General features: G+C 40.9%; 41 protein-coding genes, 1 tRNA gene and 1 pseudogene. 22 read left to right on the forward strand and 21 right to left on the reverse strand.

Annotation, left to right across the window (positions count from 1 at the left end; translation table 11 throughout):
- Positions 1–475 precede the first annotated feature (475 nt).
- From VB732_RS23800 to VB732_RS23830, 7 genes are all read right to left on the reverse strand, one after another.
- Positions 476–1072 carry a Uma2 family endonuclease gene (locus VB732_RS23800; RefSeq protein ID WP_323233367.1) on the reverse strand — a complete coding sequence of 199 codons (597 nt, stop codon included), beginning with the start codon at positions 1070–1072 and terminating at the stop codon, positions 476–478.
- A gap of 179 nt (positions 1073–1251) precedes the next feature.
- Positions 1252–4914, reverse strand: coding sequence for a pyruvate:ferredoxin (flavodoxin) oxidoreductase (gene nifJ / locus VB732_RS23805; RefSeq protein WP_323233368.1), 3663 nt, complete (start codon positions 4912–4914; stop codon positions 1252–1254).
- Positions 4915–5294: 380 nt separating this feature from the next.
- Positions 5295–6056: a DevA family ABC transporter ATP-binding protein gene (locus tag VB732_RS23810; protein WP_323233369.1), complete on the reverse strand. Its 762-nt coding sequence runs from the start codon at positions 6054–6056 to the stop codon at positions 5295–5297.
- 87 nt (positions 6057–6143) lie between these two features.
- Positions 6144–7310: an ABC transporter permease DevC gene (gene devC / locus VB732_RS23815; RefSeq protein WP_323233370.1), complete on the reverse strand. Its 1167-nt coding sequence runs from the start codon at positions 7308–7310 to the stop codon at positions 6144–6146.
- A 14-nt stretch (positions 7311–7324) separates the two neighbouring features.
- Entirely contained in the window at positions 7325–7660 is a 336-nt protein-coding gene (locus VB732_RS23820) for a DUF2834 domain-containing protein (RefSeq protein WP_323233371.1), read from the reverse strand.
- A 206-nt stretch (positions 7661–7866) separates the two neighbouring features.
- A complete protein-coding gene (locus VB732_RS23825; protein ID WP_323233372.1) occupies positions 7867–9153 on the reverse strand; it encodes an ABC exporter membrane fusion protein in 1287 nt (428 codons plus the stop codon).
- Between the two features lie 22 nt (positions 9154–9175).
- Positions 9176–9778, reverse strand: coding sequence for a TetR/AcrR family transcriptional regulator (locus VB732_RS23830; protein ID WP_323233373.1), 603 nt, complete (start codon positions 9776–9778; stop codon positions 9176–9178).
- A 285-nt stretch (positions 9779–10063) separates the two neighbouring features.
- On the opposite strand from VB732_RS23830, the gene VB732_RS23835 reads away from it, so the two are divergent.
- Complete coding sequence (locus VB732_RS23835) at positions 10064–11215, forward strand: endo-1,4-beta-xylanase (protein WP_323233374.1); 1152 nt, start codon at positions 10064–10066, stop codon at positions 11213–11215.
- A 188-nt stretch (positions 11216–11403) separates the two neighbouring features.
- Here the strand turns inward: VB732_RS23835 and fghA are convergent, their stop codons facing one another.
- Complete coding sequence (fghA, locus tag VB732_RS23840; RefSeq protein WP_323233375.1) at positions 11404–12252, reverse strand: S-formylglutathione hydrolase; 849 nt, start codon at positions 12250–12252, stop codon at positions 11404–11406.
- A 203-nt stretch (positions 12253–12455) separates the two neighbouring features.
- On the reverse strand, positions 12456–13253 hold the full coding sequence (locus VB732_RS23845; RefSeq protein WP_323233376.1) for an ion transporter: 798 nt from the start codon (positions 13251–13253) through the stop codon (positions 12456–12458).
- 89 nt (positions 13254–13342) lie between these two features.
- On the opposite strand from VB732_RS23845, the gene VB732_RS23850 reads away from it, so the two are divergent.
- Positions 13343–13768 carry a nucleoside deaminase gene (locus VB732_RS23850; protein ID WP_323233404.1) on the forward strand — a complete coding sequence of 142 codons (426 nt, stop codon included), beginning with the start codon at positions 13343–13345 and terminating at the stop codon, positions 13766–13768.
- A gap of 265 nt (positions 13769–14033) precedes the next feature.
- On the opposite strand, the gene VB732_RS23855 is transcribed toward VB732_RS23850, so the two are convergent.
- Positions 14034–14696: a response regulator transcription factor gene (locus VB732_RS23855; protein WP_323233377.1), complete on the reverse strand. Its 663-nt coding sequence runs from the start codon at positions 14694–14696 to the stop codon at positions 14034–14036.
- Positions 14696–15961, reverse strand: a complete 1266-nt coding sequence (locus VB732_RS23860) for a sensor histidine kinase (protein WP_323233378.1) — start codon at positions 15959–15961, stop codon at positions 14696–14698. The genes VB732_RS23855 and VB732_RS23860 overlap by 1 nt, the downstream gene beginning before the upstream one ends.
- 343 nt (positions 15962–16304) lie before the next feature.
- Between VB732_RS23860 and VB732_RS23865 the strand changes: the two genes are divergently transcribed.
- The 3 genes from VB732_RS23865 to VB732_RS23875 all read left to right on the forward strand — a co-directional run bounded on the left by VB732_RS23865 (position 16305) and on the right by VB732_RS23875 (position 18008).
- Positions 16305–16823: a P pilus assembly/Cpx signaling pathway, periplasmic inhibitor/zinc-resistance associated protein gene (locus VB732_RS23865; RefSeq protein WP_322644928.1), complete on the forward strand. Its 519-nt coding sequence runs from the start codon at positions 16305–16307 to the stop codon at positions 16821–16823.
- A 327-nt stretch (positions 16824–17150) separates the two neighbouring features.
- Positions 17151–17393 (forward strand): regulatory protein SipA, encoded by a 243-nt coding sequence (sipA, locus tag VB732_RS23870; protein WP_323233405.1) that lies wholly within the window; start codon positions 17151–17153, stop codon positions 17391–17393.
- Positions 17394–17450: 57 nt separating this feature from the next.
- Positions 17451–18008 carry a peroxiredoxin gene (locus VB732_RS23875; RefSeq protein WP_323233379.1) on the forward strand — a complete coding sequence of 186 codons (558 nt, stop codon included), beginning with the start codon at positions 17451–17453 and terminating at the stop codon, positions 18006–18008.
- A 37-nt stretch (positions 18009–18045) separates the two neighbouring features.
- Here the strand turns inward: VB732_RS23875 and modA are convergent, their stop codons facing one another.
- The 3 genes from modA to tnpA all read right to left on the reverse strand — a co-directional run bounded on the left by modA (position 18046) and on the right by tnpA (position 21143).
- Positions 18046–18840, reverse strand: a complete 795-nt coding sequence (gene modA, locus VB732_RS23880) for a molybdate ABC transporter substrate-binding protein (RefSeq protein ID WP_323233380.1) — start codon at positions 18838–18840, stop codon at positions 18046–18048.
- 134 nt (positions 18841–18974) lie between these two features.
- Entirely contained in the window at positions 18975–20594 is a 1620-nt protein-coding gene (locus VB732_RS23885) for a cyclic peptide export ABC transporter (protein WP_323233381.1), read from the reverse strand.
- 126 nt (positions 20595–20720) lie between these two features.
- Positions 20721–21143 carry an IS200/IS605 family transposase gene (gene tnpA / locus VB732_RS23890; RefSeq protein WP_323233382.1) on the reverse strand — a complete coding sequence of 141 codons (423 nt, stop codon included), beginning with the start codon at positions 21141–21143 and terminating at the stop codon, positions 20721–20723.
- A gap of 63 nt (positions 21144–21206) precedes the next feature.
- On the opposite strand from tnpA, the gene VB732_RS23895 reads away from it, so the two are divergent.
- Positions 21207–22454, forward strand: a complete 1248-nt coding sequence (locus VB732_RS23895) for a transposase (RefSeq protein ID WP_323233383.1) — start codon at positions 21207–21209, stop codon at positions 22452–22454.
- 147 nt (positions 22455–22601) lie between these two features.
- Positions 22602–24254 carry a B12-binding domain-containing radical SAM protein gene (locus VB732_RS23900; RefSeq protein WP_323233384.1) on the forward strand — a complete coding sequence of 551 codons (1653 nt, stop codon included), beginning with the start codon at positions 22602–22604 and terminating at the stop codon, positions 24252–24254.
- A 228-nt stretch (positions 24255–24482) separates the two neighbouring features.
- Here the strand turns inward: VB732_RS23900 and VB732_RS23905 are convergent, their stop codons facing one another.
- Positions 24483–24725 carry a hypothetical protein gene (locus VB732_RS23905; protein ID WP_323233385.1) on the reverse strand — a complete coding sequence of 81 codons (243 nt, stop codon included), beginning with the start codon at positions 24723–24725 and terminating at the stop codon, positions 24483–24485.
- A gap of 348 nt (positions 24726–25073) precedes the next feature.
- Between VB732_RS23905 and VB732_RS23910 the strand changes: the two genes are divergently transcribed.
- The 3 genes from VB732_RS23910 to VB732_RS23920 all read left to right on the forward strand — a co-directional run bounded on the left by VB732_RS23910 (position 25074) and on the right by VB732_RS23920 (position 27113).
- Positions 25074–25379: an SDR family NAD(P)-dependent oxidoreductase gene (locus tag VB732_RS23910; protein WP_323233386.1), complete on the forward strand. Its 306-nt coding sequence runs from the start codon at positions 25074–25076 to the stop codon at positions 25377–25379.
- Between the two features lie 167 nt (positions 25380–25546).
- Entirely contained in the window at positions 25547–26371 is an 825-nt protein-coding gene (locus VB732_RS23915; RefSeq protein WP_323233406.1) for an MBL fold metallo-hydrolase, read from the forward strand.
- A gap of 136 nt (positions 26372–26507) precedes the next feature.
- A complete protein-coding gene (locus tag VB732_RS23920; RefSeq protein ID WP_323233387.1) occupies positions 26508–27113 on the forward strand; it encodes a CDP-alcohol phosphatidyltransferase family protein in 606 nt (201 codons plus the stop codon).
- A 49-nt stretch (positions 27114–27162) separates the two neighbouring features.
- Here VB732_RS23920 and VB732_RS23925 read toward each other — a convergent pair whose 3' ends face one another.
- Positions 27163–27294 carry a hypothetical protein gene (locus tag VB732_RS23925; protein WP_323233388.1) on the reverse strand — a complete coding sequence of 44 codons (132 nt, stop codon included), beginning with the start codon at positions 27292–27294 and terminating at the stop codon, positions 27163–27165.
- 292 nt (positions 27295–27586) lie between these two features.
- Between VB732_RS23925 and VB732_RS23930 the strand changes: the two genes are divergently transcribed.
- The 4 genes from VB732_RS23930 to VB732_RS23945 all read left to right on the forward strand — a co-directional run bounded on the left by VB732_RS23930 (position 27587) and on the right by VB732_RS23945 (position 32781).
- Positions 27587–28342: a phosphocholine cytidylyltransferase family protein gene (locus VB732_RS23930; protein ID WP_323233389.1), complete on the forward strand. Its 756-nt coding sequence runs from the start codon at positions 27587–27589 to the stop codon at positions 28340–28342.
- Between the two features lie 214 nt (positions 28343–28556).
- Complete coding sequence (aepX, locus tag VB732_RS23935; RefSeq protein ID WP_323233390.1) at positions 28557–30212, forward strand: phosphoenolpyruvate mutase; 1656 nt, start codon at positions 28557–28559, stop codon at positions 30210–30212.
- Positions 30213–30614: 402 nt separating this feature from the next.
- Complete coding sequence (gene aepY, locus VB732_RS23940; protein WP_323233391.1) at positions 30615–31766, forward strand: phosphonopyruvate decarboxylase; 1152 nt, start codon at positions 30615–30617, stop codon at positions 31764–31766.
- A gap of 367 nt (positions 31767–32133) precedes the next feature.
- On the forward strand, positions 32134–32781 hold the full coding sequence (locus VB732_RS23945; RefSeq protein WP_323233392.1) for an MOSC domain-containing protein: 648 nt from the start codon (positions 32134–32136) through the stop codon (positions 32779–32781).
- A 71-nt stretch (positions 32782–32852) separates the two neighbouring features.
- On the opposite strand, the gene VB732_RS23950 is transcribed toward VB732_RS23945, so the two are convergent.
- From VB732_RS23950 to VB732_RS23960, 3 genes are all read right to left on the reverse strand, one after another.
- Positions 32853–33758 (reverse strand): bestrophin family protein, encoded by a 906-nt coding sequence (locus VB732_RS23950; RefSeq protein ID WP_323233393.1) that lies wholly within the window; start codon positions 33756–33758, stop codon positions 32853–32855.
- Positions 33759–34224: 466 nt separating this feature from the next.
- Positions 34225–34623 carry a VOC family protein gene (locus VB732_RS23955; protein ID WP_323233394.1) on the reverse strand — a complete coding sequence of 133 codons (399 nt, stop codon included), beginning with the start codon at positions 34621–34623 and terminating at the stop codon, positions 34225–34227.
- A gap of 1259 nt (positions 34624–35882) precedes the next feature.
- Positions 35883–36965 (reverse strand): NAD(P)/FAD-dependent oxidoreductase, encoded by a 1083-nt coding sequence (locus tag VB732_RS23960; RefSeq protein ID WP_323233395.1) that lies wholly within the window; start codon positions 36963–36965, stop codon positions 35883–35885.
- 142 nt (positions 36966–37107) lie between these two features.
- Here VB732_RS23960 and VB732_RS23965 point away from each other — a divergent pair, with 142 nt between their 5' ends.
- From VB732_RS23965 to VB732_RS23985, 5 genes are all read left to right on the forward strand, one after another.
- On the forward strand, positions 37108–37950 hold the full coding sequence (locus tag VB732_RS23965) for a YaaW family protein (protein WP_323233396.1): 843 nt from the start codon (positions 37108–37110) through the stop codon (positions 37948–37950).
- Positions 37932–39290, forward strand: coding sequence for an O-antigen ligase family protein (locus VB732_RS23970; protein WP_323233397.1), 1359 nt, complete (start codon positions 37932–37934; stop codon positions 39288–39290). Before VB732_RS23965 ends, VB732_RS23970 begins: the two co-directional genes overlap by 19 nt.
- Positions 39291–40444: 1154 nt before the next feature.
- Positions 40445–40966 carry a Ycf51 family protein gene (locus VB732_RS23975; RefSeq protein WP_323233398.1) on the forward strand — a complete coding sequence of 174 codons (522 nt, stop codon included), beginning with the start codon at positions 40445–40447 and terminating at the stop codon, positions 40964–40966.
- Positions 40967–41519: 553 nt separating this feature from the next.
- The gene (locus VB732_RS23980; protein WP_323233399.1) at positions 41520–42710 is read left to right on the forward strand and encodes an iron-containing alcohol dehydrogenase family protein; all 1191 of its coding nucleotides are present in this window, start codon (positions 41520–41522) and stop codon (positions 42708–42710) included.
- Positions 42707–43939 (forward strand): aspartate aminotransferase, encoded by a 1233-nt coding sequence (locus tag VB732_RS23985; RefSeq protein ID WP_323233400.1) that lies wholly within the window; start codon positions 42707–42709, stop codon positions 43937–43939. Before VB732_RS23980 ends, VB732_RS23985 begins: the two co-directional genes overlap by 4 nt.
- A gap of 326 nt (positions 43940–44265) precedes the next feature.
- On the opposite strand, the pseudogene VB732_RS23990 reads toward VB732_RS23985, so the two are convergent.
- Positions 44266–44604, reverse strand: a pseudogene (locus VB732_RS23990) (ISAs1 family transposase); the annotation flags it as partial.
- A 150-nt stretch (positions 44605–44754) separates the two neighbouring features.
- Here VB732_RS23990 and VB732_RS23995 point away from each other — a divergent pair.
- Positions 44755–45441, forward strand: a complete 687-nt coding sequence (locus VB732_RS23995) for a transposase family protein (protein WP_323233401.1) — start codon at positions 44755–44757, stop codon at positions 45439–45441.
- Between the two features lie 722 nt (positions 45442–46163).
- Here VB732_RS23995 and VB732_RS24000 read toward each other — a convergent pair.
- Positions 46164–46236 (reverse strand) — tRNA-Ala (locus tag VB732_RS24000).
- A 594-nt stretch (positions 46237–46830) separates the two neighbouring features.
- Between VB732_RS24000 and VB732_RS24005 the strand changes: the two genes are divergently transcribed.
- Complete coding sequence (locus VB732_RS24005; protein ID WP_323233402.1) at positions 46831–47094, forward strand: hypothetical protein; 264 nt, start codon at positions 46831–46833, stop codon at positions 47092–47094.
- A gap of 105 nt (positions 47095–47199) precedes the next feature.
- Positions 47200–47568: hypothetical protein (locus VB732_RS24010; RefSeq protein WP_323233403.1), on the forward strand; the 369-nt coding region annotated here is incomplete at its 3' end.

Raw genomic sequence — 47568 nt, forward strand, 5'->3', positions numbered from 1 at the left:
GGAATCTCAATTTGGATGATTTAATGGTTAAGGGTTGTGCTTGGGTGCGCGATTATTTGCAAAATAACCCCAATGTGAATGAGAGCGATAAGCGTTTATGTGATGATATTGGCACAGGCAGGTGATAGACCTCTCCCTGCCTTGAACTAAAGTTCAAGGCTGTCCCTCTCCGAGTCGGAGAGGGACGATTTTGTGTAGTAAAACCAGGGAGAGGTCTTTTGATTGAGGTACGCAAAGAGATTTTCGTAATGAGCGATGTCTACGACGGGCTACGCCTACGCCGGAATTTGAGATAAAGCGATCGCTGTTGCTGTAATCTGAGGAAGTGCGATCGCTTGTATGATTTCAATTCTGGTCTAATTTTAGAAACTGCGATCGCTGATGAGTAAATAATTGGTTTTTGAAGACGCGATAAATCGCCGTCTCTACAAGGGTTTTCGGGTGATGGGGAATTGTCCGAATGAAAATCCTTTAACTATTTCTGAAGCGCCTGTTGAAAAGTCTTGATGGCATCAACATGATTTACCATATTAATGCAGCGTAACAACAAATCCAGATCGATCCCTTTGACCTCTTCACTACTGGAAACCCTTTCATAATGAAGTCCGTCGCCCTCAGAGCGCAGGTGATAAACTTCTAACACACCATCTTCCCAAAACCATACTTCAGGAATCAATAGCCGCTTGTATGCCTCCAGTTTGTTAATACCGCCACTGCTAAACACCACTTCTATCGCCAAATCGGGACGCACTCTACCAGGAGCGAGTTTATAAGATTTATCTGCTTCTCGCTTCACAGCACCCGATTCACTTTCTAAGGTCATTGAGCCAGTGGGGGTAAAGTCAAACCCTGCCATCAGCAAGTACAGTTCCAGCAATGCGCCGAGCCTTTCCTTAACGGTTTCGTGTGCTTCTCCTGGCATTCTTCGAATCTCCAATATTCCATCCAGGAAAGACAGCCTATATCCGGGACGTTCTAACAACTGCTCAACTGCTTTGAATTCTCTCCAGGTTACTCCCTCAAACAATAGGGGTGATTCTTGACGGGGTGTAGCGATCGCCACTGGGATCATAAAAGTCTCCAGTCTCTTTATAAAGAAGAAATTATCAACGCTTGGAGGACAATTTATTGTAGCAGTGTCAGTAACAAAAATCATCATGGTCATTGCGAGCGAAGCGAAGCAATCCCAGCCCTTGCGATTGCTTCGCTTCGCTCGCAATGACATTGAATTAATTCTGTCTGACTACTTATTCAAATAATCTCGCGCTTTGCCAGATATTGGTACATCTGCCAACGGGCATCTACTTCGACCTGGGCTTGTTCTAATAAGTGCTTGGCAACTTCGGGTTTACTCTTGGTGAGCATTTTGAAGCGATTTTCTTGATACATTGAATGCTCTACCGATTGGGTTGGCGATCGCATATCCAATTGCAATGGATTTTTACCCTGGTTAAGCAATTCTGGATTATGCCGATACAACAACCAACGACCTGATTCTACCAGAGTTTTCTGATGATTCATCCCGGTAGTCATGTTTATGCCGTGGGCGATGCAATGGCTGTAAGCAATAATTATTGATGGCCCATCATAAGCTTCTGCTTCCAAAAAGGCTTTGAGAGTATGTTCGTCTCTAGCACCAAGGGCTACACTTGCTACGTAAACATTTCCGTAGGTCATAGCAATCATCCCTAAGTCTTTCTTCCCTCCTGGCTTACCACTGGCGGCATATTTAGCAACTGCGGCTCGTGGCGTAGCTTTGGAAGATTGACCGCCTGTATTAGAATACACTTCTGTATCCATTACTAAAATATTCACATTTCGACCACTAGCAATTACGTGATCGATGCCGCCAAAGTCAATGTCATAAGCCCAACCGTCACCGCCAACAATCCAGACGCTTTTTCTCACCAAGTAGTCAGTAAGAGATTTTAGATTTTGGATTTTAGATTTTAGATTAGGATCGAAAGTTACGATTTCATCTAACTTCTGCTGCAACAGTTCTATCCTTTCGCGCTGTTCCCAAATGTCAGCCTCAGATTTTTGTTCAGCTTTCAGGATTGAATAAACAAAATTTTCATCGATTTCACTCCCCAACTGCTGCAACAATTCCGCCGCAAACTCGGCTTGTTTATCGAGGGAGAGGCGGAAGCCAAAACCGAATTCGGCGTTATCTTCAAATAGATTATTAGACCACGCTGGGCCGCGTCCTTGGGCGTTAGTTGTCCAGGGAGTGGTGGGGAGATTTCCACCATAGATTGAGGAGCAACCTGTAGCATTAGCGATGACGGCGCGATCGCCAAACAATTGTGTTAATAGTTTTAAATAAGGTGTCTCACCACAACCTGCACAAGCACCAGAGAATTCAAATAAAGGTTCTTGCAGTTGTTGTTGGCGAATTTGGTTTAATTTTAGCGATCGCCTGTCAGGATTAGGTAAACTCAAGAAGAAATCCCAGTTTTTCCGCTCTTGTTCCCGCAATGGCAACTGCTGTGCCATGTTAATCGCTTTCCGCAATGGCTCAGATTTATCTTTAGCAGGGCAAATATTTACACAAATCGTACATCCGGTACAATCTTCTGGGGCTACCTGAATGGTAAATTTTTGATTGGCAAAGTCTTTATCTTTTGCACCAGTTGATTTAAAGGTTCCTGGTGCATTGACTAACTCATCCGGTTGATAAGCTTTTGCACGAATGGCGCTGTGGGGACAAACCATCACGCACTTACCACATTGAACGCAGACATCCGGCTCCCATACGGGTATCTCTTCGGCAACGTTACGTTTTTCCCACTTGGCAGTACCTACGGGAAAAGTGCCATCAACAGGTAATGTGCTAACAGGTAAATCATCACCTTCCCAAATCATGATTTTGCCCAGAACGTCCCGCACAAATTCGGGAGCAGAGTCTAGTAATGTTGGATTTTGGACTTCGGCTTCGCTCAGTCGGACGATTTTAGATTTTAGATTATTGATTGTCTGTGGGACATCTACTTTATGCAAGTTGTCTAAGGTGTTGTCTACAGCTTGCAAGTTCATGCGGACAACTTCAACACCTTTTTTACCATAGGTCTTATCAATCGCTTGTTTGATTTTAGCGATCGCTTCTTCTTGCGGCAAGACACCCGCTAAGGCAAAGAAGCATACTTGCATAATGGTGTTAATTCTGCCACCCATGCCACTTTCACGGGCAACCTGGCTAGCATTTATCACATATAACTTCAAATGTTTGTCGATAATTTGTTGCTGCACCTTCAACGGCAAATTTTCCCAGACGGTATCTGCATTGTATGGACTATTAAGCAGCAAAGTTGCCCCAGGAATAGCAGCTTTCAAAATATCTATGCGTTCTAGAAATCCCCAGTGATGACAACCAATAAAGTTCGCTTGGTCAATTAAGTAGGTGGAACGAATTGGCTCTTTACCAAAACGGAGGTGAGAGACAGTCATCGAGCCAGATTTCTTAGAATCATAGACAAAGTAGCCTTGGGCATAATTGTCGGTTTCTTCACCAATAATCTTGATAGAGTTTTTGTTCGCCCCAACAGTACCATCTGAACCCAACCCATAGAACATTGCCCGAACAACATTATCCGATTCTGTAGAAAAATTAGGGTCAAAGCTTAGAGAAGTGTAAGTAACATCGTCATTAATACCGATAGTAAAATGCTTCTTCGGCTGTCTTTGCGCGAGATTATCGAAGATGCCCTTCACCATCGCCGGCGTAAATTCCTTAGAAGAAAGACCATAACGCCCACCAATAACTTTAGGAGTGCTGAGTGCTGAGTGCTGAGTAAGGAGTAAGGAGTGAGGAGTGAGGAATTCTTCCCCTGCCTCCCCTGCTCCCCCTGCCTCTTCTCCCCACGCTTCATGGATAGCAGCCACAACATCCAAATACAAAGGCTCCCCGGCGCTACCTGCTTCTTTGGTGCGATCGAGAACTGCGATCGCATTTACACTAGTTGGTAATACTGCAACAAACCTTTGGACATCAAAGGGGCGATAAAGTCGCACTTTGACTACACCAAGTTTTTCACCACGGGCGTTAAGATAATCGACTGTTTCATGGACGGTTTCACAGCCTGAACCCATAAGAACGATAACGCGATCGGCATCTTTAGCACCGTAATATTCATAGATTTTATAATGCCTTCCCGTGCGTTCTCCAAACTCATCCATGATGCGCTGGACAATTTCTGGACAAGCGTTGTAGTAAGGGTTCGCACCTTCTCTTCCTTGGAAATAGACATCGGGGTTTTGGGCAGTACCGCGCAATACTGGACGATCTGGGGTGAGGGCACGGCTGCGGTGGGCGAGTATTAGATTATCGTGGATTAGCGATCGCAAATCATCATCTGACAGCAATTTGACTTTCTGCACTTCATGAGAGGTACGGAAGCCATCAAAGAAGTGCATAAACGAGACTCGCGTCTCTAAAGTAGCAGCATGGGCGATGAGAGCAAAATCTTGACTTTCCTGCACCGAAGCCGAACACAGCAGGGCAAAACCAGTTGCACGAGCCGCCATCACATCGCTATGATCGCCAAAGATTGATAACGCATGAGTAGCCAGAGAACGGGCGGCAACGTGAACCACGGCGCTAGTCAGTTCACCAGCAATTTTGTAGAAGTTGGGTATCATCAACAACAATCCCTGAGATGCCGTAAAGGTGGTACTCAGAGAACCTGTTTGCAATGCCCCATGCACAGCACCAGCCGCTCCCCCTTCGCTCTGCATCTGCACGACGCTGGGAATAGTCCCCCAGAGGTTGGGACGACCTTCTGCTGACCAAGCATCTGCCCATTCACCCATTGCTGAAGAGGGGGTGATAGGATAAATGGCAATTACTTCATTTAATTTGTAAGCAACACGGGCGACAGCTTCATTCCCGTCGATGGTTGCAAAGGTTTTGTTCATAATTTAACTTTTCCCCATCTTTCAACTGCATGATCGGAACACGTAAATATAAGACTTAAAAATAGCCAGAGTCAGGTAGGCGGTGTATTATGCGCTTTTTAGTTAACTTGAAATAAATACTGTATATATGAATATCTCATCTGAAAGAACGCATCTATTAATATGTCTTAATCATGTACTCAATCACTCAGGTATTGATTGAATAAGGCTTTGAGATAATTTTTTATTTTTTGTGGGGTATGGGTTCGGGAATCTTTTTGTTCGCTAAATTCGATTTAGAGAGACGCGATAAATGTTCGAGACGCGATAAATCGCCGTCTCTACAAGGGTTTTGGTTTTATCTGAACTGTATTGGCCTTGAAAGGGCTATATAAAATTAGTTAACTATTGACTGAAAGCGTTGTAGTTGTATCTATACCATCAGTTTTCAGTTGACCATCTTCCATATAAATGATGCGATCGGCAATATCAAGGATGCGATTGTCGTGGGTAACTAGCAAAATTGTACAACCTTGTTCTTTGGCTAGCTTTTGCATTATTTCTACGACATCGCGCCCAGATTTTTTGTCGAGTGCAGCCGTAGGTTCATCTGCTAAGACAATTTTAGGATGGCTAACTAAAGCACGAGCGATCGCAACCCGTTGTTTTTGCCCTCCAGATAGTTTCTCTGGGTAATAATCTATACGATCGCCTAAACCGACAGTTTCCAAAATAGCGATCGCTTTTGCATCAATATCCTGATTCAGAAAATCATCATGCAACTCTAAAGACATCCGTACATTTTCTCTAGCTGTTAAAAAAGTCATCAAGTTATGAGCCTGGAAAATATAACCAATTTGGCGGCGCAGCTTAGTTAACTGCTGCTTTTTGGCATCACAAATTTCCTTTCCTAAAATTTTGAGACTACCTTCTTGGGCAGAACGTAATCCACCCATTAAGGTTAACAAGGTAGTTTTCCCCGATCCAGAGGGGCCAGTCATAATGACAATTTCCCCTGCCTTAATCTCCAAATTGATGTCAAATAAGACTTGTTTACGAAGCCCACCTTCACCAAAATAGTGGTTGAGGTTACTAACAGAAATTACAGATTCTAAAGTAGAAAGCGTTGAGTTGGAATTTTCTGGTAAAGATTTTTGCAACATAAGATTTTATAAAGCATTGGTATGGAAAAATAATTTTTGTAGAGACGCGATTCATCGCGTCTTCTGTACAGACATAATTAATCGCGTCTAAAAAACATCAGCAGGATCAGCAGATCGTAACTTCCGTATTGCGATCGCCCCAGAAACACTACACATAATCACGGTCAAAATCCAAACCTGGATCGCCCGTTCCATTTTCATGAAAATAGGAAGCATTGTCGCCGCATAAGTGACTTGATACAACCCAAATGAAAGGAAGAATCCAGGCAGAAAACCTAAAATAGCCAACAATAACGCTTCTTGAATTAGAACACCCAAGAGATAGTTATCGGTGTATCCCATTGCTTTAAGGGTGGCGTATTCTGGCAAGTGATCGGAAACATCAGAATAAAGGATTTGGTAAACAATCACGATGCCAACGATAAACCCGACTGCTGTACCCAAACCGAAAATAAAACCAATGCCAGTACCTTCTTCCCAGTAAGTTCTCTCAACTTTGGCAAACTCTTCTGGAGTGAGGACTCTCACATCTTTAGGTAGTCCATTCACAAGTTGCGATCGCACTTTTTCTGGATCTGCATCTGGTTTAAGCGTGATTAACCCAACTTCGATGCGATCGCGTTGACGCTGTGGAAATAGTTGGAGAAAGGTCGAGTCACTGGTGATCACATTACCATCGGCAGCAAAGGAAGCACCATCAGTAAACAAGCCTTTAACAAAGACGGCTTTACTATTCAGTTCCGTGTCAAATTTGCCTGTATTCTTAAAGATATCGGCAACCGCCCCATATTCTGGACGGCCTGCTTGGTCAAACAAAACTTGATACAACTGTTTAAGATGCTCCTGATTTTGCTTAATTTCGGGCGATTTGAATGCTGATTTTGCCGGATCTACACCCCAAACCAAAATGGCACGCTCAAGACGTGTTTCAGGATTTCGCCACTGTCCAGTACTGATGTAGACAGAATTAACTGACTGAACACCTTCATAACCTAATGTTTGATATAGTCGCTCTCTGGAGAAATTTTTTACAGAAAATAAAGTTTGAAATTGGGGATTAATTAAAACCAAATCTGCCTGTAAATTGCGATGAGGTTTCACCGCAGCATCAAAAAGCGCACTTTCAAATCCCAACTGAATAAACATCAGTATATCGGCAAATGCAATACCTGCGACTGCAACAGCCAGACGGGTTTTTTCTTTCATTAACTGCCGCCACGCTAGCGGCGTTTTGCGAAATAGTTTAGAAACCATATTTAAAAAACCCTTTAATAACCCAGTGTTTCAGCTTGCTGTTCAAGCTGTAGCTCTCGCATCAAAAGAAATAATGGAAGACCTAAAGACACACCAACTAAAAGACTACAAACAATGTAAACCCAGAGATTTTGCATTTTCAGGCGTGTTCCTTCCCAAAATACGAATGTCCACAAAACTAGGGATGAAACAATAACATCCATGCCAAAAAAACCAGAAATTTTGTTGGCAAATAGTTGTTCAAAAAACAGCTTTATATCAAGACCATGCTCTATTAAAAACGGAACAAACTGGGAGTAAGGTAGAACGAAGCCAAGTACACAAAGCAAAAGATATATGACTTTAACCATGATTAAATTCACCTTATAAAAAATGATTCAATTCACGAGACAACAATTGACATCCTCACCGCCGTGAACACACTCTTAAGAAGGAGTAATGAGTAGTGAGTAAGGAGTAATGAGTAAAATTCTTAACTTATTACTCATTACCTATTACTTGTACGCAAAGCAGCTTGTGAGAAATGCGGGTTAAACCCATTTTTATGATAAAAACTCTATATTTCAATTGCTGTCTGTACCTGTAAGTTAGTGAAACCTGCAACTCGTTTGCTGTCTTCGGGACTGAGGCGAATTTTCACCTCAACTACTCGGCTATCAAGGTTTTCCCCTGGCTCGTTGCTGAAAACGTTTTGTCTATTTACCTGCAAGCCAATTTGGGCAACGGTTCCTCGCAGTTCACCGGCAAACGCCTGACTGCTAATCACTGCTTGTTGTCCTAATTTCACTTTACCGATATCGGTTTGATAAACTTCTGCTACTGCCATCATCTCGTCTGTTTGCCCTAAGTCTGCAATGCCAGAAGTACTAATTTTTTCTCCGACTCGCGTATGAATTTTGATAATCTGTCCCGCCATCGGTGCTTTGATGTAAGCACCTGCCAATTCAGTTTGGGCATGTTTGAGTGTAGCGATCGCATTTTCAACTTCTGTCTTAGCTGCGGCTACATCTACAGGGCGAACTTCTGCAATACTGGTAAGCGTAGCTTTGGCTTCGCTAACTTGCTTGCTACCAGTAGCGTTAGTCCGGGCGAGTGCTGCTTTGGCTTCAGATAGTTGTTTAGTAGCAGTGGTATTAATCCGGTTGAGAACTGCTTTAGCTTCGTCTACTTGTTGTTTAGCAGTTTCTACAGTTAAGCCTTTGGTGTCATACAAAGAGTTAGAAACTGCACCTTGAGAATATAACTGCTGATAACGTTGATATTCGGCTTCGGCATTTTTAAGTTCTGCCTCTAGCTTCTTAATGGTTGCCTCTTGCGCGATTCTGTCCCCTTCCCACTGCGCCTCTATGCGGAATATCGCTTCCTGTTGCGCTGTTTTGTCTCCTTGGGATTGGGCCTGGAGACGTTCAACACTTGCTTGCTGGGCGTTAATTTCTCCTACTTTTGCTCCTGCTTGCACTTGAGCGAGTTTAGCTTGAGCAACTCTGACTTGTTGTTGGGCTTGTAGTACAGCAGTTTGCAAGCGATCGCGGGCATCTAAAATTGCTACCATCTGTCCGGCTTGAACGCGATCGCCTTCTTTGACTAAAATTCGGGCAATGCGATCGCCATCCAATGCCAAGGGCGCAAATAAGCTAATTACCTCTGCTTCTGGTTCTAGTCGTCCTAATGCAGCCACTTTTTGAATTTTGGGCGTGGTTTCTACTGGCTCAGATTTCTCTGTTTGACCAACTAACCCAGACCGGGAAATTCCATAAACAACAATTCCACCTGTAATCAGAGTAGCTGCAATTACTAATGCAATCAACCCTTTATTATTAGAAGCTTTTTTTGACAAAACCATCTTTTTTACTCTCCTAAAAAATCTAGCTCTCCAAACCTGTTTTATTCCTAATTCCTAACTCTTGCGGCAAATATGCTGTGAGCATTTTGCCTAATAATGTACATTGTTCAATAAAATCAATTGTTTCATCACCCCATAACTTCTCCAAAATTAAACCGTTGACAAAGCTCAAGACAAAGGAAGCCAATACCGGATCTTGAATACCTAAAAAATCGCAGGCTGCCTGCTGATAACGCTGATTAGTCCGCTTAAAAACACTATTACTCAACATTTCCTTAGAGTCTTGATGTTGACAAAAATCAATCCAAATATAAGTCCATTTAATAAAGTAATCTTCGTTTTTCACTAGATACCTACCTAGTGCTTCCATTGCCATTTGTAGGGTTTGCGCCCCTTCTAATTCAGCCAATGCTGCACTTAAATCTTGCTCACATATTTCTTGGGCCAATTGCTCAAATAAAGCTTGTTTGCTGGGAAAATAGTGGTATAGCGTACCAGTAGAAACCCCTAATCCTTCAGCAATTTGGCGCATAGTAATGGAACCATAGCCTTTTTGGGCAAATAAATCAAAGCACTTGTCGAGCAGTTCTTTACGGTATTGCTCATGGTCAACAATCTTAGGCATGACTCAGTTTATTTATATCGAACGCTCGTTATATTTCAAGATAACATCTTTACTTTTTATGTGTCAAAACATATTTGATTGATTTAAATCGAACATGCGTTATAGCTTAACCTAATTCTGCGCTAAATATACTCATCAGTTTTGAGTTAGCGTTGGTGCAGCGTTCCCCAGAAAATCTTACCGAAGGGAGATGCAATGACTGTGGGAATCATAACTAAACCTTAAAAAGGACTATACTTCTTGTGTAATATAATAATCCGTGTGTTTCTTAATTAAGTAAAATTTATGCCTTATCGGAGAAAATTTTTAACAAGAGCAGGATACACAACCCTTTCTGCCTTATTGACTATGGGTTTTTTACAAAAGGATAAGCAGAAGCAAAACGAGAACACGGATTCTATTGCAGCAACTTATCCAAATATAAATACTCCGCTTCGGCAAATAGCTGCTGCTAAAAGAAAGCGTTATGGCGCAGCAGTTGATGGTGAATTTTTGTTTAAAGAGAAGGATTACGCTGACCTGATTGCTCGTGAATGTTCGATTGTGACACCAAATGGTGAATTAAAATGGAACGCCACTGAACCACAGCCAGGAAAATTTACCTTTGAATCAGCAGATGCGATCGCTAATTTCTGCCAAGAAAATAATCTAGAATTACATGGACATACCCTTTTCTGGCACATGGGGAAACCAGACTGGCTTCCTTATCCTCCCACTCTTGAGATGATCGAACGGCATGTTACAGGAGTTATGGGGCATTATCGCAATAGCCCCGTTTTAAAATCTTGGGATATTGCCAATGAAATTATCGCGGACAGTGAAAATGATACTGATAACCCTACCTACGGCTTGCGTAGAGGTGTAAAGCCAGAATTAATTCGAGACTTATTTCAAATTGCCGCCGATGTTGATAACACTAAGAAATTTTATTTAAACGATTACGGCATCGAAGGCGCTACATGGAAATCAAGCCGTTTCCTAAAAATGATCGAATATCTAAAGAATAGTGGCGTTAAAATTGACGGGGCAGGTATACAAGCGCATCTATGGTTTTCTACCGCTTATGGTTTTGATGCGACAGGATTTAGTTCCGTCTTAAAACGGCTTAACGATATGGGAGTTAAACCAGTAATTACAGAATTAGATATTATCATTGATAGCCCAGTACCTGATACTATCCCAAAGCTAGACCAGATGGTAGCCGACGGTTACAAGCGATTTCTTGATATCTGCTTTGCGGCTAAAGTTGATACTGTAACTACGTGGGGAATTACCGACCGTCATACCTGGATACGTCATCCCGACTGGATGCCAAAAAAAACCTATGGGGATAATCCAAATCTCTGGAAATTTTTGCGTCCGCTTCCCTTTGATGAAAACCTGAAACCTAAACTTGCCCGTAACGCTATAGCCCAGGCTTTTAGGCAAGCAACTTAAGAGACAGTAGTTGCACTTAACCGTAACCTTTCCTAATGCATTGGAAAAGGTTAGGTTAGGGTGTAATAACTGGGGAAATCATAACTAATACCAATATACGACAGATGGGTAGGGGCACAACAATGTTGTGCCCTTACGAATAATTGATGTGTCGCAAACATTATTTGAATTGATATAAAATTATCTGGTCATTTAACTTTTAAAGCGATCGCATGGTGGCGGATATGATCTTCGATAAAACTGGCGATAAAATAATAACTGTGGTCATAACCTTCTTGGTAACGCAAGTTTAGCGGTTGCTTCACATCTACACAAGCTTGCTGAAACACCTCTGGCAGTAATTGTTCAGCTAAAAATTGATCAGCAGTCCCTTGATCAATGAGAATCGAACTATGATATCCTACTTGCTTGACTAATTCAGTCGCATCATAAGCACGCCAACTTTCTTGATTGTTGCCAAGATAACCATTGAAAGCCTTTTTACCCCAAGGACAACGCATAGGTGCGGTGATAGGCGCTAAGGCTGATACTGATTTGTACAATTCTGGGTTTCTCATTGCACAGACAAGCGCCCCATGTCCCCCCATCGAATGACCAAAAATACCTTGTTTGTCAGGTTGCGTAGGGAAATTTGCAGTAATTAAAGCAGGTAATTCGCGGACAACGTAACTATACGTTTGGTAGTTTTTACGCCACGGTTCCTCTGTCGCATCAACATAAAAGCCCGCACCCGTGCCAAAATCCCAATCATCATCTTCACCTGCAATGCCAGTATTACGCGGACTAGTATCTGGTACAACCAACATCAAACCGTACTCAGCCGCAAAGCGCTGCGCCCCCGCCTTCCCCATAAAATTTTCTTCAGTGCAAGTTAATCCAGAGAGGAAATAAAGAATTGGTACAGGTTTTTGAGTTGCTTGTGGTGGTTGATAGACAGCAAAACGCATTTCACCGTTACAGCTTGAGGAAAGATGACTGTAAAAGCCGAGTTTGCCACCAAAGCTTTTATATTCTGAAATGAGATTGAGGTTAGGCATTGATTATATTTTTGAACTACCTGGTAATTAGAACTATATACCGTAGTTGCGTATGCAAAGCCCACCATTCCCCTCCCCTAGTTTCTCGCAGGAAAAGTATTGCATTTCAAGCAACCTTGCGACTAGTACACCACGACGTAAATAAATCACCTTTATGCAGTGGTAATTACAAATTACGTTCGCGTAGCGTGCCGGAGGCTCTATTACGAATTACGAATTACCTTACTAGGTAACTTAGTTCCGCATCTTTTACAAAACCCCGCATCTACATCATGGAAATCCAAACCACAATTTGAGCAAACTGTTTCTATCTGATTAGCAGTTTTCACCACTCGCTTAATTAAATCTCCCACTTGCCAAGGAATCAACGCAATTCCGGTAAAAATCATCAATACTGTTAGCAAGCGCCCTAATTCAGAAATGGGAACAACATCACCAAATCCCACAGTTGTCATGGTGACAACAGAGTAATAGAAAGCATCCAAAAATGTACCGTAATTTTGAGGATTAACCGGATGCTCTACTTGATAAATTAAGCCAGAATAAATAAAGACAATTGCAAATAATGTAAATAATATCCGCGCAAAAATCATTCCATCTTCGGTGCTGATACTGGCGAATAAAAATTTCCTATCGATAAATCTGATTAGTCGTAAAATCCGAAACCATCGCAGTAGGCGGATAAAGCTGATATCCACCATTCCTAGAAAGAAAGGTAAAATCGCCATTAAGTCGATAATCGAATAAAAGCTAAAAATATACTTAATTTTGTTTTCTGCACTCCACAAACGGAGTGAATATTCCACCGCGAAGATAATGACGATCGCAGTATCGGCTACATTCAACTGAAACCGCACAGAATCAGGAATATTATAAGTTTCTGCTACGAAAATTCCTGATGATACTAACACCATAGCGGCAAGCGTTAAATTAATCGCTTTACCTAATGGTGTTTCCAGGTCTTTTAAGTAAAATTCTGTTTCTTGCCTGTTCAGTAACATATTCGACCATTAATTAATCTTAATTCCCAAGTTATAACATTAGAAATACGATATTATTATTTATTATCTTTATGTTAACACCAGCTTATATGAACCCAGAATATTTTATGCATTTAGCTTTGGCGGAAGCAAAAAAAGGAGATGCGCCTTATGGGGCTGTGATTGTTATAAATAACGAAGTCGTTGCCGTAGCTCATAATACTGTGAAAAGAGACAATGATCCATCAGCCCATGCAGAAATAAACGTCATTCGTAGTTTAACAGCTAAACTTAAAAGCCTCTCTTTAGAAGGTTATAGCATATATACAACAGGTGAACCTTGTCCAATGTGTGCAACTGCTTGTGTTTGGAGTGGCTTATCAGAAATTGTATATGGTGCTTCAATTCAAGATTTAATAAATGTAAATCAATCACAAATTAATATATCTTGTGAAGAAGTGATAGCTAAGTCATTTAGGAATATCAAAGTTACTAAAGGCATTTTAAAAAATCAATGTTTAGACTTATTTAAATAAACTGCAATTTAAATTGGCATTCGGTTCGCAGACTAAGTACGGTAGGCATAATTAAATATAAGATATAGGATGTCATTGCGAGATAAGCGAAGCAATCCCAGAGACTTTGTGATTGCTTCATTCCGCTCTGCTTCACTCGCAATGACAATCTATCATCTTGGTAAACTTGCAAAATTGGGATGCTCCCTCTGCTAACGCTGTAACATACTCTATAGCTAATCTAGAGATTAAAATTACGAATTACGAATTACGAATTACGAATTATTTAACTTGGCTCATTCAAATAAGATAAATATGTATTTGCCCAAATCGCCGCTTGAGTGCGATCGCGCAAATTTAACCGATTTAAAATATTCGTAACATGATTTTTTACCGTTCCCTCAGAAATGTAGAGTTCTTGAGCAATTTCTCGGTTACTAGCGCCTGTAGCAATTAATCGCAAAACCTCTTTTTCTCTAGGAGTAAGTTCAGTTAAACTAGATGGTACAGGTGGCGACTGGGTTGGTATAGCATTAGAAAATTGAGTTAATAACTTTCTAACTATACCTGGCCCTAATTGAGTATATCCCTTATAAACAGCACGAATAGCAACAGCTAATTCTTCTGATGGTGTATCTTTCAATAAATAACCCATTGCCCCATTTCGCAACGCTGCTGATACATATTCATCATCATCAAAAGTTGTCAGGACTAAAATTTTAGTTTTTGGAAAACGTTTTTGAATTTCTCGCGTTGCTGCGACTCCATCCATAATAGGCATTCTGATATCTAGTAATACGACATCTGGCTGAAATTCAGCAACACAATCAATCGCCTGCTCACCATTTTCTGCTTCTCCCACTATCTCTAAATCTGATTCTAATTCTAATAATGCTCTTAATCCTTGACGAATTAAACCTTGGTCATCTACCAACAACACTTTAATCATTATTTCAACCTCATTAAGGGAATATTAACTGTAATTTTGCAACCAGAACCAGGAGCGCTATTAATATTAAACTCGCCTCCAAGCGCTAAAGTGCGATCGCGCATACTATGAAGTCCAAAACCGGTAGTATTTTGTCCTAAATCAAAACCTCTACCATTATCCTGAATTATTAATCGTAAATTGCCTCTTGTGGTAGTCAGTTCCAGTCTAACTTCAGTTGCATAAGCATATTTAGATATATTTGTCAAAGATTCTTGAGTGATCCGGTAAATAGCGGTATTGATTTCAGGTGGTAGAGGATATTCCAGGTTGATTTGATAAATTGGTAAAATACCATTAGAGCGATGAAAATTTTCTAACAGACTAGCGATCGCACCATCTAAAGATTGCTCTTGTAAAGGATTAGAGCGCATAGTAGAAACAGATTGACGGACATCTTTTAGGGCTTTTGAACCTAATTCCTTTGCGGTTGCTAGAAATGTTTCAGCCTTACCTGGGTTAGATTGCCATAGTTTTAAAGCAGTTTCTAATTGCAGATTTAAAGCAGTGAGAGAATGTCCTAACGAATCATGAATTTCACGAGCAATGCGGTTACGTTCTTCTAAGGTAGCTTGATTTTCAATTCGCATGGCATATTCACGGAGTTTTTCATTAGCGATCGCTAGCTTTTCTCGACTGTGCCGTTCAGATAAGACTGCATTCATCATCAACAACACAAAAACTAAACTTAAGCCAAATACCAACGACCAATTTAAGCTAAGAAATCGAAAGCGCTCTTGTGCTTGTGGAGATGCTTGAAAACTGAATAACTGGTATTTTAATTGTGTGGTAAATAGAAATAATGCAAAAGATAAACTTGTAAGGAATAAACGCCCTGGTAAGTTAAATATTAAACAACTGCGAGTAACTAGAATTATGTAAAGAAATGGGAAAACTCGAGCAAATCTTTCGCCGAAAAGCCCAGTGATTAAAATTAATGCAATCTCAATAATCGTGTATATTATTTTATACTTTTTGCTCTTTATAGGTAATAGTAAACCCATCAATGCAAAACCAACCAGGCTATAAATTGACAATTCTGGTAATAGATTGCAAACTGATAAGTCTGGAAATGCGCCACATATTGATTGTTCTATAGGTTTGGGACGAAATCGCCGTAATGGAGGTGGGATAACTGCTATCAATGCAGTAATAGTCAGTAGTATCCATTCAAGATAAAGTAGAGATGGGAAAGGATGTTTGTTAATTTTTAAATGACTATTCATAAGTTATTTTTTTCAGTTGTAAATGAGTTAATAGTTAAAATTTTTGGGCAGTTGTTTACCTGGTCTTTAATTTTCGACAAGCGAGAAATTAATAGCGAATGCAGATTATAAAAAAAAATTGCAATCGGCTAAATAAGGATTTATAAATAAATCATCATAAAAATTTCTATCATTTAAAAATGATAACTCCTAACTCTCAACTCCTAACTATTTATTGTTAATCAAATTTGCCAAAATTCAATCATGACTAAAGTCATGGGTAGAACCATGACTTTCTCCTCATGTAACTACTAAAGATAAATTCTTATGATGGTGACAACCAACCAGGAAAAACCTAAAACAAATGAAACTCAAAGCATTATCTCTAGTCGCTGGAGCGATCGCTCTAACTTTAAGTGCAACCTCCTTTGCTGTTACCGCTCAAACAGCCTCTCCTTCACCCTTGTTGCTGGCACAAACTCCACAAAAAGAAAGGGGCCCTTGGAAAGAATTAAATCTAACAGATGCCCAAAAAAGCCAAATTCAGACAATTCGCCGCGATAGTCGCACCAAATTTGAAGCAGTTTTGACTCCAGAGCAAAAGGCAAAATTAGAAGCTGCAAAACAAGCGCGTCGGGCTGAGTGGCAAGCACGTAAGGCTCAAGGGCAAACAGGTCAAGGTCAACGGCAAGCCGGTCAACGTCAACGCAAGGGTAATTTTGCTGAGTTAAATCTGACTGAAGCACAAAAAACCCAAATGCGACAAATCCGAGAGTCTGAGAAACAACAGATTCAAGCAGTCTTAACCCCCGAACAACGCCAAAAATTAGAGCAATTCCGTCAAAATGCTCCTTCACGCCGTCAACAAGGCAATCCTCAATAATAATTTCTTAAAAAATAATAATTGTAGGGTGAGCAACACTGCCCAAGTTAAAAATTAACAGACTTCTTGCAGAAGATGCGGAAAGGGGATGAAATTTTTCTCCTTTCCCTTTCCCTATTTTAGAACTTACGCATTGACCAAAGAGGCAGGGGGCAGGGGGCAGGGAGCAGGGGGAGGGGGCAGGGAGCAGGGGGCAGGGAGCAGGGGAAGAAGAACTATTTATTGATTCTTGAGCCATTCCCAATTCCCCATTCCCAATTCCCCTTTTACTAGACTTTCAAGATAGTTTTGAGTTATGAGTTAATCAAAACTCCTAACCTGATTAAAATGTCTCAAGAATTCACAATTGGTAGTAAAGTGCGGGTTGTGGCACTACCTTCCTACGTCAAAACTGCTGATCCTATGCCTATGCTACGCCCTCCTGATGTCATTCACATTGGTGAAGAGGGTATAGTCATTGACCGCCGTCCCGGTGGATATTGGGGTATTCGCTTCACTAGAGGATTCTTTCTCTTAGATAGCCAATACATCGAAAGCACAGAGAAACCTCCCGAATCTCACTTAGAATGAGATTTGCTGCAACCAAGAATTGTAAACTTGTGTAAAGTTGTGATTTTGGTTTGCATCATGATTTCCCGCCGCATTTTTTTAAACATATTATTTGCCAGCTGTATTTCTGTGATCAGCTGGCTGAACTTTACCCCTGTTGCTGATGCTCTTGGTGGTAAACTTCCTGCAATTAATCAACCCGCACCAGAGTTTACTTTGCCAACTAACACAGGTGATGGCAAAATTTCTCTCTCTGACTTGCGCGGTAAGTGGCTAGTCCTCTACTTTTATCCTAAAGATTTCACCTCTGGTTGTACTATAGAAGCTCGTCGTTTTCAGCAAGATTTACCTCAATACCTCGACAAAAATACCCAGATTATTGGTGTAAGTGCTGATGATATTGATTCTCACGCTAAATTTTGTGATTCAGAAGGATTAAAATTCCCGCTTTTAGCTGACACTGATGGTTCAGTGAGTAAAGCTTACGGTTCGTGGCTCGGCTACTTATCGATGCGCCACAGTTTTATTATCGATCCTCAAGGTGTGTTGCGTGAGACTTTTGTTAAAGTCAACCCAACTGTTCACAGTTCAGAAGTGTTAGCAAGATTAGAAAAATTACAGTCTACAAATTCTTAAAACTCAATTAAAATAAGGGGCTTAAGCCCCTTATTTTTCAACTTACAATAAACCCATATTTTTTGAGTACAGTCTTGGCTTGACTGTCAGATAAAAACTGGAGAAAATCTTTGGCTGCGGAAATATTTTTACTGTTTTTAATTACTGCCATTGGATAGACAATTGGTGAGTGAAACTTTTCGTCAGCAGCAACTACGACTTTTACCTTGTTGGAAATTTTGGCATCGGTGGCATAAACTAAACCAGCTTCAGCATTACCACTTTCTACTGCTGCTAAAACTTGACGCACATTGTTAGCAAAGACTAATTTTGATTTTACGCGATCGTAAAGCTTCAATCTCTTTAAGACTTGCTCGCCATATTGACCGGCGGGTACACTTCTGGGTTCACCGATCGCAATTTTATTAATCTTACTATCTGTTAAATTGTAGAAACTAGTGATGCCAACAACATCCTGAGCCACAATCAAGACTAGACGGTTATTTGCTAGGTTAGTACGGCTACCTGCTACCAAAAGTCCTTTTTGTTCCAAAGCATCTACCTGCTTTTTGGCAGCAGAAATAAAGATATCGGCTGGCGCACCTTGCTCAATCTGTTGCTGCAAAGCGCCAGAAGCCCCAAAATTATAATTAATGCTGACATTTGATTTACTTTGTTGGTATAAAGGTTTAATTTCTTCCAGTACTTCTTTTAAGCTAGCGGCGGCGGACACCAGGATAGTGGTGTTTGACTGCGCTACTCCAGAAGAAGGAGTAACAAACGGTAAACCAATGGCCAAAAGCAAACCAGCAAATACTATGCTTAGAAAGCCTAAAATTTGTCTTCTTGTCATAGAAAAGGCTTTGGATAAGTGATGCTAGGTAAAATATTACCAAAAATACCAACATATAACCAACTATATCGGTAATTTATTCAATTCCCTAGTTTTTATAGTTGGTATGAAAAGTCATGGTTAAAACCCTTGGGCTAAGTTTTGTCCGATTCTATTTGCCCATAGTCAAGTTTGATAATTCGGTTGGCTAAATGGAAATAGCGATCGTCATGGCTAATCACCAGTATTGTTTTGCCCCGCGATCGCAGTTCTGGTAGTAGCTGAGTGTAAAATATTTCTTTGAATACTGGATCTTGATCGGCTGCCCACTCATCAAATAGGTAAATTGGTCGATCTTCCAAGTAGGCTGTCAGCAAAGCCAGTCGTTTCCGTTGTCCTTGAGAAAGTGCTGTGGTGGAAAGTTGCCCATTTTCAACTTTCACTTTATGTTCTAGTTGCAGTTGTTTTAAATATTTTTTGGCTTGAGAATCCAAGTCAGTGTTTTTTAATCCCAGAAGTTCTTCAAATAAATAAAAGTCGGAAAATACCACGGAAAAATGCTGACGATACCATTCTCGATTCTGTTCGCTAATTAACTCATTATCAAACCAGATTTCGCCATTATCAGGGATATAAAGTCCAGTAATTAGTTTAGCTAATGTAGATTTTCCGCTACCATTACCGCCAACAATAAAGACTAATTCTTCAGGATACAGCGTCAAATCGATAGGGCCAAAAGTAAAGCTATTATCTTCTTGATCTGTGTAATAAGTGTGGGTAACACCTTTAAACTTTAAACTGTGCCAGTCAGATTTCAGAGCAGGTGGAACAGTCGATATTTCAGTTCGACTAGCTAGAGATAAACCTAATGACTCGATTTTTTGCAAGGCAATACTAGCTTTGCTTAATAGGGGAAGTTTGCTGACGATGTTATCCATTGGTAACACCAAGTAAGTGAAGGTCAAAATATAGCCAGAGCGAGTTTCGGAATTGACGGTAAGCAGATTTGGTAGGGCGAAAAGTACAAAACCAAGAGCAAAAAAGAAGATGAGTTGACCCCAGCTTGAAGTTGTAGCAAAAAGGGTCAATCCATTAACATTGTGATGACGAAATTCGTTAGCGGTTGATTGCAGTTTTTCTTCTAAAAAGTCTTCACGTCGCCGATAATTTAGTTTGAGTTCCTTGACTCCTTCGGTAATGGTGCGAAAATGTTTAAATAGCTGATCTTCATCTTCACGAGCTAAGGACAGCAATTTACTTCCCCTGTTGAGTAGCCACTGACAACTAGCGATCGCAACTACTGAAATTCCACATACCATCACCAGTACTAACCAAGACAGCCAAGTTATGTACGCTATACAACCCAGGACGATCGCTAAATTAATAAAAATGAAAGGCATCTGATAAACAGCATTGGCAACCGCCTGAATATCTTCTGTGAGAGTTGCCAATAATCGAGGATTTCCTAAGCGTTCTAGATGACTCAACTCAGAAGCGAGAATCTGGCGACTCAAACGCATCCGTAATTGCAAAACTGCATTCTGAGAAAGACGAATCAGCATCACTTGAGAAACGATACTGGTAATCAGTGCAACGATCGCTAGTCCCGCAAAACCCCAAGTTATCGATGTCAGCCGAGAAGCGTCACTGCTACTTGCAGCATGGCTAATTAAGGCAATCAAGCCAGCACTACTACCGCCACTTAGGAATCCGGTAGCGATCGCGATCGCTACCATTCCCCACGAAGAACGCAAAAGAAAGTAAATCAAATTCATGGCAGTGGCTTGCAAACTAATTCAGTTCGCCCTTCTAGGAGAAATTTTATCTCAATTCGCGGAAAACCCCATCCGTCTACACGGAGGGGATGGATAGCGGTCTGCGGAGCGGAGCGCAGTAAACAATCATTCTTTCCCGCCTGATTGTTCTTTAATATAATCTTTAACTATTTCCAATGGCGCTCCGCCACATGAAACCACGCATTTAGAATCATGCCATAGTTTAACTTTCTCACCCCAGTAAAACTTACCTATTTCTGATTTGTACTGTTGCCTTAAAATCCTGCTAGAAGAAGACTTAAGCGAAGCCATTAAATCAGAAATATTGTTGTCTGGGTGTAGGTTAATCAGTAGATGTACATGATCGGGTTCTCCGTTAAATTCCTCAAGAATGCACTGATTAGCAGTTAATACCCGCACAAAAATAGGCTCCATGTCTGCAAGCATGGCTTTTGTAAAAACTAACCTACGAAACTTAGTGATAAAAACCATGTGTAAATGAATGTCAAAAACTACGTGCGCTCCTTTCCTCAAACTACTTCTACTCACTTCGAGTCAATCCTAAAATCTATGCTATACTCTTAAAAATAACACAACTAGACGATTCGACTGATGTTATATGGTTGCCAGCAAATACTATTAAATCCTGACAATAATCTAAAGGCAATTTTAGAGTTTTTGTGTGGTGAAGCAACAAAACTCTCTAATTGCGGAACGTATTATGCGCGTCAACTCTACTTTAAAACGGGTAAAATTCCTAGCAAATTTTATTTAAATAATGAACTTGCTGATAATATTCATTTTGCAGCAATGTACTCTCAAGCAGCACAACAATGTTTGATGAGTGTAGCAGAGTCATTTAAATCATTTGTGGGGCTACTTAAAGGAATAAAAAATGGGACTGTAACGCAAAAACCTAAACTTCCAGGATATCGAAATGGTGGATTAAGTTTAGTAACATATCCGGCTCAAGCTATAAAACCGAAGCCGCAAGGTTTGCGATTTCCATTGGGCAGCAAGATAAAAACATGGTTTGGTTTGGCAGAATTTTACTTACCAATGCCATCTAATCTTGACCACAAACAAATTAGAGAGTATCGAATTCTTCCTAGAAATGGCGAATTCTATTTGGAACTTGTTTACAAACTCTCAACCATTCAATCTGATGTAGATTTTAACAAAGCCATTGGCATAGATCCAGGACTTAATAATTGGCTAACCTGTGTAAGCAATGTTGGTACATCTTTGATTGTTGATGGCTTGCAACTCAAAAGTCTGAACCAGTGGTATAACAAACGAGTGTCTGTCCTTAAAGAGAATCAGCCACAAGGTTTTTGGTCTAAACAGTTAGCTCTCATCACCGAGAAACGCAACAGGCAAGTTAGGGATGCAGTCAATAAAGCTGCACGACTGATTTTAAATCACTGCCTTGAAAACAAAATAGGAACAATCGTTTTCGGATGGAATGAAGGTCAGCGCCAAAATATTAATCTTGGCAGCAAGACTAATCAAAAGTTTGTGCAAATTCCTACTGCTAGGTTGAAAGATAGAATCGCTCAACTATGTCAACAATACGGATTAAGGTTTGAGGAAACTGAAGAAAGTTACACCAGCAAGGCGAGTTTTTTAGACTCTGATTTGCTACCTACATTCGGCGCAAAACTTGAAGGGTGGCAAGAGTCTGGTAAGCGAGTTAAGCGTGGTCTGTATCAATTGGCAAATGGTACAAAAATAAATGCTGACTGCAACGGCGCAGCAAATATTTTAAGAAAAGTAGCGGTGAAGCTTGGGCTAGACTTAAGCAGAATCAGTAGCGGCGATTTGATAGCGCCTTTAAGAATCCGGTTCTGGATTTCTTAAGAATCCCCATCCGCCTATGCGGTGGGGAGTATCAAATCTTAACAGTTAAAAACTTCTGAAAGATCACGGTAAGCTAGTTTGGATTACAGCTGATTATGTCAATAGATTGTCAAATTAGCTGTTCAGTCTTCTGGGGTGAAATTTGCGATGACCGTAAATCTGAAGTCTTTAGATAACCCAACTGATATAGCGGCCGATTCAAAAACCGCTCCTACCACTAAGAGAACCAGCTACGTTCCCTCGAACCATCGACGCATTCTTTGTATTTTTCCTAAGTACAGCCGCTCTTTTGGTACTTTTCATCATGCCTACCCACTGATGGGTAATGTCCGCGCTTTTATGCCACCCCAAGGTATTTTAATTGTGGCTGCCTACTTACCTCAAAAATGGGAAGTCCGGTTTATTGATGAGAATGTGAAATCAGCAACCAGAAGTGATTATCAATGGGCTGATGTGGTAATTGTAAGTGGAATGCATATCCAAAAACCACAGATTAATCAAATTAATGAACTAGCCCATCGAGCGGGTAAAATTACAGTTGTAGGTGGCCCCTCGGTATCTGGGTGTCCAGAATATTATCCTGAATTTGATATTTTACATTTGGGTGAATTGGGAGATGCTAGCGATCGCATGATCGAGTATCTAGACCAAAATCTGGAACGTCCTCAAGCGCAAATTCGCTTTGAAACCAAGGAACGTTTGCCCTTAACAGAGTTTCCCACCCCAGCTTATCATTTGCTGAATATCAATGATTATTTCCTGGCAAATGTGCAGTTTTCTAGTGGTTGCCCTTATCACTGCGAGTTTTGTGATATTCCCGAACTCTATGGCAACAGTCCCCGAATGAAAACACCAGAGCAAGTAGTTGCAGAGTTAGATGCAATGCGACAATCTGGCAATTTGGGGGCAGTGTATTTTGTCGATGATAACTTTGTTGGCGATCGCCGCGCTGCCATGAGGTTACTTCCTCATTTGATTGACTGGCAAAAACGCAATGGCTACCCAATCCAGTTTGCCTGTGAAGCAACTCTCAACTTGGCTCAAAGTCCCAAGCTGCTGGAAATGATGCGCGAAGCTTATTTCTGCACAATCTTTTGTGGGATCGAAACACCTGAACCAAATGCTCTCCACGCGATTTCCAAAGACCAAAATCTGAGTATGCCAATCTTAAAAGCGATTCAGGTTTTAAATAGTTATGGTATGGAAGTCGTATCAGGAATCATCATTGGGTTAGATACAGATACACCAGAAACCGCAGACCGAATTATCGAATTTATGCGGGCCTCCCAAATTCCCATGTTGACAATTAACTTGCTTCATGCATTGCCGAGAACTCCATTATGGCGGAGGTTAGAAGCAGAAGGACGACTTCTCTTTGATGAAAGCCGCGAATCAAATGTTGAGTTTTTGATGCCCTACGAACAAGTTATTGAAATGTGGCGGCGCTGCATCACAACTGCTTATGAGCCAGAATTTTTATATGAGCGGTTTGCCTACAACATGAAACACACTTATCCAAACCGCATCGAAGTACCTAACAGTCCATCTCGCACTTCTGCGGCTAATATTCGTAAAGGTTTAACTTATTTAGCTAATATTTTGTTGCGGATAGGCATATTTAGTAACTATCGTCAGACTTTTTGGAAAATGGCCAAGCCAGCATTGAAAGCAGGCAATATTGAAAACTTAATTCACGTGGGGCTTGTGGGACATCATTTGATTAAGTTTGCCCAAGATTGTGCAAAGAACGAAGAATCAGCTTCGTTTTATTCGCAAAAAATCCTCACCAAAGTTTCGTAGTTAACTATAGCGGTTCTCATACCATTTCTTTGTGAGGCTGCGCCAAACCCTTTTAACTTCTTTCTTTGTGTCCTTTGCGTCCTTTGCGTCCTTTGCGGTTCGTTTTTCTTTCTTTTACTTATGGTTTAGCGCATCTTCGTACAGAATTAGTATCAATTGCGTGAAATACAGACCTAACCCCCAGCCCCTTCCCTCTCTTCTCTACGCTACAGTGTACACACAAGTTTTTTAAAGTTGCTGCGTAACGTGGGGTGAGTTAATTTTTGTAGGTCGATGCAACAAAGGTGCAGGTCGATACAACAAACGTGCGGGTCGATGCAACAAACGTGCGAGTCGATGCAACAAACGTGCGAATCGATGCAACAAACGTGCGAGTCGATGCAACAAAGGTGCAGGTCGATGCAACAAAGGTGCAGGTCGATGCAACAAAGGTGCGAATCGATGCAACAAACGTGCAAATCGATGCAACAAACGTGCAAATCAAAAGACTTGTGTGTACACCGTAGCTCCTTTTAGGCGAGAGGTCAAAATCTATTGCTTCCATTCCAGAAGCGCTATATTTAACATTGCGATGTGACTCTTACTACTTAATCCTTTAAAATGGCAGGTTTGCCGGAGGTAGAAATCAAATACAGAACTTTATAAAAGTAACCTAAAAGACACAGCAGTGATATTTCCTGGGAAAGACGTAACCACGCTGCTACCTGCCTAACATTGTAAGGGTTGAAAGCCTACAGTCCACGTGAAACTATTTGGTAGCAAGAGAAGCAAGCCATAGTAAGCGAGTGTGGAGTAGGTATATAGGAGTTTTATAGAGTTATGAACAGTTCGTTGACTCGACCCTTAGCGATCGTCACAGGCGCTTCCAACGGCATCGGTTATGAACTTGCTAAACAGTTTGCCCAAAATGGCTTTGATCTTTTAGTCACAGCAACAGGATCAAGCATCAACGAAGCGGCTGAGGTCGCCAAGCAAGGTTTTGAAGCTTTGATGGCAGGCAAAGATCACATCATCGCTGGTTCCCTCAAAACGAAGCTTCTGGCGAATGTTAGTAAGGTTTTACCTGATACAGTCAGTGCTGAACAGCACCGCAAACTCAGTGAGCCGGAGTCAGGCAACAACTAATTTGCACCTAATCAAGCGAATATGCTCAGTTAGCAATCATTTTAAGCGGGGTGCGATCGCTTGGGCTAACGGTATCAGCAAAGTTAATCGCGTAGTCGGCAACCTCACATATTTGTCGAAGTCCTAACGGAGGATTCATGCAAATTCATCATCTCAATTGCGGCTGTATGTGCCCAATTGGTGGTTCCCTCTTTGATGGCTTCAGTCGCGGCTTGAAGGCTCACCTCGTCTGTCACTGTTTGCTCATCGAGACAGAGCAAGGACTTGTTCTGATTGATACCGGCTTTGGACTGCGTGATATCAAGTCGCCTTACTCCCGTCTCAGCCCATTTTTCATTCATTTCAACGGCATCCAGTTTGATAAAAAATACACCGCACTCGATCAAATTGAGCGGCTGGGATTTTCGGCGCGAGATGTGCGTCATATTATACTGACTCACCTTGATTTCGATCATGCCGGTGGTCTGGAAGATTTCCCGGAAGCAACCGTGCATGTAATGCAGAGTGAGATTGAAACCGCGCAAGATCGGCATGGCTTCATCGCCAAGGGGCGCTATCGTCCAGAACAGTGGGACGAGGTTAAACACTGGAAGCACTATTCGGCGGGAGGTGAACCTTGGTTTGGCTTTGAGGCAGTACGTAATCTCGATGGATTGCCACCGGAGATTCTCCTCATTCCCCTTGCTGGTCACACGCGGGGTCATGCTGGCATCGCCATTGATACACCGGAGGGTTGGCTTCTACATGCAGGTGACGCTTACTTTTATCGGCACGAGATGGACTCTAAAGGAAGCTGCACGCCAGGTTTGCGTGCCTACCAATGGATGATGGAGGTGGATCGCAAGGCTCGGTTACTCAATCAAGATCGGTTACGTGCCTTATCAAGCGATCGCAATCAGAATGTGCGCCTCTTCTGTAGCCACGATGCAATCGAGTTCAAAGCCTTTACTGAACAATCTAGTGGCTCTCAAAACTATACATTTCATCGTTGAAGAGTTTCGCAAAACGGACAATAGTGCTTCCTACTTCCCAATTAGTTCTCTGAAATAAAAATCTATTACCTTAGACAGGTGTGGTAATTTACAGTCTTGGTGATATTCAAATACCACATTAAATCCAAGTTCATCTATGACCACAAAGCCTTGGGATGCTCAACTTGCTTACTGGCTAGTTAAACCGCTAAAAAACAGTTGGGTAAACCCCAATCATCTTACCACAGTACGACTTTTAACCGGATTGGCGGCGGCTGTAGCCATTGCGATTGGCGATGTCATTTGGGCTAACATTGGGGCTTGGCTGTTTGCTTTATCCAACTTTCTAGATCACACAGACGGGGAATTAGCTCGTTTAAGTGGAAAAAGCAGCAAATGGGGACATCAGTACGATCTTGCTAGTGACGCGATTATCCACATTGTTTTGTTTGTGTGTATTGGATATGGTCTTAGAGAGGGAAAATTCGGTTGGTGGGCATTGCTGATGGGGATTGCATCTGGTGTGTCTGTAGCTTGCATATTTCATTTACGAAACCTAATGGAACAGCGTTTAGGTAAAGATGCCAGCCGTCAACCAAATTTCGCCGGCTTTGACATTGAAGACGTGCTGTATTTGTTTCCCATAGTTACTTTACTGAATGGATTAGAGCCGTTACTAATAGCAGCTACAATTGGAGCGCCAACCTTTGCTTTATGGGTAATTTGGCAATTTTTCACACTCCCACAGTCTGAATCGAACTGACTCTAAAGTACGCCACCGACACCCGTATGGCTATGGTAAAACGTGCCTTCTACTTGTATTCTCCAATTACCTCGATTTTACCCACGATGTTACTATTTAACTCTTCGAGTTCTTCAGCAGGAATCCACCATTCTGTATGATCCGGGCCAGTGGGACGATACAGAGTTACTGTTTCTTCCATGTTAAGAATTAATTAACAAATATTGTCTTGAGCAAAAAACAGTCATCATAAAATACTGGGGAATTTTCCAGATTTATCGAATGGAATTCGGGAGTCAGGAGTCAGAATTCAGCAATGAATTCTTTGCGAGTGGCGGATGAATAACCGGGTTTAAGACCCCCACCAAATCTACGATTTGGTGGTGCAACAATTCCTGCGTCGGTCTGAATCCCCGACTGATTGATTCTGACTCCTGAATTCTGAATTCTGAATTCTTCTTCAATGGTATTTTAGCTTTGTTGGTGACTTGACGATGAAGGCAATTATATTAGCTGCTGGCGTTGGCCGACGCTTAGGTAAAGATGGACAAAATCAACCCAAATGCTTACTTAAATTTAACGGAAAATCCCTATTAGAGCGCCATTTGAACAATCTCCATCATTGCCAGATTGACGAGTTGGTAATTGCTGTAGGTTATCAATCACAAAAAATTCAAGAGGAAATCAAAGCATTAGGAGCCGAAAATTGGGTTAGTACAGTTTATAATCCTGACTACACCAAAGGCAGTGTAATTAGCCTTTGGGCTGTACGTCAGCATTTAGCTGCTGGCGATGACATATTATTAATGGATGCAGATGTATTGTGCGATCGCCGCATCATCGAACGGCTAGTAAATACAAATGTCCCTAACAGCTTCTTGCTAGATCGGGATTTTGAACCGGGAGATGAACCCGTGAAGCTTTGCGTGAGAGATAATTATCTAGTGGAGTTTCGCAAACAATTAGCCCTTGGTTTGACTTATGATTTTGCAGGCGAGTCAGTGGGCTTCTTTCGTTTTGGAAGTGCTGTTGCTCAACGTCTTGCAACCCTCACAGAACAGTATGTTGCAGACGGACGGGAAAATGAACCTTATGAAGAATCAATTCGGGATCTATTATTAGAAACTCCAAAAACGTTTGGTTACGAAGACATCACTGGATTACCTTGGCTTGAAATCGATTTTCCCCAAGATATTGAGCGTGCCCAAAATAATATTTTACCTCAGATAGAAGTTACAGAAAATGTCTGAAAATATCTTAAAAGAGAATTCAGGAGTCAGGAGTCAGAATTCAGTATGGATTTTGTGCTACTAGGGGATGAATGTCAGGGTTTATAACCTTCAATAAATATCCGATTTAGTGGTCAATAAGATAGTGGCAGATTTTAATATTCCACTATTTTATTGATTCTGACTTCTGACTTCTGAATTCTTATTTTTATCTAAATTAAAAAAAGCAGAATAGATGCATAAAATATTTGCGCCCATTGACACCACTGCAAAATTAAATAAGTGTGCCCAATTGCGGCTATTACTAGAATCGCCTCAACTCGATTTCATTATGGAAGCTCACAATGGAATTAGCGCCCGCATTGTGGAAGAAGCTGGATTTAAAGGGATTTGGGCCAGTGGATTAGCCATTTCTGCTCAATATGGCGTTCGAGATAATAATGAAGCCAGTTGGACTCAAATTGTAGAAATGTTAGAGTTCATGTCTGATGTCACCAGCATCCCCATCTTATTAGACGGCGATACAGGTTATGGCAACTTTAATAACATGCGTCGCCTGGTTAAGAAGTTAGAACAGCGCGATATTGCTGGAGTTTGTATTGAAGATAAACTGTTTCCCAAAACCAACAGCTTTATCAACGGTAGTCGCCAAGCTTTAGCTGATATTGATGAATTCTGCGGCAAAATTAAGGCAGGTAAAGACAGTCAGACAGACCCAGATTTTTGCATTGTCGCCCGACTAGAAGCTTTGATTGCCGGTTGGGATCTTTCGGAAGCATTGCGCCGAGCCGAAGCTTACCACGCCGCCGGAGCAACCGCGATCTTGATCCACAGTAAATCATCTCGTCCTGACCAAGTGCTAGCCTTTGCTAAAGAGTGGGCGGGTCGTTCCCCACTGGTGATGATACCAACTAAATATTACAGCACGCCTACTGATGTTTTTCGCAAAGCTGAAGTTAATTTGGTCATCTGGGCAAATCATCTGATTCGAGCGGCTGTTGCTAGTATGCAAGCGATCGCACACGAAGTCAAAGCTAGTGAAACTTTAATCAACATTGAGGATGAGATTGCACCTGTAAAAGAAATTTTCCGGCTACAGGGTGCTGATGAACTCATAGAAGCCGAAAAACGCTACTTCAACAACGGACGAAATGATATCCAAGCGATCGTTTTGGCTGCTAGCAGAGGCCAAGAGTTAGCAGGGTTGACACAAGATAAACCAAAAGTCATGTTACCCCTTGGAGGTAAACCCCTACTCAGGTTGTTGGTGGATAAATTTAAGAAACTTGCCATCAACGATATTACAGTTGTCGCAGGGTACAAAGCAGAAACTATAGATGTTGTGGGCGCTAAAGTCATCCGCAACCCAGATTATGAAACAACGGGAGAATTAGCCTCCTTAGCCGTAGCTCAAAGTAGCTTCGGCGAAGAAATGCTGGTGCTTTACGGGGATTTACTCTTTAGAAGCTACATCTTGCGGGATTTATTAGAATGTCCCGGAGAAATTGTAGCTGTAGTTGATTCTGTAGCGAACAACAAATCTGTTAGCGGTTCACCTGACTACGCCTATTGCTCAATTCCAGACGATCTTTCTTTGTTTGGACAAGATGTTAACTTGTTGGACATCTCTAAAACAAAACAAACGCAATTGGGGAAATCTAGCGGACGCTGGATTGGGATGTTGCGTCTGCGGAGTCAAGGTAGAGACTGGGTGAGCGAAGCACTTAATGAGTTGAAAAAACGGCCAGAATTCAATAGTTTGGGTTTGCCAGAATTATGCAATTATTTAATCGAGCAAGGAAAACCGATTAAAGTGCTTTATATTCGTGGTAACTGGTTAGATGTTAACTCTTTAGACGATCTTGACCTTGCTTTTCAATTGAAACAATAGGGAATGGGGAATGGAAAATTAAAGTTTTAAGTTCAGAAGGTGAAGTTCCGAGTTCAGAGGTCGGAGTTCCGAGTTCAGAGGTCGAAGTTCCGAGTTCAAAGCCTAAAGTTTTGAGTTCAGAGGTCAAAGTTTCGAGTTCTGAGGTCGGAGTTCCGAGTTCAGAGGTCGAAGTTCCGAGTTCAAAGCCTGAAGTTTTGAGTTCAGAGGTCGAAGTTCCGAGTTCAGAGGTCGAAGTTCCGAGTTCAAAGGTTGAAGTTCCGAGTTCAAAGCCTGAAGTTCCGAGTTCAGAGGTCGAAGTTCCGAGTTCTGAAGCTCAAGTAATCATCTTTCCACTCAACTCCCCAGTCCCCAATCCCCCTTCCCCACTCCCTACTCCCCACTCCCCACTCCCCACTTTGAATTATGATCCAGGCAGAGGAATTTGTAGAAGCGGCGCGTAATCTTGGCTTTGGGTGGTACACTGGCGTACCGTGTTCTTTTCTCACGCCTTTTATTAACTACGTTATCAATGACGTTCAACTTAGATATATCTGTGCAGCTAATGAGGGAGATGCTGTAGCGATCGCAGCTGGAGCCGCAATTACTGGGAAACCAGCTGTGGTGATGATGCAAAACTCTGGTTTGGGAAATGCAATTAACCCGCTAACTTCCCTCGCTTATATATTTCGGATTCCATTGTTGCTGATTTGTACCCTACGGGGCGATCGCAATTTGCAAGATGAACCGCAACATGAATTAATGGGGCAAATCACAGATAAATTGCTGGAAACCATGACTGTACCTTGGGAATATTTTCCTACAGATGCAGCAGAAATAGAGCCAGTTCTCCAAAGAGCCACAGCTTACATGCAACAAGAGCGCCGCCCTTATGCTCTAATTATGCGTAAAGGCTCAATATCTCCCCATGCCCTCACCCGTTCTTCCATCCCCCAACGAGAAGATAGTAGCGCTCATGTTCACCAAAGCTTTTTTCAAGATAATCGTGTTTCCCGCAGCGAAGCACTAGCGCGGATTGTAGAACTCATTGATGCAGAAAACACTGTCATAATTGCCACAACTGGTTACACGGGACGCGAACTCTTCGCCAGTAAAGATAGTGCCAATCATCTTTACATGGTTGGGTCGATGGGCTGCGCTTCCTCAATGGGATTGGGGCTATCTTTAGCACGTCCAGACCTCAAAGTTGTAGTGATTGATGGCGATGGTGCAGCGCTGATGCGAATGGGTAATTTTGCGACTATTGGCACTTATGGCGGTGCTAATTTGACCCATATTCTCTTAGATAATGAAGTCCACGATTCCACAGGCGCACAAGCCACCGTTTCTGCGGGTATCTCCTTTGCCAAAATTGCCGAAGCGTGCGGCTATGGACTGACATTCGCCGGAGACGATCTAACCCTTTTAGATGCTTTATTTACCGCAGATACTAACACTAGACCAAAATTTGCTCATCTCAAAATCCGTCCCGGAACCTTAGAAAAGCTACCCCGTCCCAACCTCACCCCAGAAGCCGTTTTACAACGCTTTATGAAACATATCGGTTCCCAGCTTTAGCCTTTCTCAATTGCATGAAATACAGAACTAATACCATTTCTTTGTGAAGCTTCACCAAATTTACTTTGCTTCTTCTTTCTTCCTTTCTTTGTGTCCTACCCTACGGGAAGCCGCTCCGCATCTATGCGTCCTTTGCGGTTCGTTCCTCATATCGTTTGGCGCACCTTTATACAGAATTGGTATAACCTCCAGCCCCTTCCCTAATAGCGTTATTTCCAAATATTAAAATCATAAATGCGGTACAAAATTATATTGCGAGGTGTAGGCATTGCCGTGCCCTTACGGATGTACCTCACATAACCGAGAACCGCTATAACTTTATTGCTATAATTATAAATCCAATTTTTGCAACACGATATATTAACTTATGCAAGTTATCTCAGTCAATGTAGGACTTCCCCGCGAAGTATTTTGGAAGGGTAAAACAGTTACAACTGGGATTTTTAAAGAACCAGTTGAGGGACGAGTAATGATGCGATCGCTCAACTTAGATGGCGATAGGCAAGCTGATTTGAACGTCCACGGAGGCAAAAACAAAGCAGTTTATGCTTATCCATTTGAGCATTACGACTATTGGCGGCGCAAGCTACCTGACATAGATTTGCCCTGGGGAATGTTTGGTGAAAACTTTACTACAGTTGGGCTGTTGGAAGATGAGATTAATATTGGCGATCGCTTTCAGATTGGTAGCGCAGAGATAATGGTGACTCAGCCTCGAATGCCTTGTTATAAACTGGGAATCAAGTTTGGGCGTGCCGATATAGTTAAACAGTTTTTAGATAGTCGCCTAACAGGGTTCTACTTTTCAGTGCTACAGGAGGGGAAAATAGGAAAAGGTGATACTTTGGAGTTAATTAGTCGAGACTCAAACAATGTCACAATTGCTGATATTACCCGATTGTATGCACACGAAACAGAAGACCTAGAACTGTTACACCGCGTCATACAAGTTGCGGCTTTACCAGTAGATTGGCGAGATTATTTCCAGCAAAAAATCGAAAAGCTAAACAGATGAATTTCATCAATTTTAGAATTCGTCAGAAAACGATCTAATTGTTTGTTTTAGAAATAGTCTCAACTTTTTTCCTAAGTCAAGTTACCTCGCTGCGATCGCGCATTTGGAGTCAGAGTAATTAAATCGTCTATATTACGTTTCATTGTGGCGCAAATCGTATCTAGAGGTAAGTCGTTAGGGTCATAACCAAAGGGGTTTTCTATCTCCAAACCGATTGCTTCAATTCCAAACAATGTAAAACCAACTAAAGCCGAAATCAAACCTGTCCACCAACCCAAAGTTGCCACTATTTGAAAGGGTAGCAGTAAACAATATAGTAACAATAATTGCTTAAGATGGATGGCATAGGCTAATGGCATAGGTGTTTTTAAGATTCGTTCACAAGCACCTAAATTATCTACAAGATTGTTTAATAATTCTTGCATAGATGTTAGTTGGTAACTATTAAGGCAATTGCGATGATATTGCTCCTGTAAATAATCTCCTATCCAAAAGGCAACCTCTATAGGAGGATTATTCATAATCTTCAGTTTTATATACTTACTAGATGGCATTAAATCTTCTAGCTCGCTATTAACTACTTCTCCGCGCAAATGTAATTTAGTTGTCACAGCAAAAGCTACTAATAAATTTAATGCTATAATTTTATCTTGTTTATCTTCTGGAGATATTTCGTCAATCGATACCCAAATTTGTCGAGCCAGATTTCGGATGTTATTTACTAGAGAACCCCAGCATTTTCTCCCTTCCCAAAATCGCTCATAAGCAGTATTTGTGCGGAATACAAGTAATAAACCTAAAACAATACTAGGAATAACATTTCCCAAAGCGGGTTGGGATACACGCATTTCAAAATGGTAGAGTATCGAGATAAAAAGTCCGAAAGCTCCGCACCATAATACATGCTTGTAAATTGCTTTAATGACCGAACCTTTAAGTTGCAACGTTGTACCTAGCCATGTAATTTTGGCTGTCATGCAGTTACTCCAAGAGAATATTTAGCGAATCGATAGATTAAATATCGATACTTTAAAATAATAACTATATAAATAGCGCAATTGGCAAATAAGATATTTTAAAAAGTAATCTTGCTAAAAAACATTATAAATCGGCAACGATGATTGTACTCTAGGTTATGTTATACAATATCAAGTCCGGTCAAATATCTATTGTTAAAAGTAATGCAAATAATTTTTTGTCAGTAATTAAGCGATGCCTACGGCTGGCTACGCCTACGCAGCTAATTGTAAATAAATGTAAATATTTCTCGTTGCCTGCATAAACCCTGCCCTTTACTGCGATAAATCAATAGAAGAAAAGGTACATGGTTCAGGGTAATGGTCATACACCATTAGTCAGTGTCATATACCCCAGTAAATCAAAAAGTTCTAATCTGTACAAATCCTGCCCTGTTAATTGAATGTTTAGACATAACTAATTTAGTTATGTCTTTTTTTTGTGGTTAGTCTCAAAACGTTGAATTTCAATCAAATAACCACTGGGATCGCGGAAAAAACAGTGGTAAATGTTGTACTTTTCATTTAGTGTAGGTGGTTTTTCAAATTTGACACTACGTTCTTTAAGATATTCAAACCACTCATCCACCTGCTGCGTTACCAGCGTGAAAATTACACTTGATTGCTTGTCGCCCGGAGAAGCCGATGTTTCGCTTGCTTGGCAAAATCCTAAGTATCCAGAGTTACTGACAGTATAGATTCGACAGGCTCCTTGGTCAAGCCATAACTCCAAGCCCAGCATTTGTTCGTAGAATTCTGTAGAGGCATTGAGATTATGGGTGTAAAAGAAGGTAATTTGCTGTTCGATTTGCGGATGAGTAGACATAAATACATTTGAGTATATACCCCAACGACATTTAGCGATCGCATGAGTCAAAATTAGTTGATGTTAGAAACCTGTTACTACTCCAGATGCACTTAAGGCATTCTGGAGTTTCTTTTTGGAAAAAGCCATAAAAATTTTCCCAATCATCCTGATATGGCAAAACATGGCTGAATAAGGATGCATACAGAATTATCTATATTTAACATAGGGCATCACTTTGTTGATGTACCCCCTCCTACCAAACAACTCTCGTAAAGCAGCCTCAGATTAACTGAGGCTGTTTTGCGTGACTTTAATAGGACTTACGCAAAATATCTTCCAAACTCTCATTTCTCTGTAAAGTATTTTGCTGTGACTTTAGGCACTTTTAGATCCCCCCTAACCCTCCTTAAAAAGGGGAAGAATCAAAGTCTCCCTTTTTAAGGAAGATTTAGAGGGATCTAAAGCTTTTGATACCGACAAGAGAACTTTTCAAACATCCCCTTAGACATCCTTAACTATATTTGAGTGTATACCCTGATGACGTAGGATGCTCTGACGGTGAAAATTTGGTATAGGTAAATGCGTATCTTTCCTGACTCCAGATTTGTCAAAAACATTTCTGGAGTTTTTTAATTAAAGAGGAGCGATCGCTCTTGAATAAAATAATTATAAACACACACGCTATAAAAGACGAGTTCTAATCGGTATTAATAGTTAATTTATCTCTAAATGCATAGATAATTTAATATTAAAAATCCTCCAAATAGTAGTAATAGTCTATTTTTTTTAGTTTTAGTATACAAATACGGCTAAACAATTGTTTTTGTCTTCATATTGCTAATTAGTTAAAACCATAACATTGCTCTAAAAGCGATTGACTTTTTAATCGATTTTACTTTTATATAAAAAAGTAAGCAATAGCAAAAATTATTGCATTATCCAAAATAATTAATATAAATCATTAAATACGATTAAGAGATATTGTTCAGACAAAAATTAATATATGTAGGACTGATTTTTATGCAAGTTCCATCTTCTTCTTTGATGTTGATGTTTAGAATTCACAATGATGTTCTTCCCAAAGTCCGTAAACATTTAGGGTTTTGGAAAGAACAAGCAGAAAGAATTCCGGCTCTTCAGTACTTAGTATGCTAAATTAATCTGCTAAAAAACTAAAGCCATTGCTGCACAACAAAAGCAGGCATTATTTTTAACATTTTAGGCTATTCTTGGGACTTAAGCGTTCTAAACTTGATTTTAAAGTCTAGTTTTGATGTTTAACTAATAATTTGGCATAACAGGTACTGAAGAACCAAAAAGTTCACATTATCTAAAGGTAGATCACGCAACTGATGATTAATTTCATCAGCAGCAGCTAATCCAGAAAGCATCGCACTTTCGGCAAGATTGCCGCCACACCAATCACCACAGCAAACTAAAGGTAAGGAAGTTCTGGCAGACAAAAAAGCTTCGTGCCAAGGACGGCTAGGAAAAGCATAACGCCAACGATGTACTTGCATCCATTCGGGAGTATTCAGCCAAGGAAGGGATAGAGATTCAGCTGCTCGTTGCAACATAAACTGTCCAACAGGTTCTAAATCCTGGGATTCTAAGTGGTGTTGGGCAAAATCAGCGCTACTTTGCACTACAAAATGTGGTTGTTGAGGGTTAGGACGCTTGCTACTGTCCAAACCAATCCATGCTAAATCAGCATCATCGACAAAAGTTAGAGCTTTCCACTGAGGAAGTGGTTGGGATGTGGGAGGATATCCAGCGATCGCACTAATGCAAGGATAAAATTCTACAGAACGTAAGTTATCAAGAAAGGCTGTATCTAATACACCTTCACCCAAAGATTCCAACAGCATCACAGCTTGAGGTGCAGGAATGGCGACGACTATAGCTTTTGCAGTTAATTCTTCGTTGCTAGATTCAAGAGTGATACGCCAACTATTTTCAGGAGTTGGGGTAATCGCAATGACACGTTGATTCAGTAATATTTCTAAACCAGGAGCGAGGGATTTAGCGATCGCACTCATTCCCGCAGGTGCAACATATCGCGGACTGCGGTTTTTCGGTTCAGATAAAGCGCCTGCTGTGAGTTCGTAAACCTCATCTGTCCAAACTTCGAGGATATGGCGCGATCGTAATATCTCCACAAAACGTTTAAATAATTCACCCTTTGGCTTCAGGTAACAAGCCCCATGATCGGCGCAAGTTCCATGCAAGCGGCGTGTAGCTAGTCTTCCTCCCAAACCACGGGATTTGTCCACCACTACCACAGAATATCCAGCTTGGCTTAATTGCTGGGCGCAGACTAAACCGGCCATTCCGGCACCAATCACTACAATATCAGTCATGAGTCCATAGTCCTTAGTCATTATTATTAGTTATTGGTCATTAGTATTAGTTATTATCAAAGGACAAAATCACTACTAATGACTGCTGAAAGCTAATAGTAGAATAAGGTACAGAAAGCTGCATGGAAGGGAGGAAGGGAAATTGGATGAAATGAGGGCGGCGCTAGAGTTAGCGACCGAAGAAGAATTGCAAGATTTAACGGCAATTTTATTTAGTCGTAAGTTCAATCCCCTAGATTATGTACACACACCCGAACCCATCGAAGTGCAAAGCCAAGATCGTAAAGCTTGGTTAGATTCACTAGAGGGACGCTTTCGTTTTTTGGCGGCAGATGGGATAACGGTATTACGGGGACGCACAGGGCAGGTAACTTACCGACAAGCCTTAGTTCAAGTATGTAAGTATCTAAAAATTCCCTATTCTAATCAGCTGCCAACCATTGATTTAGAAGCAGAAGTATTTCTGCATCTGCTAGGACAGGTGTGGAGAAAATTACCTGAGCAGGAAAAACAAAAATTGACTCTCCAAGTGCAGCGTCACCTTGTGCAATCAGAGCTAAAAGAACCGCTACCAATTTTATTGCAGCCTGACCCCTTGGGATTGCTTTTCAAAGGCGGTAGTGCGATCGCGGTTACTTCTCTTCTCCAACCCCTTGTACTTAAGCAAATTGCCCGTCAATTTGCCATCCACTTCGCTACATACCAAGTAGCTAGACAAGCGGCAATTACAGGCACAGAAGCAACTGCAACGCAATTTAAAAGCTATGTAGCTATGCAAATGGCGCAACGGGGTATGACAGTGAGTGCTGCTCGTTATGGGGCAACCCGCACGATGTTTGCCGTGATTGGGCCCATGATGTGGACTTGGTTTTTTGCAGATTTAGGGTGGAGAGCGATCGCCACTAACTATGGTCGGATTATTCCTACTATTTTCGCCCTAGCTCAAATTCGCCTCACTCGTGAGGAGTGTTGGGAGCCAGCTTGAACAAAGTTTCTGACTATTTCAAGTCTCGATGGCAATCTTCTTGGAACTACTCTCTATGGGGGCTGTTAATCTTCCCACTGAGTCCATTGTTGGGGGCTGTAACTATCGGTTTTGTCTCATTAATAACTTGGCTGAAACAATCCCGAAAAATTAATCGCCGCCCCCTCAACTGGGGATTTGCCCTTTTGAGCATATTGCTGATCGTGAGTGCTGCATTTGCCGATGACAAGACAACAGCTTTCCTCGGCTTATTTAATTTATTACCATTCTTTTTACTTTTCGTTGCCCATAGCGCTCTCATTCAAACCTTTGTCCAATTGCGGCAAATGGCTTGGGTTTTTGTGATCGGTTCCATACCGGTAATCATTCTTGGCTTGGGACAATTATTTTTAGGCTGGAGTTTGAAATTAGAGATTTTGTGGGTTGTGTTGGATTGGACGATCGCACCAGGAGGAAACCCACCAGGTCGCATCGCTTCATTCTTCTTGCACGCTAACACCTTGGCAGCTTATCTAACAATAGTTTTCATCCTTAGTCTAGGTTTGTGGTTAGAACAATGGCAATTATTTATTGCTTATCGAAAATTAGGCATTAGAAAAAATTCACTCCCCAATCGCCAGTTCCTAGTCCCCTTTATCTTCATAACCGTGGCGGTGATTACAAATTTCATTGCCTTAATTTTCACTAACTCGCGCAATGGCTGGGCGATCGCTATTTTTGCCTGTTTAGCTTATGCACTTTACCAAGGCTGGCGCATTCTTGTGGGTGGTGTTGCTGCGATCGTTTCTAGTGTACTTTTGGCAGCTTTTGCTCCTTCGCCAGTCGCTCAATTTTTTCGTCAGGTCGTTCCTGCTTTCTTTTGGGCAAGATTAAATGACGATATGTATCCAGATAGACCAGTCGCTTTAATGCGAAAAACCCAGTGGGGATTTGCCTGGTCTTTAGCCCAGCAACACCCCTGGACTGGCTGGGGATTACGCAGTTTTAGCAAACTCTACAAAGCACAGATGAACATTGGTTTGGGTCATCCCCATAACTTCTTTTTGATGTTATCTGCCGAAACTGGTTTTCCCAGTACTCTTTTATTTTGCGCCTTACTTGGTTGGATTTTGGTTATGGGTATTCAATTACTACGAAAGTCAAAATATATAAATACAGAAGATAGATTAATATTTTTTAGTTATCTTTTAGCCTTTGTTGGGTGGCTTCTATTGAATACAGTAGATGTAACTCTCTTCGATTTTCGTTTGAATGTACTTTCATGGTTAGTTTTAGCTGCCGTTTGTGGAGTGTTACATCGCTATAAAGAACAAGATAGACTTACATCTCATTCAAATTAGTTAGGAAACCTATTTGATTTTTGAACAAGACTCAGTACGGATGTATCCCTTCTTTTCTTCCCAATTCCCAATCCACGCAAGTAAATATGGCTACGCCACGCTGCGCGAACAGGAATCAAACCGGATTCCTATATATCAATTATCATCTTTGCGTGTATTCATGTACACATTGCTGAAAAGGCACAATTAATCCAGTGTTAGAGTATCAGATCATCGCAAGCACTGCAACTTAGAATAGCGAAATTTTTTCAGTGTATGCACTGGGGACATTTAGAGTTTTAAGTTAATAATATTACTATATTCACGTCTGTGAGTGTGACTAATACCTAATTAGTCACTGTTGCTGATTGTTGGGAAGGTGTAGGGACATCCCTTTAGGGTTTTCCTGCATGACGGGCATCTCTTGTAGATGCCCTTTTGTATGTCTGATTTTTCAGTAATTAAGTTTGAATTGCTGTATTAAATTACTGTTTAAGTTTTTGCATTATTTTGCTCATATTTTTATCAAAATTTCAGTAAGAAATTAAAATTTAATCAAAGTTTAGGGGTTTAATGCCCCAGCAATACAGGCAGCACGTTTTAATGCCTAATTAAAATCCCCGTTACAAAACGCAATTGCGAATGGGTGAAAAAGCGAATTGCGAATTGTTTAATGTGACTAACTCAGCAATGGAATGCACCGTATTATTGGGCGGCGTTTGTGGTACAAGGTGAGTGGCGTTAAAATTTTTCAGAATGAGGAAGATGAGGTGGACAAGGAGTTGACATCCTCACCGCCGTGAACGCACTCTTAAGAAGGAGTAATGAGTAATAAGTAATAAGTAATGAGTAAATACCCATTTTTCATCCACTCATTAATAAGTAATGAGTAAGAAGTAAAAAGTAATGAGTAAGAAGCAAGAAGTAAATATCCATAACTCATAACTCATTACTCATAACTCATTACTCATAACTCATAACTCATTACTCATTACTTTAAAGCCGTGCTGGAAACACGGGGTTTTAAACCCATTTTTCTGATAAACAAAACTTCCTTACTGTTAACTCAGCACTCAGAACTGTTTTGTCCAATGCCCAATGCCCAATTTTTAAGGCACATCTCGGTAAAATGGGTGTGTCGGTAACTAAAAAAAGACGCATCTATAACCAACCTTATGTTCACAACAGCTAATTTTCTTCAGTACACCCAATGGTCAGGTATAGCTACCTTGGTATTTGCTGCCATAACAGTTTTGGCTTTTATTCTCAAATGGGGCATCCGCTATCGGCTGGTGGGTACGACTGGCTTTATGCTGGTGCTGACAAGTGGTTTATTTGCACTCTCAATAGTCCCCTTGAGTCGGACTGTGATTCCAGGAGCAGCCAAGTACACTTTAGTTTATGACAATGGGTCAACACAAGCCGTGATTGCCACATCACCCCAAATTACACCCACACAATTGGAAGCAACTTTACGTCAAGCAGTTAGTAATTTGTTTTCTTCTGGTCGCTCAGGTACACGGCAAGAGGACAAGTTGACAGTTCGCGCTCGTACCATTATCCACCCGGAACCAGGAACTTCTGTACCAGTTTACTTGGGTGAAGCCAAGCGATCGCTCGTTTCTCGTGAAAATTCATTAGTCACTGTGGAAATTTACACAGACAAGTTCGCCCAATTGCCAAAACCGAACGCTTAAGGGAATCCCAATTCCAATGCTTGTTATCAGAATGACATAATTTATTTTGTATTTACCGATACATTAAGAGTTATTCTTAGATTAAGATATTCACACTTTAGTGATTTTACTGTGGAAAAAAATCAATCAGCGTGCGGGTAATAGATACTGACAGTTGTAATTTGTCAGTTGTTATATCAATTACCACTATTGACATTTTTACAATTTTTTGCGTCAAAGGGAACAGCATCAGAGTGTACATTTCTCTAGCGCACCTATCCCTAGCTGGAATGACCATTATATAAATGATTCAGTTCTCAATCACTTTTCTTGAGAATCTGAGAGTGGTAATGTTAACTAATCATACGGTTATTCAAAACTTTGATAGTTCGGAATTTCAGGCTAATGGACATCACACATTCGAGCAACCTCGTTAAATGGCTTAAGCAGTTGGCGATTAGCTCGGTTAAAACCTAGTTAAGTAAGATAGAAGTTTGTAGCTATCTGGCAACAAGCATCTCTCACAGGAAGTCTATTAGATTAAGAAATATCAAGTTTTGGCAAACTAGATTATATGTCTAATCAATTTTCTACTCAACCTTCTTTGTCTACTCAAACCTCTAGTTCATTATTTACCCTGACAATTGCCCCAGCAAAAGTAATCCGTGGTTCTGGGGTGTTGCAAGCAGCCGCAGCAGAGATCGCCTCTTTAGGAAGTCGTCCCTTAATTGTGGCAGGTGAGTCTACTCTCGCCATCAGCCGAAACAATTTGCAACCGATTTTAGAAACGCAACAGTTACATACTGTCCAAGCTTTATACAGTCCAGATTGCTGTGAGGCTAGCCTAAAATCTTTACAAAAGAAGGCAAAAGAGCATAAAGCTGATCTAATTATTGGTGTTGGTGGTGGCAAAGCCTTAGATACAGCGAAATTAGTCGCACATCAGTTACAGTTACCAGTGGTGACAATTCCGACATCAGGATCTACCTGTGCAGCTTGGAGTGCCTTGTCAAATGTTTATTCGGAAGATGGGGCGTTTCTCTACGATGTAGGGCTGTCTCGTTGTCCCGATTTATTGATACTTGATTATGATTTGATTAAAACTGCACCACAACGGACTTTAGTAGCTGGAATTGGTGATGCGATCGCTAAGTGGTATGAAGCCTCAGTTAGCAGTGGGCATTTGCAAGACACTTTAATTATTGCTGCGGTGCAACAAGCACGAGTTTTGCGAGATATCCTCTTGCAAAAGTCAGCCGCCGCCCTGAAAGAACCAGGTAGTGAGGTTTGGCGAGAAGTCGTAGACGCTACTGTTTTATTAGCTGGAGTAGTTGGGGGACTTGGAGGGGCACAGTGTCGCACAGTTGCCGCCCATGCCGTGCATAATGGTTTAACTCATATTTCAGGACATGGCAGTATTCATGGCGAAAAAGTTGCTTTTGGAATTTTGGTGCAACTGCGTTTAGAAGAAATGCTACAAGGCAATCAACTAGCCGCATCAGCACGGCAACAGTTGTTAAAGTTCTACACAGAAATTGGACTACCCCAAAAATTAAGTGACTTGGGATTGGGCAATATTACATTAGGCGAGTTGCAGACAGCCGCCGAAATTGCCCTAGTTCCTAATTCTGACATTCACCGACTACCGTTCAAAGTCGCGCCAGAACAGTTGATGGCGGCAATGGTTTCTACCACTGCACCTATAGAGAGTAAAGATATGAATCGAGTTTCGCCCAAGGGAATGAGTGACGAGGTTGAAGCATGAGTTTAGATTGGATTGTTCCAGCAGAACGTATACAAAAACTGCCACCCTATGTATTTGCCCGTTTAGATGAACTGAAAGCTAAAGCACGGGAACAAGGGTTAGATTTAATTGATTTGGGGATGGGAAACCCCGATGGTGCAACACCAGCACCAGTTGTAGAAGCTGCGATCGCCGCCTTGAAAGATCCCGCCAATCACGGTTATCCTCCTTTTGAAGGGACTGCTAGTTTCCGCCGCGCGATCACCGACTGGTATCATCGCCGCTATGGTGTGGTTCTCGATCCTGATAGCGAAGCTTTACCACTACTCGGTTCTAAAGAAGGATTAACCCATTTAGCACTTGCCTACGTTAATCCTGGCGATTTAGTTCTAGTTCCTTCCCCAGCTTACCCCGCCCATTTTCGCGGCCCGGCGATCGCAGGGGGGAAAATCCACAGCTTGATCCTCAAACCAGAGAATGACTGGTTAATTGATTTAGCTGCCATTCCTGATGAAGTTGCAAGACAAGCGAAAATTCTCTATTTTAACTATCCCAGCAATCCCACTGCTGCCACCGCCCCCCGCGAATTCTTTGAAGAAATTGTGGCGTTTGCCCGTAAATATGAAATTCTGCTGGTGCATGATTTGTGTTACGCCGAGTTAGCTTTTGATGGTTATCAACCCACTAGCTTGCTAGAAATTCCCGGCGCGAAAGATATTGGTGTGGAATTTCACACCTTATCTAAAACCTACAATATGGCTGGTTGGCGCGTTGGTTTTGTGGTGGGGAACCGCCATGTAATTCAAGGTTTGCGAACACTGAAGACTAACTTGGATTACGGTATTTTTTCCGCCTTGCAAAAAGCAGCCGAAACCGCCTTGCAACTACCAGATGTGTATTTGCACGAGGTACAACAACGCTACCGTACCCGCCGCGATTTCCTGATTGACGGGTTAGGAGAGTTGGGTTGGGATATCCCCAAAACCAAGGCGACAATGTATCTTTGGGTGAAGTGTCCCGTTGGTATGGGTTCTACTGATTTTGCCTTGAATGTGTTGCAACAAACTGGTGTTGTGCTGACTCCAGGTAATGCCTTTGGGGTTGCAGGTGAGGGTTATGTCAGGATTAGTTTGATTGCAGACTGCGATCGCTTGGGTGAAGTTTTACATCGCTTCAAGCAAGCCGGCATCCGCTATCAACCTGAAAGTGTAGTTTCTAATTCAGGAGCGATCGCTGATCTCGTTAGTTGATTAAAGGAAGAATTTTCTCCGTAAATACCTCTCTCACATATTCCATTACAATCGGTGACTGGGTATAGCCACTAGGGAAAACGCATCTTATTTACTAATCAAAACTAAGAGAGATTTCAAAATGACATAGATAATTGTAAAAATTGATTAAATGATAAATAAAATAAATGAAATATTCTCAAAAAGCATGAATTATCTTATATGAAGCTGAATGATTATTTATTGATACTAAAATAACTCAAGATTCGAGTTTATAAAACTATGTTTATTTAGAGGAAAAATGAAATTCTTCCTAAATATTCAAATTTAATTCCTGATATATAAGTTTATACTAATGCTAAAACTCTTGCTAAATAATTGTTATCCAGCCCAGCGAGAAACTGTTTATTTTTTATTCCACGTTTGACACGTTTCTCTTGACCTAAAAGATTGACTGCAATATGTCTGAGAATTGCAAAGTTCTGTGGAGCATTATCTTTCCTAATCCGACAGTCATCTTCCTTCAAGGCGACATCCAATATCCAATGTAATGAATTCTCAATTCCCCAATGACTACGAATAGAATTACCAAATTGTTTAGCATTTGACTCAAGACTACTGATAAAATAATGGGTTTCAACCGATGTTTCACCATTTAATGAACGAACTGATTCTACCATTCCAATTTACTTGTAGTTGCCCAAGCACTTACTATTTGGATTGCCAGCTACCGAAAAGCTGAAAAAATATACACAAGAGGTTTTATTGGGCTGTTCCCCAGACATAAGAATAAGGGCTGGTATAGAGAAGGTCTGTCAGAAGAAGTGCGATTGCTGATGGAGGAGCATATTGGAGAAAATTACGAGAATATCAAGCAGCCTTGTATCCGTCACGCCTACGAATCTTTCAAAGAAATATGTGATCAAAAGGGATACAAACCTCCCAGCAATGAATCCTATCGCCAAGCAGTAAGAAATCGTCCTCTTCACGAACAAATTAAAAAGCGCATGGGCGATTGCGCTGCCTATAAAGAGGAGCCTTTTTACTGGTATCTGTATCGAGAAGAAACACCTCCCCACGGCGATCGTCCCTTTGAAATTGGTCATATAGACCATACAGAGGCGGATGTTGAACTCCTCAGTTCAATTATGTTGAACCTTGGTGTTGATTACAGCAATATAAATGAGATCGCCAATATGGGAAAGGCTTGGGTGACGTTGGTAATAGATGCTTACAGTCGAAGAATATTAGCAATCTATATGACCTTTGATCCACCAAGCTATCGCTCCGACATGATAGCTTTGAGAATTTGCGTCCAGAAATACGGACGGCTTCCTCAAATAATTGTGATGGACGGAGGGCCTGATTTTAAAGGCACTTACTTTGAAGCTCTCCTTGCTTATTTCAGAATTACCAAAAAGCAAAGACCCACAGCAAAGGCCAGATATGGTTCAGTAATTGAGTCTTTCTTTGGAGTAGCTGATAAGGAGTTTTGGCACAACCTAGGGACTTCCATAAAATAAACTATTCCACCAGCAATAATGATAATCATTTTAAATGGGGGTGAAGGGGCTGCCGTCGGTAGCCCCTTCACCCCCCTTTTCTCCCCTCTTAAAATGATTATCATTATTGAAAAAACCTGTCTCTCGTTTTTCTTGGAAGAATTTATTCTTTGGAAGTCCCTTAATACAAGGGGTAAAATCTGCAAATTCTTTTCAAGCAGTGCGACTACCACCACTTCAATCAAAACCCCAGGCCAGAGCAAGTGCAAAGTCTTTTGATGCTAACAAAGTACAACAAAATCTAGAAGCAGTGCTTGAGAGTAATAGACATCTCCAAAATAGTATCATTTTGGAGATGTCTAAAGGCGATTCTTCTGAGAAATGTACAGCAGTCTTGCGATGAAGTTCGACGAATTGCCCTAAGTTTACACAATCAGGGAGCATATCCGTCTGAAGCCCGCGTTTCAAAACAGATGAGTATGCCAGTATACTTAAGATACAGAGAAGTATGTACAGCATTGAAAGAGATGCAATGCCAATTAGGCAAATGCTAACTTAAATTTTCTTCGAGCCATCAAGCAATCATTTCTTCTAGGCTTTTCCTTACTTTCCTCTCCCTCTCTTTTATGCGACAATGACAAGCATTAGTTGTCCTTTGGAAACAACAAGCATAAAGTGACCATTTTGGACAACTAGTGCTTGTTGTCGCAAACGACTTCTAACGTATTTTGGAGTCTTAATAATGGAGCTAAGCGGATTCGAACCGCTGACCCCCTCAATGCCATTGAGGTGCGCTACCAACTGCGCTATAACCCCAGAAGCCTTAATAGGCAAGCTGTTTAAGCTTTTTAATTAGTTTTATAAATTGTATTAGCTTAACTATTATGCAAGTTTATGCAAGTTAAGTCAAGACAACTTTATTAAGAAACGTAAAATGACAGCTTTAATATATTTAGTCAATATTGACACTAAAGTTTTCACTGACTAAAGTTGATACAGTCTCCAAGCGATAAATAACTCTTGGGTCGATTGTGATTAAGTTCACACCTCTTGTCTTATTCCTAATAAAGTTAGTGTGTTGTGGTATCTAAGGAAACTACAGCCACAGATTTACTTGGGCAGATTACTAAAATCAAGCATCAATAGATTCTTATCTCCTAAGAGTCTAGTTAAATGTTCTTCACCCACAACTTATATATGGAAAGTAACAACAATGGTCAGTCAGTTTTAGGGGCGTTGATTTTATTTGTACTAGTGATTGGATTACTTAAAGGTTGTAGTGGGGATGGTAGGTTTCAGTACAGATATGACGCTTGCATGGAGGGTTCTATTAAACCCACTGCCGTATTTAAAGCTATATTTGTCTGTTTGTGGGTTTAATAATTTAGTGTTACCTCGCATAACTAAAATATGAATGAACTAAATGACAATAACAAAAAAAAGGCAGGCAAGGCAATTGGAAGTATAGCTTTACTAATTGCTATTATCTTTGTATCAAAGAATTATCAAGACTACCAAAACAGAGAGGAAATACGTAAGGGTTGTGAGCAAATGAAAGTAGCTAGCCAAGAGTGGGAAAGAATAAGACGGCATAATGTGGGCCCGTTAGAAGCAATGAAATCTGGTAAAGCAATATTAATATATAATGGCTTAGACTGCGACCAGATAAAATAGATTAGTAAATTTTAGTAAAAAAAATAGTTGAATCTATTTCTAAAATTAAGTATTTCAAGCTCCTATTTTATTAAACTAACTTTTAAAATAAAAGAGGTTATAAAAGTGAAATCAGATGATAGAACTGCGAATTTAGTTTCATTTTCTTTATATTATTTGATTACTTTATCCCTTATTACCTCATTTAAGTATTCTTTTTATGTATGTGGGTTTTCATTGCTGATATGTTATGTGTTAATTTCAATTTTCTATAACTCTATTATGGGATTTTTAGCAGGTACTCCAATAGGGGTAAATAATACTACACCTATAATAAAAAATGACACAAATCTTTATATTTTTGTTGTTAGGGCTTGCTTGTTGTGGGTAGTATTAAATATTTTATATGTATTAGGGTTACAATTACATTTTAGTATTATGTTTTATTTTGGAGATGTTTTGGGATCATTTTTGATTTTAATTATATATTTATCA

Source organism: Nostoc sp. UHCC 0252, from assembly GCF_034931145.1.
GTDB lineage: Bacteria > Cyanobacteriota > Cyanobacteriia > Cyanobacteriales > Nostocaceae > Nostoc.

Coding starts and splice junctions, on each gene's coding strand:
- VB732_RS23800 (WP_323233367.1), bottom strand. CDS start 1,072: ATGATCCCAGTGGCGATCGCTACACCCCGTCAAGAATCACCCCTATTG.
- nifJ (WP_323233368.1), bottom strand. CDS start 4,914: ATGAACAAAACCTTTGCAACCATCGACGGGAATGAAGCTGTCGCCCGT.
- VB732_RS23810 (WP_323233369.1), bottom strand. CDS start 6,056: ATGTTGCAAAAATCTTTACCAGAAAATTCCAACTCAACGCTTTCTACT.
- devC (WP_323233370.1), bottom strand. CDS start 7,310: ATGGTTTCTAAACTATTTCGCAAAACGCCGCTAGCGTGGCGGCAGTTA.
- VB732_RS23820 (WP_323233371.1), bottom strand. CDS start 7,660: ATGGTTAAAGTCATATATCTTTTGCTTTGTGTACTTGGCTTCGTTCTA.
- VB732_RS23825 (WP_323233372.1), bottom strand. CDS start 9,153: ATGGTTTTGTCAAAAAAAGCTTCTAATAATAAAGGGTTGATTGCATTA.
- VB732_RS23830 (WP_323233373.1), bottom strand. CDS start 9,778: ATGCCTAAGATTGTTGACCATGAGCAATACCGTAAAGAACTGCTCGAC.
- VB732_RS23835 (WP_323233374.1), top strand. CDS start 10,064: ATGCCTTATCGGAGAAAATTTTTAACAAGAGCAGGATACACAACCCTT.
- fghA (WP_323233375.1), bottom strand. CDS start 12,252: ATGCCTAACCTCAATCTCATTTCAGAATATAAAAGCTTTGGTGGCAAA.
- VB732_RS23845 (WP_323233376.1), bottom strand. CDS start 13,253: ATGTTACTGAACAGGCAAGAAACAGAATTTTACTTAAAAGACCTGGAA.
- VB732_RS23850 (WP_323233404.1), top strand. CDS start 13,343: ATGAACCCAGAATATTTTATGCATTTAGCTTTGGCGGAAGCAAAAAAA.
- VB732_RS23855 (WP_323233377.1), bottom strand. CDS start 14,696: ATGATTAAAGTGTTGTTGGTAGATGACCAAGGTTTAATTCGTCAAGGA.
- VB732_RS23860 (WP_323233378.1), bottom strand. CDS start 15,961: ATGAATAGTCATTTAAAAATTAACAAACATCCTTTCCCATCTCTACTT.
- VB732_RS23865 (WP_322644928.1), top strand. CDS start 16,305: ATGAAACTCAAAGCATTATCTCTAGTCGCTGGAGCGATCGCTCTAACT.
- sipA (WP_323233405.1), top strand. CDS start 17,151: ATGTCTCAAGAATTCACAATTGGTAGTAAAGTGCGGGTTGTGGCACTA.
- VB732_RS23875 (WP_323233379.1), top strand. CDS start 17,451: ATGATTTCCCGCCGCATTTTTTTAAACATATTATTTGCCAGCTGTATT.
- modA (WP_323233380.1), bottom strand. CDS start 18,840: ATGACAAGAAGACAAATTTTAGGCTTTCTAAGCATAGTATTTGCTGGT.
- VB732_RS23885 (WP_323233381.1), bottom strand. CDS start 20,594: ATGAATTTGATTTACTTTCTTTTGCGTTCTTCGTGGGGAATGGTAGCG.
- VB732_RS23895 (WP_323233383.1), top strand. CDS start 21,207: ATGTTATATGGTTGCCAGCAAATACTATTAAATCCTGACAATAATCTA.
- VB732_RS23900 (WP_323233384.1), top strand. CDS start 22,602: ATGACCGTAAATCTGAAGTCTTTAGATAACCCAACTGATATAGCGGCC.
- VB732_RS23910 (WP_323233386.1), top strand. CDS start 25,074: ATGAACAGTTCGTTGACTCGACCCTTAGCGATCGTCACAGGCGCTTCC.
- VB732_RS23915 (WP_323233406.1), top strand. CDS start 25,547: ATGTGCCCAATTGGTGGTTCCCTCTTTGATGGCTTCAGTCGCGGCTTG.
- VB732_RS23920 (WP_323233387.1), top strand. CDS start 26,508: ATGACCACAAAGCCTTGGGATGCTCAACTTGCTTACTGGCTAGTTAAA.
- VB732_RS23925 (WP_323233388.1), bottom strand. CDS start 27,294: ATGGAAGAAACAGTAACTCTGTATCGTCCCACTGGCCCGGATCATACA.
- VB732_RS23930 (WP_323233389.1), top strand. CDS start 27,587: ATGAAGGCAATTATATTAGCTGCTGGCGTTGGCCGACGCTTAGGTAAA.
- aepX (WP_323233390.1), top strand. CDS start 28,557: ATGCATAAAATATTTGCGCCCATTGACACCACTGCAAAATTAAATAAG.
- aepY (WP_323233391.1), top strand. CDS start 30,615: ATGATCCAGGCAGAGGAATTTGTAGAAGCGGCGCGTAATCTTGGCTTT.
- VB732_RS23945 (WP_323233392.1), top strand. CDS start 32,134: ATGCAAGTTATCTCAGTCAATGTAGGACTTCCCCGCGAAGTATTTTGG.
- VB732_RS23950 (WP_323233393.1), bottom strand. CDS start 33,758: ATGACAGCCAAAATTACATGGCTAGGTACAACGTTGCAACTTAAAGGT.
- VB732_RS23955 (WP_323233394.1), bottom strand. CDS start 34,623: ATGTCTACTCATCCGCAAATCGAACAGCAAATTACCTTCTTTTACACC.
- VB732_RS23960 (WP_323233395.1), bottom strand. CDS start 36,965: ATGACTGATATTGTAGTGATTGGTGCCGGAATGGCCGGTTTAGTCTGC.
- VB732_RS23975 (WP_323233398.1), top strand. CDS start 40,445: ATGTTCACAACAGCTAATTTTCTTCAGTACACCCAATGGTCAGGTATA.
- VB732_RS23980 (WP_323233399.1), top strand. CDS start 41,520: ATGTCTAATCAATTTTCTACTCAACCTTCTTTGTCTACTCAAACCTCT.
- VB732_RS23985 (WP_323233400.1), top strand. CDS start 42,707: ATGAGTTTAGATTGGATTGTTCCAGCAGAACGTATACAAAAACTGCCA.
- VB732_RS23995 (WP_323233401.1), top strand. CDS start 44,755: ATGGAGGAGCATATTGGAGAAAATTACGAGAATATCAAGCAGCCTTGT.
- VB732_RS24005 (WP_323233402.1), top strand. CDS start 46,831: ATGAATGAACTAAATGACAATAACAAAAAAAAGGCAGGCAAGGCAATT.